51 protein-coding genes and 15 tRNA genes (1 of these 66 running past the window's edge) are annotated in these 57,671 nt (G+C 40.5%); 33 read left to right on the top strand and 33 right to left on the bottom strand.

Features of this window, described 5'->3' with window-relative positions; translation table 11 throughout:
* Positions 1-123 precede the first annotated feature (123 nt).
* The 6 genes from ABZP26_RS10475 to ABZP26_RS10500 all read left to right on the top strand — a co-directional run bounded on the left by ABZP26_RS10475 (position 124) and on the right by ABZP26_RS10500 (position 2,963).
* Positions 124-199 (top strand) — tRNA-Val (locus ABZP26_RS10475).
* A 170-nt stretch (positions 200-369) separates the two neighbouring features.
* A tRNA-Val gene (locus ABZP26_RS10480) sits at positions 370-445 on the top strand.
* 50 nt (positions 446-495) lie between these two features.
* A tRNA-Val gene (locus ABZP26_RS10485) sits at positions 496-571 on the top strand.
* 151 nt (positions 572-722) lie between these two features.
* Positions 723-798 (top strand) — tRNA-Val (locus ABZP26_RS10490).
* A 50-nt stretch (positions 799-848) separates the two neighbouring features.
* Positions 849-924 (top strand) — tRNA-Val (locus ABZP26_RS10495).
* Positions 925-1,331: 407 nt separating this feature from the next.
* Positions 1,332-2,963 (top strand): response regulator, encoded by a 1,632-nt coding sequence (locus tag ABZP26_RS10500; protein WP_036954016.1) that lies wholly within the window; start codon positions 1,332-1,334, stop codon positions 2,961-2,963.
* Positions 2,964-3,320: 357 nt separating this feature from the next.
* Here the strand turns inward: ABZP26_RS10500 and msrB are convergent, their stop codons facing one another.
* From msrB to ABZP26_RS10540, 8 genes are all read right to left on the bottom strand, one after another.
* On the bottom strand, positions 3,321-3,761 hold the full coding sequence (gene msrB / locus ABZP26_RS10505; RefSeq protein WP_036954013.1) for a peptide-methionine (R)-S-oxide reductase MsrB: 441 nt from the start codon (positions 3,759-3,761) through the stop codon (positions 3,321-3,323).
* Positions 3,762-3,856: 95 nt separating this feature from the next.
* Positions 3,857-4,297, bottom strand: coding sequence for a hypothetical protein (locus ABZP26_RS10510; protein ID WP_036954010.1), 441 nt, complete (start codon positions 4,295-4,297; stop codon positions 3,857-3,859).
* A gap of 6 nt (positions 4,298-4,303) precedes the next feature.
* Positions 4,304-4,804 (bottom strand): DUF2919 domain-containing protein, encoded by a 501-nt coding sequence (locus tag ABZP26_RS10515; protein WP_036954006.1) that lies wholly within the window; start codon positions 4,802-4,804, stop codon positions 4,304-4,306.
* Positions 4,801-5,145, bottom strand: coding sequence for a DUF3392 family protein (locus ABZP26_RS10520; RefSeq protein WP_028834947.1), 345 nt, complete (start codon positions 5,143-5,145; stop codon positions 4,801-4,803). The genes ABZP26_RS10515 and ABZP26_RS10520 overlap by 4 nt, the downstream gene beginning before the upstream one ends.
* Positions 5,138-7,159, bottom strand: coding sequence for an NAD-dependent DNA ligase LigA (gene ligA, locus ABZP26_RS10525; RefSeq protein ID WP_013465303.1), 2,022 nt, complete (start codon positions 7,157-7,159; stop codon positions 5,138-5,140). The genes ABZP26_RS10520 and ligA overlap by 8 nt, the downstream gene beginning before the upstream one ends.
* 79 nt (positions 7,160-7,238) lie before the next feature.
* Positions 7,239-7,985, bottom strand: coding sequence for a cell division protein ZipA (gene zipA / locus ABZP26_RS10530; RefSeq protein WP_024602645.1), 747 nt, complete (start codon positions 7,983-7,985; stop codon positions 7,239-7,241).
* Between the two features lie 73 nt (positions 7,986-8,058).
* The gene (locus tag ABZP26_RS10535; RefSeq protein ID WP_013465305.1) at positions 8,059-11,460 is read right to left on the bottom strand and encodes a chromosome segregation SMC family protein; all 3,402 of its coding nucleotides are present in this window, start codon (positions 11,458-11,460) and stop codon (positions 8,059-8,061) included.
* Positions 11,461-11,528: 68 nt separating this feature from the next.
* Positions 11,529-12,260: an RNA methyltransferase gene (locus tag ABZP26_RS10540; RefSeq protein ID WP_013465306.1), complete on the bottom strand. Its 732-nt coding sequence runs from the start codon at positions 12,258-12,260 to the stop codon at positions 11,529-11,531.
* 172 nt (positions 12,261-12,432) lie between these two features.
* Between ABZP26_RS10540 and ABZP26_RS10545 the strand changes: the two genes are divergently transcribed.
* Genes ABZP26_RS10545 through ABZP26_RS10555 form a run of 3 tightly spaced genes read left to right on the top strand, consistent with a single transcriptional unit; the run spans position 12,433 to position 14,851 of the window.
* Entirely contained in the window at positions 12,433-13,521 is a 1,089-nt protein-coding gene (locus tag ABZP26_RS10545) for a YjgN family protein (RefSeq protein ID WP_013465307.1), read from the top strand.
* Positions 13,521-14,561, top strand: a complete 1,041-nt coding sequence (locus ABZP26_RS10550; RefSeq protein WP_368484932.1) for a M48 family metallopeptidase — start codon at positions 13,521-13,523, stop codon at positions 14,559-14,561. Before ABZP26_RS10545 ends, ABZP26_RS10550 begins: the two co-directional genes overlap by 1 nt.
* Complete coding sequence (locus ABZP26_RS10555; RefSeq protein WP_013465309.1) at positions 14,558-14,851, top strand: hypothetical protein; 294 nt, start codon at positions 14,558-14,560, stop codon at positions 14,849-14,851. Before ABZP26_RS10550 ends, ABZP26_RS10555 begins: the two co-directional genes overlap by 4 nt.
* 62 nt (positions 14,852-14,913) lie before the next feature.
* Here ABZP26_RS10555 and speB read toward each other — a convergent pair whose 3' ends face one another.
* From speB to ABZP26_RS10570, 3 genes are all read right to left on the bottom strand, one after another.
* Positions 14,914-15,837, bottom strand: coding sequence for an agmatinase (gene speB / locus ABZP26_RS10560; RefSeq protein WP_013465310.1), 924 nt, complete (start codon positions 15,835-15,837; stop codon positions 14,914-14,916).
* A 3-nt stretch (positions 15,838-15,840) separates the two neighbouring features.
* The gene (speA, locus tag ABZP26_RS10565) at positions 15,841-17,754 is read right to left on the bottom strand and encodes a biosynthetic arginine decarboxylase (protein WP_036954001.1); all 1,914 of its coding nucleotides are present in this window, start codon (positions 17,752-17,754) and stop codon (positions 15,841-15,843) included.
* 143 nt (positions 17,755-17,897) lie between these two features.
* On the bottom strand, positions 17,898-18,356 hold the full coding sequence (locus ABZP26_RS10570) for a GNAT family N-acetyltransferase (protein WP_013465312.1): 459 nt from the start codon (positions 18,354-18,356) through the stop codon (positions 17,898-17,900).
* A 202-nt stretch (positions 18,357-18,558) separates the two neighbouring features.
* Between ABZP26_RS10570 and ABZP26_RS10575 the strand changes: the two genes are divergently transcribed.
* Entirely contained in the window at positions 18,559-20,163 is a 1,605-nt protein-coding gene (locus tag ABZP26_RS10575) for a methyl-accepting chemotaxis protein (protein ID WP_036953998.1), read from the top strand.
* A 179-nt stretch (positions 20,164-20,342) separates the two neighbouring features.
* Here ABZP26_RS10575 and ABZP26_RS10580 read toward each other — a convergent pair whose 3' ends face one another.
* A complete protein-coding gene (locus ABZP26_RS10580; RefSeq protein WP_036953995.1) occupies positions 20,343-21,902 on the bottom strand; it encodes a BCCT family transporter in 1,560 nt (519 codons plus the stop codon).
* Between the two features lie 403 nt (positions 21,903-22,305).
* Complete coding sequence (locus ABZP26_RS10585; RefSeq protein ID WP_036953992.1) at positions 22,306-24,552, bottom strand: bifunctional diguanylate cyclase/phosphodiesterase; 2,247 nt, start codon at positions 24,550-24,552, stop codon at positions 22,306-22,308.
* A gap of 305 nt (positions 24,553-24,857) precedes the next feature.
* Between ABZP26_RS10585 and cysZ the strand changes: the two genes are divergently transcribed.
* Entirely contained in the window at positions 24,858-25,586 is a 729-nt protein-coding gene (gene cysZ / locus ABZP26_RS10590; RefSeq protein ID WP_033103808.1) for a sulfate transporter CysZ, read from the top strand.
* A 46-nt stretch (positions 25,587-25,632) separates the two neighbouring features.
* Here the strand turns inward: cysZ and rlmM are convergent, their stop codons facing one another.
* The 12 genes from rlmM to hemA all read right to left on the bottom strand — a co-directional run bounded on the left by rlmM (position 25,633) and on the right by hemA (position 37,060).
* The gene (gene rlmM / locus ABZP26_RS10595; protein WP_028834960.1) at positions 25,633-26,718 is read right to left on the bottom strand and encodes a 23S rRNA (cytidine(2498)-2'-O)-methyltransferase RlmM; all 1,086 of its coding nucleotides are present in this window, start codon (positions 26,716-26,718) and stop codon (positions 25,633-25,635) included.
* Between the two features lie 17 nt (positions 26,719-26,735).
* Entirely contained in the window at positions 26,736-27,104 is a 369-nt protein-coding gene (locus ABZP26_RS10600; protein ID WP_016900429.1) for a DUF423 domain-containing protein, read from the bottom strand.
* Entirely contained in the window at positions 27,097-27,753 is a 657-nt protein-coding gene (locus tag ABZP26_RS10605) for an alpha/beta family hydrolase (protein WP_013465320.1), read from the bottom strand. Before ABZP26_RS10605 ends, ABZP26_RS10600 begins: the two co-directional genes overlap by 8 nt.
* A complete protein-coding gene (locus tag ABZP26_RS10610; RefSeq protein ID WP_008115185.1) occupies positions 27,753-28,649 on the bottom strand; it encodes a transcriptional regulator GcvA in 897 nt (298 codons plus the stop codon). The genes ABZP26_RS10605 and ABZP26_RS10610 overlap by 1 nt, the downstream gene beginning before the upstream one ends.
* A gap of 119 nt (positions 28,650-28,768) precedes the next feature.
* Positions 28,769-29,623, bottom strand: coding sequence for a 3-deoxy-8-phosphooctulonate synthase (gene kdsA / locus ABZP26_RS10615; RefSeq protein WP_013465322.1), 855 nt, complete (start codon positions 29,621-29,623; stop codon positions 28,769-28,771).
* 9 nt (positions 29,624-29,632) lie between these two features.
* The gene (locus ABZP26_RS10620; protein ID WP_013465323.1) at positions 29,633-30,886 is read right to left on the bottom strand and encodes a DUF819 domain-containing protein; all 1,254 of its coding nucleotides are present in this window, start codon (positions 30,884-30,886) and stop codon (positions 29,633-29,635) included.
* Positions 30,887-30,907: 21 nt separating this feature from the next.
* Positions 30,908-31,735, bottom strand: a complete 828-nt coding sequence (locus tag ABZP26_RS10625; RefSeq protein ID WP_013465324.1) for a tetratricopeptide repeat protein — start codon at positions 31,733-31,735, stop codon at positions 30,908-30,910.
* 131 nt (positions 31,736-31,866) lie between these two features.
* Positions 31,867-32,241 carry a SirB2 family protein gene (locus ABZP26_RS10630; protein WP_013465325.1) on the bottom strand — a complete coding sequence of 125 codons (375 nt, stop codon included), beginning with the start codon at positions 32,239-32,241 and terminating at the stop codon, positions 31,867-31,869.
* Positions 32,242-32,259: 18 nt separating this feature from the next.
* Entirely contained in the window at positions 32,260-33,813 is a 1,554-nt protein-coding gene (locus ABZP26_RS10635; RefSeq protein ID WP_013465326.1) for a DUF3369 domain-containing protein, read from the bottom strand.
* 55 nt (positions 33,814-33,868) lie between these two features.
* Positions 33,869-34,708, bottom strand: coding sequence for a peptide chain release factor N(5)-glutamine methyltransferase (gene prmC / locus ABZP26_RS10640; protein ID WP_036953989.1), 840 nt, complete (start codon positions 34,706-34,708; stop codon positions 33,869-33,871).
* Positions 34,709-34,710: 2 nt separating this feature from the next.
* Entirely contained in the window at positions 34,711-35,796 is a 1,086-nt protein-coding gene (prfA, locus tag ABZP26_RS10645) for a peptide chain release factor 1 (RefSeq protein WP_008115176.1), read from the bottom strand.
* A gap of 7 nt (positions 35,797-35,803) precedes the next feature.
* Positions 35,804-37,060 carry a glutamyl-tRNA reductase gene (hemA, locus tag ABZP26_RS10650; protein WP_024602657.1) on the bottom strand — a complete coding sequence of 419 codons (1,257 nt, stop codon included), beginning with the start codon at positions 37,058-37,060 and terminating at the stop codon, positions 35,804-35,806.
* An 83-nt stretch (positions 37,061-37,143) separates the two neighbouring features.
* Between hemA and lolB the strand changes: the two genes are divergently transcribed.
* The 16 genes from lolB (at position 37,144) to ABZP26_RS10730 (ending at position 43,681) form a co-directional block, all read left to right on the top strand.
* Positions 37,144-37,731 (top strand): lipoprotein insertase outer membrane protein LolB, encoded by a 588-nt coding sequence (gene lolB / locus ABZP26_RS10655; protein WP_013465329.1) that lies wholly within the window; start codon positions 37,144-37,146, stop codon positions 37,729-37,731.
* Positions 37,732-37,733: 2 nt separating this feature from the next.
* Positions 37,734-38,591: a 4-(cytidine 5'-diphospho)-2-C-methyl-D-erythritol kinase gene (ispE, locus tag ABZP26_RS10660; RefSeq protein ID WP_013465330.1), complete on the top strand. Its 858-nt coding sequence runs from the start codon at positions 37,734-37,736 to the stop codon at positions 38,589-38,591.
* Between the two features lie 86 nt (positions 38,592-38,677).
* Positions 38,678-39,625 (top strand): ribose-phosphate pyrophosphokinase, encoded by a 948-nt coding sequence (locus ABZP26_RS10665; RefSeq protein ID WP_008115168.1) that lies wholly within the window; start codon positions 38,678-38,680, stop codon positions 39,623-39,625.
* A gap of 149 nt (positions 39,626-39,774) precedes the next feature.
* Entirely contained in the window at positions 39,775-40,389 is a 615-nt protein-coding gene (locus tag ABZP26_RS10670) for a 50S ribosomal protein L25/general stress protein Ctc (protein WP_013465331.1), read from the top strand.
* An 18-nt stretch (positions 40,390-40,407) separates the two neighbouring features.
* Entirely contained in the window at positions 40,408-40,992 is a 585-nt protein-coding gene (gene pth / locus ABZP26_RS10675; protein ID WP_008467968.1) for an aminoacyl-tRNA hydrolase, read from the top strand.
* Positions 40,993-41,045: 53 nt separating this feature from the next.
* The gene (gene ychF / locus ABZP26_RS10680) at positions 41,046-42,137 is read left to right on the top strand and encodes a redox-regulated ATPase YchF (protein WP_008467970.1); all 1,092 of its coding nucleotides are present in this window, start codon (positions 41,046-41,048) and stop codon (positions 42,135-42,137) included.
* 322 nt (positions 42,138-42,459) lie between these two features.
* Positions 42,460-42,536, top strand: a tRNA-Met gene (locus tag ABZP26_RS10685).
* A gap of 65 nt (positions 42,537-42,601) precedes the next feature.
* Positions 42,602-42,686 (top strand) — tRNA-Leu (locus tag ABZP26_RS10690).
* 38 nt (positions 42,687-42,724) lie between these two features.
* Positions 42,725-42,799 (top strand) — tRNA-Gln (locus ABZP26_RS10695).
* A gap of 5 nt (positions 42,800-42,804) precedes the next feature.
* Positions 42,805-42,881: transfer RNA gene (locus ABZP26_RS10700), tRNA-Met, on the top strand.
* A gap of 95 nt (positions 42,882-42,976) precedes the next feature.
* A tRNA-Leu gene (locus ABZP26_RS10705) sits at positions 42,977-43,061 on the top strand.
* 41 nt (positions 43,062-43,102) lie between these two features.
* Positions 43,103-43,177: transfer RNA gene (locus ABZP26_RS10710), tRNA-Gln, on the top strand.
* 66 nt (positions 43,178-43,243) lie between these two features.
* Positions 43,244-43,328 (top strand) — tRNA-Leu (locus ABZP26_RS10715).
* Between the two features lie 40 nt (positions 43,329-43,368).
* Positions 43,369-43,443: transfer RNA gene (locus tag ABZP26_RS10720), tRNA-Gln, on the top strand.
* A gap of 39 nt (positions 43,444-43,482) precedes the next feature.
* Positions 43,483-43,567 (top strand) — tRNA-Leu (locus ABZP26_RS10725).
* 39 nt (positions 43,568-43,606) lie between these two features.
* Positions 43,607-43,681 (top strand) — tRNA-Gln (locus tag ABZP26_RS10730).
* Between the two features lie 124 nt (positions 43,682-43,805).
* On the opposite strand, the gene ABZP26_RS10735 is transcribed toward ABZP26_RS10730, so the two are convergent.
* Positions 43,806-44,987 (bottom strand): FAD-dependent monooxygenase, encoded by a 1,182-nt coding sequence (locus ABZP26_RS10735; RefSeq protein ID WP_036953941.1) that lies wholly within the window; start codon positions 44,985-44,987, stop codon positions 43,806-43,808.
* Positions 44,988-45,243: 256 nt separating this feature from the next.
* Here ABZP26_RS10735 and miaB point away from each other — a divergent pair, with 256 nt between their 5' ends.
* From miaB to lnt, 5 genes are read left to right on the top strand one after another with little or no spacing between them, the layout of a single operon-like run.
* The gene (miaB, locus tag ABZP26_RS10740; protein ID WP_008467975.1) at positions 45,244-46,689 is read left to right on the top strand and encodes a tRNA (N6-isopentenyl adenosine(37)-C2)-methylthiotransferase MiaB; all 1,446 of its coding nucleotides are present in this window, start codon (positions 45,244-45,246) and stop codon (positions 46,687-46,689) included.
* 54 nt (positions 46,690-46,743) lie between these two features.
* Entirely contained in the window at positions 46,744-47,802 is a 1,059-nt protein-coding gene (locus ABZP26_RS10745) for a PhoH family protein (protein ID WP_008115160.1), read from the top strand.
* Between the two features lie 4 nt (positions 47,803-47,806).
* Positions 47,807-48,265 carry an rRNA maturation RNase YbeY gene (gene ybeY, locus ABZP26_RS10750; RefSeq protein ID WP_008115159.1) on the top strand — a complete coding sequence of 153 codons (459 nt, stop codon included), beginning with the start codon at positions 47,807-47,809 and terminating at the stop codon, positions 48,263-48,265.
* Positions 48,266-48,287: 22 nt separating this feature from the next.
* Entirely contained in the window at positions 48,288-49,172 is an 885-nt protein-coding gene (gene corC, locus ABZP26_RS10755) for a CNNM family magnesium/cobalt transport protein CorC (RefSeq protein ID WP_013465334.1), read from the top strand.
* The gene (gene lnt, locus ABZP26_RS10760) at positions 49,153-50,703 is read left to right on the top strand and encodes an apolipoprotein N-acyltransferase (protein ID WP_200877586.1); all 1,551 of its coding nucleotides are present in this window, start codon (positions 49,153-49,155) and stop codon (positions 50,701-50,703) included. Before corC ends, lnt begins: the two co-directional genes overlap by 20 nt.
* Before the next feature lie 67 nt (positions 50,704-50,770).
* On the opposite strand, the gene ABZP26_RS10765 is transcribed toward lnt, so the two are convergent.
* The 3 genes from ABZP26_RS10765 to ABZP26_RS10775 are packed head-to-tail and all read right to left on the bottom strand — an operon-like array spanning position 50,771 to position 53,202.
* Positions 50,771-51,262, bottom strand: a complete 492-nt coding sequence (locus ABZP26_RS10765) for a hypothetical protein (protein ID WP_024601599.1) — start codon at positions 51,260-51,262, stop codon at positions 50,771-50,773.
* 52 nt (positions 51,263-51,314) lie between these two features.
* Positions 51,315-52,166 (bottom strand): alpha/beta hydrolase, encoded by an 852-nt coding sequence (locus ABZP26_RS10770; protein WP_036953933.1) that lies wholly within the window; start codon positions 52,164-52,166, stop codon positions 51,315-51,317.
* Positions 52,167-52,191: 25 nt separating this feature from the next.
* The gene (locus ABZP26_RS10775) at positions 52,192-53,202 is read right to left on the bottom strand and encodes an RDD family protein (RefSeq protein WP_024601597.1); all 1,011 of its coding nucleotides are present in this window, start codon (positions 53,200-53,202) and stop codon (positions 52,192-52,194) included.
* A 186-nt stretch (positions 53,203-53,388) separates the two neighbouring features.
* Between ABZP26_RS10775 and ABZP26_RS10780 the strand changes: the two genes are divergently transcribed.
* The gene (locus ABZP26_RS10780; RefSeq protein WP_036953930.1) at positions 53,389-53,913 is read left to right on the top strand and encodes a CIA30 family protein; all 525 of its coding nucleotides are present in this window, start codon (positions 53,389-53,391) and stop codon (positions 53,911-53,913) included.
* Positions 53,914-53,969: 56 nt separating this feature from the next.
* Here the strand turns inward: ABZP26_RS10780 and ABZP26_RS10785 are convergent, their stop codons facing one another.
* From ABZP26_RS10785 to ABZP26_RS10800, 4 genes are all read right to left on the bottom strand, one after another.
* Entirely contained in the window at positions 53,970-54,482 is a 513-nt protein-coding gene (locus tag ABZP26_RS10785; protein ID WP_036953927.1) for a hypothetical protein, read from the bottom strand.
* Positions 54,483-54,622: 140 nt separating this feature from the next.
* Positions 54,623-55,099, bottom strand: a complete 477-nt coding sequence (locus ABZP26_RS10790; protein WP_036953924.1) for an FKBP-type peptidyl-prolyl cis-trans isomerase — start codon at positions 55,097-55,099, stop codon at positions 54,623-54,625.
* Positions 55,096-57,522 carry a Lon protease family protein gene (locus ABZP26_RS10795; RefSeq protein ID WP_235190255.1) on the bottom strand — a complete coding sequence of 809 codons (2,427 nt, stop codon included), beginning with the start codon at positions 57,520-57,522 and terminating at the stop codon, positions 55,096-55,098. Before ABZP26_RS10795 ends, ABZP26_RS10790 begins: the two co-directional genes overlap by 4 nt.
* A 79-nt stretch (positions 57,523-57,601) precedes the next feature.
* Positions 57,602-57,671: the final stretch of a hypothetical protein gene (locus ABZP26_RS10800; RefSeq protein ID WP_016898941.1), read on the bottom strand. It continues 389 nt past the right edge of the window; only the last 70 of its 459 coding nucleotides appear in the window; the start codon falls outside the window, past its right edge; the stop codon is at positions 57,602-57,604.

A 57,671-nucleotide genomic window follows, 5' to 3' on the forward strand; every position in this document is an offset into this window, starting at 1 on the left:
AATATGGGTCGTTAGCTCAGTTACAAGAAATGAGAGCATCACCGCTATTTACAAGTAACGGCGAAGTTCACTGGTTAAAGTCCAGTACTATTTATTTTAATAGTAGCGTTTTAATTTATATGTGGGTGATTAGCTCAGTTGGGAGAGCATCGCCCTTACAAGGCGAGGGTCACTGGTTCAAGTCCAGTATCACCCACCACATATAAAATCTATTATTATGTTAATAGTGATTTGTATTAAAATTGTAATATGGGTCGTTAGCTCAGTTACAAGAAATGAGAGCATTACCGCTATTTACAAGTAACGGCGAAGTTCACTGGTTAAAGTCCAGTACTATTTATTTTAATAGTAGCGTTTTAATTTATATGTGGGTGATTAGCTCAGTTGGGAGAGCATCGCCCTTACAAGGCGAGGGTCACTGGTTCAAGTCCAGTATCACCCACCACATATAAAATCTATTATTATGTTAATAGTCATGTTTTAAAGTTGTAATATGGGTCGTTAGCTCAGTTGGGAGAGCATCGCCCTTACAAGGCGAGGGTCACTGGTTCAAGTCCAGTACGACCCACCATTCTTTGAATGGTGCATATTACAAGATATCTAAATGGGTGATTAGCTCAGTTAGAAAAAGAGAGCATCACCGCTATTTACAAGTTACGGCGAGGTTCACTGGTTAAAGTCCAGTACTATTTATTTTAATAGTAGCGTTTTAATTTATATGTGGGTGATTAGCTCAGTTGGGAGAGCATCGCCCTTACAAGGCGAGGGTCACTGGTTCAAGTCCAGTATCACCCACCACATATAAAATCTATTATTATGTTAATAGTCATGTTTTAAAGTTGTAATATGGGTCGTTAGCTCAGTTGGGAGAGCATCGCCCTTACAAGGCGAGGGTCACTGGTTCAAGTCCAGTACGACCCACCATTCTTTGAATGGTGCATATTACAAAAATCTAAATTCTCCAGTATCACCTTCCATTTTAATATTCATTATCCTTCACTCCTTTAGTTCATGTTCAGTATTAATTGCCATTTAGAAATTCGTTATCAAGCAATTCTTCGGTTTCAAAAAAAATCAGTATTACCAATCACATGCCAAAAACCTATCTTCCGAGTTTTATTATCTCCAAAATCATTTTGTTTAAACTTATTTTATTACGCGTGCTATCCATTTACTTTAAATGGGTTTTTAGCTCTTTTAAGATAAAAATATAAACCTTTAGAATTAATTTGCTTAATAAGCTCTCATCTTCGAAGCGAATCTTTAAATTACCTTGTAAGCGTCTAAACTGTTGATTATAGTCTGTGTTAAATTCAATTACGCTTAAGCCAATGTCTAAAAATATTTTTAATGAAGCAAAAATACTGATTGTAGAGGAGCAGCCACTTGCTCAAAGCTACATGAAACAGTCGCTCGAAAAAATTGGCTTTGGACATATGCGTTTTGCAGATCATGCTCTAGCGGCAAAAGAACAATGCTTACATGAAGAATTTGACTTGGTAATTTGCTCTTTTAATCTAAGCAAACGCCAAGATGGCTACCAGCTTTATGAAGAATTACGCGCTAAAGCATTAATAAAACACTCTACTGGGTTTATTTTTACATCTGCGGAAACTAGCGGAGAGTTAGTTCACAGTGTGTTAGAACTTCAACCCGATGACTTTTTAGTAAAACCTTTCTCTGTACAAGAGCTAAGAGTGCGCATAGAGCGTATTCTCAAACGCAAAAGCGACTTAAAAGCTATATACACTTTAATTGATGACGATAACCAGTCTAAAGCATTAAAACAAATTAATGCTCAGCTTGATAAAAGTAATAAATACAGCCCTATTCTGCTTAGATTAAAAGGTAATATTTTACTGGCGCTAAAACAAAACCAAGAAGCGAAAGACTTTTTTAAATCAGTTTTGAATATTCAAAAATTTGCATGGGCAAAAGTAGGATTAGTAGAAGCCTTAATTGCTAACAATGAGCATATTTTGGCTCAACGCATGCTCAAAACTATGCTTGAACGTAATGAAACACGACTAGTTGCATTAGACTTATTAGGCCGTTTAGAAATAAAACTAAACCAGTTTGAGTTAGCTCAAGAGTTTTTAAGTCAAGCGGCCCATATTGCTCCACGTAATATAGACCGTCAAAAGTCACTGAACAGCGTATCTCTCATTAATAGAGATTATGAAACCAGCTACTTAACTCAAAAGGATATTGCCACTTTTGCTAAGTACTCTATGCATGATAGCCCAGACATTTATTTAAATGCCGCTCGTGCTGGGATTGATTTTGCACTAACCACAGATCAAACTGACCAAATAAACAGAATCTCCCGTCAAACAAATAAATATATTAATGAGCTAAAAACACAATTCCCAACCAGTAATGCACAAACTCAAATCGATGTGCTCAATGCACGCCTTTATTATTTAAAAGATGAACATAAAAAAGCGAAACAGTTGATTGAACAACTTGATGACAGCGATACTCAAATACGTTCAGTCGATGGTGCCCTAGATAAAGCAAAAGCATTACATGAATTAGGTTTTCATCAGAAGGCGCAAGCGCTATTTAGCCAAATTATTGATCATTGCGAACGCCACCCAAGTAGGAGCGACGCGACGTACTTGCGTTATATACAGCAACAGCAAAGTGAAAGACGTGATATTAAAATGGGGCCGAAGGAACTTAACAATCATGCAGTTAAACAGTTTGAGCGTGGCCAGTTAAATGTTGCTTTAGAGGCATTCAGTCAAGCCTTTAGGGTCATGCCACACAACCCAAGTATTGCGCTTAACTTATTACAGTGTTTAGTGGATAAATCAAAAAAACAGGGGGGCTCTTTCAATAGTCTATTGGCTCAAAAGTGCTTTAAACTATTAAAAAAATCACCCTTAGCAGAAGAGCAATCAGAGCGGTTCGATAAACTACTTCAGATTGCTAAAGAAATGAAACTAGAGATTAGCTAGGGCCTGTTGACATTTGCGGATTAAAATTTGTTCAAGCAAGGGACGATTTAATCGCAGCGTGAGGTTTGTAACCTAGTGGGCTCGATAACTGCTCCTGCGTTATTCTACTGGCTTACATCCATGTAAGAATAAGTAAAAGCCGAGCAAAGCTTCCGCGTCCTGCTCACGCCCCTTACCTACATCCATGTAGGCAACAAAGAGTTAATCGTCCCTTGGCAGAACCCTTTGGGCAGCGCCTGTTTGGAATTGATGCTACGTTATCGCCCATTTATGGGGAATAACCACACCACATAGGCTCTGCCTTGCCTAAATACCAAACGGACTGCTGCAAATTTAACCTTGAAAGGCCAACAGGCCCTAGAGCTTTTTCATTGCCAGTGCGTTTACACAGTAGCGCAAGCCGGAAGGAAGTGGGCCATCAGGGAAAATATGCCCTAAGTGCGCATCACACACATTACAAACAACTTCAACTCGCTCCATGCCATGGCTGTTATCCATTACATACCCTATCGCATCAACCTTTGCAGGTTGGGTAAATGAAGGCCATCCTGTGCCACTATCAAACTTTTCATCCGCATCAAACAGTAGGTTGTCACAACACACACATACGTACTTTCCCGGTTCTAATAGTGTGCAACTAGTTGAACTATTTGGTCGCTCTGTGCCTTTTTTACGGGTCACGTAATATTGCTCTTCGTTTAACAGTTCACGCCATTGCTGATCTGTTTTAACTACTTTTTGAACCGGAGTCGGATTGCCATGGTTGGCAAAATTAACAATATCGTTCCATTTCAACATAACAACCTCATTGCGTTATAAATTTGCTTCATACTGAGCCACAATCATGGGCTGACAGCCTATCATTACGTCTGTGGCTAATACCACGATCAACGCTATCTAAACACTATATGGTGCTTCTCTGTTGCTGTAAGTATACGGCTTATATAAGCGTGTAATTGAGCTTGACTACCAGGAATACTCACGCTTAATTGCCTGTCATTATTACTATGCACTATTAGCTCATCGTCTTTTATCTCTATTGACTCAATATTGCTGATGACTAACCAATGCGGACCATTCTTTTTATCAAACAACCCGGTTAAACTAAAAACAAACAAATGCTGCGCATCACGCTGAATAAAGTTACGCAGCGGGTTACGCATTTTAAATAACGGCGTTAACCGGTAACAGCACGAACAAAATACCACTATCCACAATAGCAATATCCCTTTAAACCAAATATGTTCGCCTAATGATAAAAAATAGCCAACGCAGATAATAATCAGCCCTATAAAGGCCACTACTTGCGCTATTTTTTTATTAATAGTGTGCATAATCTCTTACTTTTTATCGGTTGCTTTTTCTGTCGGCTCGGGCCAATCACTAAAAAAAACACTTAAATAACGACTTTTTGCCAAATACCACAATACCCACAATACAATCACCATTTGTATGGCTAAAAACAGTGAAAAGCGATAATGACTATGGGCCGCCTGGATACTTAACCACGACAAGTCTATTAGCGCGCAAGCAATAAGCGGCCAACGCATGTATCGCCAAATACGCGCTAACCGTTTCGTAGCTTGATGCGAGTCTCTGGGTCTGCGTAAACAAAACAAAATAGTGGGTACAATTGCCACGGATCCAATTGCTATGGCAATAAAAAAATCATTTTTTGATTTAAAAAACAATGACATTAGATCAAGTTCAGGACGACGACTCAGCGCGGCAATCACCCAAATAAAATAGGCCCGCAGTAACACTAAAATACTCAAATGAAACGCTATTGGCGTACGATAGCTGCCATATTTATCCCAGTATTCAGGTCCATAACGGCTCACAACTGGTTTTTCCTATCGGCAATAGTGCCCAAAATAAAAAATGCAGCTAATAATGTGAGCCCTAACCACTTAGTACCAAAAAACAGTAAGGCTTTAGTTAGCAGTGGGCTTAACCACACCACTAATAAACCAAACCCAAACGCGGTGATCAACACAAAACATGCCACTCTTATAATAAAGTGACGCCTAGCTACCACGCCTTTGGTGAGCTTTAAAATGTCATCCGCATAAAGCGACACTAAGCACACCATCAAAAGCAATGATAAATGCGACAAATAGCCTTGTAGCCACTGGCCTAGGTCAATTAACAAGGTATTAAGTATATTTGTAAAACTAGCCATTATGAGTCTCTAACAAAGTAATTAAATCATCCTCTGTCAGTATTTCTATACCGAGTTCTTGCGCTTTAGTTAGTTTAGAGCCGGCTTTTTCGCCCGCCACTAGCGCATCCGTTTTGGCTGAAACACTGCCAGATACCTTGGCACCTAATTGTTGTAGGCGCGCTTTCGCATCATTGCGATTAAGCGTATTAAGCGTCCCAGTTAGCACATAAGTTAAACCCGCTAGCGGTTGTTCTTGCTCTGATGGCGCTGTTAACTGTGGCCAGTTAATGCCTTGGGCTATTAATTCGTTCACCACGGTTAAATTATGCTCTTCAGTAAAAAAACCACGCACGTGCTTTGCCACTATTTCACCTACATCGCTTACTTCAATCAGCTGTTCAATGCTGGCATCGATTACGTTTTCAAGCGTTAAAAAATGATTAGCTAAGTTTTGCGCGGTTGCCTCACCGACTTCACGAATACCCAGTGAATATAAAAACTTTGCTAAGGTAGTCGTTTTTGCATCATCAAGTGCGGCAACTAAGTTTTTTGCTGATTTTGGCCCCATTCGTTCAAGTGATTCAAAATGTCCCTGCTTTAAAATAAATAAATCAGCTGGGGTTTTGATTAGCTCTCGGTCAACTAATTGATCAACAATTTTGTCGCCCAAGCCGTCAATATCTAATGCCTTACGCGATGCAAAATGCTTAATCGCTTGTTTACGCTGTGCTTGGCATACTAAGCCACCGGTACAACGTGCAACGGCTTCACCTTCAACCCGTTCAATATGCGAGTCACAAATTGGGCACATAGTTGGAAAGACAATCTCTTTTGCATCGCTTGGGCGTTGCTCAAGTACCACTTGAGTAATTTGCGGGATAACATCGCCTGCGCGGCGAATAATCACAGTATCGCCCACTTTAACGCCTAAACGAGCTATTTCGTCGGCATTATGCAGCGTTGCATTTGATACCGTAACACCCCCAACAAATACCGGCTCTAGTCGTGCTACGGGAGTAATTGCCCCTGTGCGCCCTACTTGAAATTCAACATCTAATAATTGCGTTATTTCTTCTTGCGCCGGAAATTTATAAGCGATTGCCCAACGCGGTGCACGAGCTACAAAGCCTAAGCGCTCTTGTAAGGCTTTTTTATTTACCTTTATTACCACGCCATCTATTTCGTACTTTAGCTCGCTACGACGCGTTAAAATATCATTGTAATAGGCAAGCGCAGCCTTTGGGCCTTCAACTAATTTGGTTTCTGGACACAGCGGTAATCCCCAATCGGTAAGCTTAGCAAGTTGCTGGTAGTGATCTTCAGGTAAGGTGCCATCGGCAACTAATCCGGTGCTGTAGGCATAAAACATCAATGGGCGTTTTGCGGTAATTTTTGAGTCGAGCTGGCGTAAACTTCCTGCCGCCGCATTACGTGGATTAACAAAGACTTTATCGCCACGTTTTTCTGCCTCTGCATTTAATTTTTCAAAGCCCGCGCTATCCATAAATACCTCACCGCGCACTTCAAGTTCACGAGGGTAATCATCACCGCGCAATTTTAATGGCACATTACGGATTGTTTTTACATTTTGAGTAATATTTTCGCCAGTAAAACCATCGCCACGGGTCGCCGCTTGAACCAGTACTCCATCGCGATAAATAATCGATACCGCTAAACCATCCAGTTTAGGCTCACAGCAAAATGTAAGCTCTTCAGTGCTCATTAAGCGCTCTTTAATACGACGATTAAAACCGCTAAATTCATCCTCACCAAAGGCGTTATCAAGCGATAACATAGGCACTTGGTGCGCTACTTGCTCAAACTTGGCAAGCGCCGCTCCTCCAACTTTTTGAGTGGGTGAATCGGCTGTTAAAAACTCAGGGTGCTGGGTTTCTAATTCACTTAGTGTCCGTAACAAGCGGTCATATTCGGCATCAGGTATGCTGGGTGTATCAAGCACATAATAACTATAATTGTGTTGCTCAAGCGTGGTACGAAGATGATTAATTTGCTCACTAATGCTGCTTGTCATGTAGACCTCAAAAAACATAAAAAAAGCCACTTTGACGAGTGAACGCCCAGTGGCTTACAAAATTTAACTTATGCGTATGTTACGCAGAAAATGCGCGAACCTGTTCAACATATTGACGAATACGCTCTACCGTCATTACATTTCGCTCTGCATCTAAAATATCGGCACCAAATTCATCCGCTATTTTTTTAGCGGCGCTGTGCAGCATGTTAAACGCGGCTAAACCGTCGCCATCGCATGGCAGAGTCATAAATAAGCTCACCCCAGCGGTGCTAAATTGTTCCATATTATCAATATCGAACGTGCCTGGGTTATACATATTCACCAGCCTAAATAACACCGGCCCTTGGCCTGCTGGGTCTAGGTGGCGATTAAAAAAGCCTTCTTCTGAATATTTAAAACCTAGCATGTTAACAGCAGGCAGTAATTTACTGCCTTGCATAGTGAGCCCTTCTGGCATTTGAATATGCACAATGACAAAGTCTGCAACGTCTTTAGGGGCATCTTGTTGTGTGTCTGCGGCCTCTTCTGTTACCACTTCAAGGTCATCCTCGATAGGTGTATTTACTGGGCTTTCGTCTATCTGTGGTTCATCAGCGCTGAAGTTTAACTCACTCATTTGTGGCTCTTCTCGTTGCGCTAACGTTGGCTCTTGTGGCTCAGTATGTACAGATGAAGGCTGCTGTTCTTGAACAGGCTCGACTCGCTCATTTGCAGGGAGTTCAGCATTCTCTTTTTTTCTTACTGACCACAAACCGTGTATTAATAAGCCACCAATGACAAATACACTGATCACAATTAAAACCCATCTTAATTCTTCGGCCATCCCCTCACCTTTTATTATTAATATGCCTAACAGCCATCATTTTACCTAAAATAACCAGCAAATGACTATAAAATTATGCATGTGCAAGTTGCACCGCTTGTTCAATATCCACAGCAACCATGCGCGACACGCCGGGCTCTGCCATGGTTACACCCGTTAATCTACCCGCCATTTCCATTGCAATTTTATTATGACTAATATAAATAAACTGCACAGATTGTGACATTTCTTCAACCAAACGGCAAAAACGAACCACATTGGCATCATCTAATGGAGCATCTACCTCGTCCAGCATACAGAATGGAGCTGGATTGAGCCTGAATATAGAAAACACCAATGATAATGCGCTCAGCGCTTTTTCTCCACCACTTAACAAATGAATTGTCGAATTTTTTTTACCTGGTGGCCTTGCCATTATACTAACACCACTTTCGAGTAAATCGTCACTGGTTAATTCTAAGTAAGCACTGCCGCCGCCAAACACTTTGGGGAAAAGCTGGCCAAAATCGTGATTTACCTGATCAAACGTAGACTTAAAGCGCGTTTTTGTTTCACGATCTATTTTATGAATAGCGCCTTCTAAAGCTGTTAATGCTTGGGTTAAATCGTCCAGCTGATTATTTAAATAATCACTTCTTTGCTTCGCTTGTTCAAATTCATCAATGGCTGCAAGGTTAACAGCTCCTAATTGCTCTAGCTGATTACTTACTCCAGCAAGTTGATTTTGCGCCGCATTTAATGACAACTCTGCAGGAAGCTCTGCTAATACCTGTTTTAAATTTTGATTAAGCTCACTAAGTGGCTCTAGTACCGCTTGCGCTTTTATTAGTAAGCTTTGCTCTTCAATACTCAGTTTTTGATGCTGCTCTTGCAATGCCACCAGCTCAGTCTGTGAACTTTTTAAACTCGCTTGTTTGTTTTGTAATTCTTGTTTTGCTTGAGCTAACTGCTGCTGGGTATCCACAAGGGTTTGTTCGCCTTGTTGGTGCTGTACTAATAATTGCTCAATACTCTCTGCAAGCTCTTGCTCAGGAATAAGTAACGCTTCAATCTGCTCTATTATCTCTTGCGCACCCTCTGCAGCAGTTGCAAGCGCCTGTACAGCATGGCTAAGTTTTGTTTGACTGAGCTGCCATTCACTTCGTGCTTTTTGCTCATTAAGGTTTGCCTGATGCGCTAGTGTTTTATATTGTTCAGCATTATTCAAAGCTTGTTTGTAACGCTCATCACTATTTATTCGTGTGCTATCGGCTTGGTTAAGCTCTTCAGCTAAGGCCTGTAACTGCTGTGCAAGCTGTTCATTTTTATCGAGCTCTTCGCTCAATAATTCGCTTAACTGCTGTTGTTGCTCTAGCAGAGGCAGACGCTGTTGTTGTAATTTTGTTAGCTGCTGCAGATGCTGATCAGCTTGCGCTTTAAGCATATCGCCACGCGTTGTTGCTACAGCAAGTTGTTGTGCTAATTGATGAATAGTGTCTTTGCGCTCATTTTGCTGAACAGTTAACAATGCAGCCTGCGTTTTATGTTCTTCAAGCGTGGAGTGTGCGTTCGTCAATGCCTGTTGTTGTTGCTCAAGTAAGGTTTCTTGCTGCTTGAGTTTTTTGTGCATTAATAATAAGGAATTTTCTGCATTTTTATCGCCACTTACATGCCAGTTTCGACCGTGTAATGCCCCTTGCTTATCTATAACCGCAATATAACTATTGTCGTTAAGTGCGCTTATATCGCCGGCTTCATCATAAGCAATATGATTTAATAACTCAGGATACACACCTGTGGTAATAAACGCGGCAATACTGTGCTTAGCTGCAGACTGCGATGCAATTTCCCACGTGCTATTTTCTGCTTTACCTTGTGATATATGAATGTGCTCAAGTGATGACAGCGCCTGCTCGACTAAAAACTCATATCCCGACTGAACAGTTAACTGCTTAAATAAGGTTAAACTTTCATCGCTGCTTTTTTCAAGCCCAAGAGTAGTTTGTAGCCCCGCTATACCGGCTTTTAATTCATTTACTTGCTGAGATAAATGCTGCCAATCTTGCTGTGCATCATCTAGCTGTTGCTGCTGAGTAGTTTGCGCAGTTTGGCCTTTACTGTGAGCCGTTTGCGCTTTCGCTAGCTGCTCAGTCAGGGCTTGTCTGTGCTGTTGTTGCTGAGTTAATAGCTGCTCTATCTCACTGTGTTTTAACTCATCTATTTGCTCATCAAGCTGCGTTAGTTGTTGCTTAACATAACTGCTTTTCTGTTCTGTGTGTTTTACTGCGTTGGTATGCGCTAACTGCTGATTATGCAATTGTTGATAATCTTCTTTTAGCGATTGCCAGTGTGATGTGTCGGCATTTTTAATCTCCAGCAGCCGATTAACCTCATCGCTAAGCTCTATAACCTGCTCGCTACACATTAAGTTATGCTCTACAGCCTGTTGTAAGCTGTCATCTAACTCTTGGCAGAAACTTTGTTGCTGCGTTTTGACTTCTTCACTTTGATTTTTTTGTTGCTCTAACTTGGCTAAATTTTGTTTCAGTGACAGCGTTTGTTGTTGAATGCTAATTTGCTGCTGTTCACTGCGAGTCAATTCTGTATGTGTATGGTGCTGCTGTTGCTGTGCATCATTAAGTTTATCTTGCTGAAATTGTACTTGAGCTTCAAGACTTGCCAGAACATCATCATGGCCTGAATGCGCCGTTTTAAAAAAGCTGATTTGTTCATCCAGTTTTTTTATTTGTGCGCTTTTATCAACTTGTTGCTGATGCAGCTTTTGCCATTTTAATACCGCTATTTGCCCCTTTAAAGTGCGTTCTTGGGTTTTAAATTCGCGATATTTTTTAGCATCAACCGACTGTACTGCAAGTTTATCAAGCTGGTTTTGTAACTCTTGGCGAACATCGAGGAGTCGCTCTAGGTTTTCTCGGGTGCTCTTTATGCGGGTTTGCGTTTCACGGCGGCGCTCTTTGTATTTCGATACGCCTGCCGCTTCTTCTAAAAAAACACGCAGCTCTTGCGGTTTGCTCTCAATTAAACGCGAGATCATGCCTTGTTCTATAATGGCGTAACTACGCGGCCCAAGCCCAGTGCCTAAAAATATATCGGTAATATCACGTTTGCGGCATTTGCTACCATTTAAAAAGTACAGCGATTGGCCATCGCGAGTTACCAAACGCTTAATAGCCACTTGGTTACGATCAGCAAAGGTATTGGGTAATTTACCTTGGGTATTATCAAATATGAGTTCAACAGAAGCTTGTGAGATGGGCTTGCGGTTAGTGGAGCCATTAAAAATAACATCTGTCATGGCATCGCCACGTAAATTTTTAGCTGAGCTTTCACCAAGCACCCATCGCACCGCATCAATCACGTTCGATTTGCCACAGCCATTAGGGCCGACAACACACGTCATTTGATCCGGAAATGGAATTTTAGTGGGCTCTACAAAGGATTTAAAGCCCGCTAATTTTATAGTGCTTAAGCGCATCTGTTTGTTTTACCAATTTTTATTATTTTTGTTAGTTGTTACAATTTAACCTATTTTTAGGCAAAAGGTTAAGCTTGGCGTTTAAAGTTATCTAAAATAATGCCCGTTGCCATTGCCACATTAAGTGATTCAGCGCCACCAAAGGCAGGGATGGTAATTTTATTTGTTACCAGCGCGGCACACTGCTGACGTATACCATGTGACTCGCTGCCCATTAATAACACCCCTTTCCCAGCAAACTGGCAATGATGGACATTCTCGCCCTCTAAAAATGCACCATAAATAGGCACATCCAAAGATGTTAAATAGCTAGGTAAATCAACTTGGCTTACCGATACACGAACAAATGACCCCATAGTGGCACTAATTGTTTTTGGGTTATACGGATCGGCACTGTCGGTGCTGGCAACAATGTGTTTTATGCCGTACCAATCAGCCACGCGAATGATGGTACCTAAATTACCCGGATCAGACACTCCATCTAAGGCCAATATTAAGCTGTTTTCATCGGGTAATGTGGTACTTGGCATATCAACAATGGCAATCGCCGCATTATTACTGACTAAAGTACTTACCTTTGTTAACTGCTCTTCATCTGCTGTAATAAAATGCGTTTGAGGGTATGCGCTTTGGTTATTATCAATAAAGTTTTGCGTTGCAAACACATCGGTTACTTTTAATGGGCTATTTAATAACTCCAGTACATTTTTTTCGCCTTGTACAAGGTATTGATTAAGTTGCTTGCGGTACTTCTTTTGGCCAAGCTGGCGAATTAGTTTAAGTTGGTTTTTTGAAATCATGTCAGCCCCGTTAAATTATCTGCACAGTATACCAGAGGAGACTTAAAGTGCAGCCCTATAAACAGCAAAAGCAATAAAATTAGCCTACTTACAATAAGCTAGCTAATCATAAAGATTGTTTTTATTCTCTAAAAAGGATAAATTTACAAAAAATTACAAGGATTTTTTTTAAATGGAATCAATACACCCAACTTCATCTGAGTCAAACCAAACACCCTCCTCTATTTTTAGCGGTAAAGTACAATTTAGCGGCAAAAGCGGCGAATTTTTTGGCATATGGAGTGTCAATATACTGCTAAGTATTATTACTTTAGGAATTTATTCTGCATGGGCAAAAGTACGCACCTACCGTTATTTTTACGGTCATACGCGTATCGACGGTCATAGCTTTGACTACCTAGCCACTCCTATACAAATTCTAAAAGGCCGCATTTTAGCGGTAATCGTGTTTTTAATTTACACCATACTAAGCAGCCTCGCACCGGCGATAGGCCTTTTATTTGCTATTGGTTTTTTATTTTTGTTGCCATGGATCATTAACCAAGGTTTGCGCTTTAACATGCGTATGACCCGCCATCGTAATGTACGCTTTGCTTTTTCAGGTAATTACGGCGATGCATTTATTAACTTTGTTTTATTGCCTATTGCAAGTGTATTCACATTACACCTATTACTGCCGTATGTATTAAAGCGAATTGATCAATATATGCATGAAAACATCAGCTATGGAAATAAACCACTTACAGTAAATCTTCAGGGCGAACGCTATTACATCGCAGCACTTATTACCCTGGGAGTTGCAATAGGTGGCTTAGTTATTTTTGGCTTCTTTGCTGGTGCAAGTGCCTTAACGATCGATAACTTAAACACACAAAACTTTAGCCTTTCGACAATTGTAGTGCCGCTATTAATTGCTGCGTTGTATGTTGCGTTTTTAACACTGGTAGGCGCTGTTTATCATTCGCTTATTCGAAATCATATTTTTAATAACAGTGAATTTACAGAAGTCGCTACCTTTGATTCGAACTTAAAAGCCATTGACTATGCCATCTTACTATTTACCAATGTACTGGCAATTATATTTACCTTAGGACTTGCCTACCCTTGGGCTAAAATACGCAGAGCAAAGCTATTAGCATCAGTTACAGAAGTCACTATTTATAGCGGCGCACTTTCGTTGATTGATGTTGCACAAAATGAGCAGTCATCATTTGCTGAAGAAGCTGCTAATGTGTTTGATATTGATATTTCACTCACCTAATGAGTAATTATCCTATTTTTGGCTGTTATTATTACCCTAATAGCAGCCAATATATTAAAAGCTACGCATACCTTTCCCATGAGCAAATAACGCTTGTTGACTCTGAGAATACGACGTTACTTTCATCAACTTTAGACGATTGCCAACTTGATAGTCCGTTACCGGGCATGGCATCAGAGTTAAATTTTGCTGATGGTGGGCGATTTGTTCCTCAAGATGTAGAATTTAGATGGCCATTCACGCTTAAAAAGCATGGACTAAGTGAACGCTTAGAAAAAAATAAGATTCTTATTGTTGCATCCGTGCTGCTAATTCCCCTATTGCTTTGGTTAATTTTATACCGCTTAATACCATCAGTAGCCGTATATAGCGTTAACTTAGCACCTGCCTCGACAATTGAAACTATGGGAAAGCAAACGCTCAGTGTGATAGAAAAAGTCGCATTAGAACCTTCTCAACTTTCTACTAATAAGCAATCAGAAATACAGCAACAATGGCGTTTAATGCTTAACTCACTCAATTTAGACAGTGCAAAATTTAGACTCTCTTTTTATCAGTCAGATTATTTTTCAGCTAATGCGTTTGCTCTTCCTAATGGGCGGGTTGTTGTGACTGACGAACTTGTTGAGCTATTAAAGAATGAACCTGATGCCCTGCGTGCTATTTTACTTCATGAAATTGGTCATGTTCAACACCATCACAGCATTCGCCTTGCAGCACAAGCTGCAGCGAGCACCGTTGTATTTGCAGTTATTTTTGGTGATTTAGAAGGGATATTAGAGGTCGTGCTTGGCTCTGGTTCATCTTTTTTACAACAAGCGTTTTCACGAGATATGGAACAAGAGGCCGATGAATATGCTATTAAAAATCTTTTAAAATTAGGATATTCTAACCACGACTTTGCTGATGCAATTGAAGCACTGGAAAATAATTTAAAAGCACAAGAGGCGACCCTTGATGATACTTGGTTAAAGTATTTATCAACACACCCAAGCTCTCAAGAGCGAATAGAATATGCGAGGCAATATAAACCACTATGACCCCTGAACTGAATTTATTGTTATTAGTCATCATTATGATAACGCTTGGCTACGGGTTTATTTATCCGCGCTTTGCAGGCAGCAGCTTTAAAAAGGTATCGGTACAAGATTTATTTGCAACAGGCATTACGCTATTAATTGCATCTCGCCTTTATTACAACTCGGGCGTGCAATTTAGCTGGTTACTATTTGAAGTTAATTGGTTTTGGTTTACTTTTTTAACTTACGTAATAATCGAAATTCCGGTGTTTTTTATTTATGCTAAAAAGCACAATATGCAGTTTTCATAGTACTCTTATTTTTATACAAAAAAGCGCCAAATTGGCGCTTTTTTGAGCTGCATTAAAACATACTAATATTTATGCTTAAGTGCCCACAAATGCAATAATTCACTGGCAATCGTTGCTGCGGCAATGGCGGTGAGCTCACTTTGGTCATAAGAAGGCGATACTTCAACTACATCCATACCCACCATATTAATGCCTTTGAGTGCACGTAAAATTTTCAGCACTTTATCAGAAGTTAAACCACCACATACTGGTGTACCTGTACCTGGCGCAAAGGCAGGGTCTAAACAATCTATATCAAAGGTTAAGTAAACCGGTAAATCGCCCACTCGCTCAATAATCTGCGCTGCAATATCATTCGCATGAAGATCATTGGCCTGCATAGCATCAATCACTGCAAACTCATGCTTGCTTTGATCAAAATCGGTACGAATACCGAGCTGAATACTGTGATTAACATCAATCAACCCTTCCATTGGCGCATGATAAAACATAGTACCGTGATCAAAACGCGATCCATTGCTATAGGTATCGGTGTGCGCATCGAAATGCACTAACGCCATTTTGCCATGAATTTTTGCATGTGCGCGCAATAGCGGTAACGTTACGAAATGATCGCCACCTAAGCCTAATAATGTTTTACCTTGGCGAAGTATTTGCTCTGCCGCCATTTCTAGCTGGGCAGTAAAATACTCAGGATCGCCTACCGGATAGGTAAAATCGCCAGCATCCGCTACTTTTAGCCGTTCAAACAAAGGAAACGTCCACGGATATTTAGTATCTTCCCATGCTAAATGCACCGACGCTCTGCGAATTGCATCTGGCCCCAAGCGGGCACCAGGGCGCCCAGAGGTGGCTAAATCAAACGGTAAACCTAGTACTACTACATCGGCGTCTATGGCGTTAATATTTTGTACCATAGGACGACGTAAAAACGTCATCCCATTTGAGTATAATGAGTGGTCAACATGACCAAACAAGCTAGACATTGCTTATAACTCTTCTAAATAAGTGTAGCCGTCAAGGCCGCTTTGCAATTCGTCGAGGACGCTTTGCTGTTCATCTACTGCAATTTTTGCGCTGACTAACTGCGCATAAGACTGCTGAAAACCTTCAACATCTAAATGTACATAACGCATCATGTCAGCAACAGTATCACCGAGGTTAATTTCTGTAATGCTGGCAACACCTTGCTCATCCATATTGACAATAGCACTGTGCGTATCACCAAATAAGTTATGCATATCGCCTAGAATCTCTTGATAGGCACCCACCAAGAAAAATCCCATTAAATACGGTTTATCGGCTGAGTATTCAGGTACTGGTAACGTACTTTCAATACCTTGGCCATCTACATAATGCTCTAAAGCGCCATCTGAGTCACAAGTAATATCCAATAACACCGCGCGCTTTTGCGGTGCTTGCGTTAAACCACTTAATGGCAATACTGGAAACACTTGATCAATTCCCCACGCGTCTGGCAATGACTGAAACAATGAGAAATTTACAAAAAACTTGTCCGCTAAACGCGCATTTAGGTCATCTATAATCGGTCGATGAAAACGGTTTTTGTTATCCATTAATTTATTGAGTTCATAACAAACGCGTAAGTTTATTTGCTCTGCCCATGCACGCTGGGTTAAATCTAATAATCCCATCGCAAACTGACTATGCGCTTCGGCTAAATCACCTTGGCTGTCGTGAAAAATTTCAATTAATGCACGGTCATCAGTAAGCACATGGAGTTGTTGCCATGACGTCCACATATTTTTAAGTAGCTGCGGCGCTTCGTCAGCTGGTGCTTCTATTTCTTCTGGTGTATACGTTTCGGTGCCAATTACATTGGAAATAAGCACTGCATGATGCGCCGTTAATGCTCTTCCCGACTCTGAAATAATGGTAGGGAAAGGCTGCTCATACTGCTTACAAATATCACCTATGGTGTACACAATATTATTTGCGTATTCAGCTAAACTGTAATTCATTGAGTTGTGTGATTGACTGCGTGTGCCGTCGTAATCAACCGCTAAACCGCCGCCTACATCAAGACACTCTATGTGTGCACCCAACTTACGTAATTCACAATAAAAACGCGCAGCCTCGCTTACACCTAAGCGCACATCACGAATGTTGGCCATTTGCGAACCTAAGTGAAAATGCACCAGTTGGACTAAATCTAGCTGATCTGTTGCTTTTAAACGGTTTACTACATACAGCACTTGAGAAGCAGATAAACCAAACTTAGATTTTTCTCCGCCACTGGCTTGCCATTTACCTTTGCCCTGCGATGCTAAACGCACACGAATACCAATGCGTGGTTTTACATTTAATTCTTTAGCTTGGCTAAGTACCATATCCAGCTCAGACAGTTTCTCAAGTACGATATACACTTTATGGCCCAGCTTTTCGCCAATCAACGCTAAACGCACATATTCTTTATCTTTGTAGCCATTACACACAATCACCGCACTGGTTTTTTCAGCCAGCGCTAATACGGTTAATAACTCTGGCTTGCTGCCTGCTTCTAAACCCAGCTGTTTTTTTTCTACTTGTGCTTGGCTGGCAACAATTTCTTCAACTACTTCGCGTTGTTGGTTAACTTTAATCGGGTAAACTAATAAATAATCTTTTGGATAACCATAACTTTCTATAGCAGTATTAAATGCACCACATAAGCTATGCACGCGATGGTGTAAAATTTGTGGAAAGCGAACTAACGCCGGCAAGCTTAAGCCTTTTTCTTCAAGCTGCTTAGCAATGTCTGTTAATGCAATGGTTTGCTGTGGGGCATCAGCCTTGGGCGCAACATACACATCACCTTGATCATTAATACCAAAAAAACCTTGGCTCCAATGACGAACGTTGTAGCTCGTACGAGCTTGTTCAAGTGATGTTGTCTCTTTCATTTATCTTTCTCTTTTATTTATGAATGCCAAACCGGCTAGTTGCGCGCATTAAAAGAAAAATAGCGATTCATGTCCAACAAGTATTTCTACTCGTAACGAGTGAGGATTAAAATTGATAAAGAAAAACAGTAAATAGCGTATTATTAGCTGAGCGCAAGCTCCATAAATAGGCTGTTCGGGTTTTCTGTGTATTCACCAAAAGGGGCACATTGTACAAACCCTAAATTCTCGTAAAGATGGATTGATTGTCTTTGCTTTGGCCCTGTTTCTAGCTTTATGATTGGGATTTCTTCTTCGCCAGCATGGTGTAATAATATTTGCATAATACGGCGCGATAAGCCTTTTCCGCGATAACTAGGTTTGACATATAAACGGCGTATCTCACCATAGGGCTGGGTATCAAACTGCATAACAATCGCCCCACAAGCAATAATCCCCTCTTCATTTTTCAAGCCTATTGCATAGACATTGGGTTGGCCCAATTGACTAACAGACAATGACTGTGCTGTCGCTACTGGATATAAAGAATTAATAAGTCTGTCGATATCAGAAAAAACATTAATCACATCGGGATCATCAGGGGTTAAATCTATTAACTGCATAGGTTATCTCTAATTTATTTTCTTATTTGTTAGCAAACTATAACGCATTGTAACAAATGAACAATAACTATGTTTTATGTCATTACTTTTAAAAAATACCGACACAAAATTATTATTGCAAAATAAAAAACAATAGTTTGACCTAGATGTACTATGACGGGCGTATAATGCAATCAATTAGAGTGTAAATTAGGAATAAATAATGTGGTTTAGCCCAAAAAAAAGAAAACAGGCGTTTGCAAAACAGCTAGTTAGTACACACGAAGCAGCTGCGATTATCGTTAACAACGACAACACTGTTATTGCAGTGAATGATGAGTTTACATCGCTAAGTAAGACACTTAACCAAACTAATGACACTAATACATTAACTTATTTAAATAAACGTTATAATCCAACAGGCAAAACCATTGCTTGTGGAAATAATTTGTTTTTAACCCAACACATTAGCCCGCTTACATTAAAAGAGCTTCATACATGCTCGCTACATGTATTTAAGCCTGAGCCGATAAGAGTGTTAGATGAGCAAGCTTGGCAAACACTTCTGAGTTTAGGTGAAGATATCTATGCAGTCTTCGATGATAACTCAAAGCTTGTTGCGAATAATTTAGATACGTCGAACAGTGCCGACGCAGCACTACTGCCCAAAGAAAACACTAAATTGCTAAACGTTTTACAAGATGCTTTAAATAGCGAACACGGTTCACTGTGTTTATCTGTAAAAGACAATATTTATTATAATGTTACCCACACTACTTTTAACTTCAATAATACCTTGTTGTCTGCATTTGTATTATCAAAACAATCACAAGTTGAAGACTATAAGCAATTTGAACTGTTATCTAAGGTGGTCAGCAATACCAGTACTAGTGTACTTATTACCAATAAAGATGGCTTAGTAGAATATGTTAACCCTGGCTTTGAAGTACTTTCAGGTTATACACTTGCAGAAGTAAAAGGCAAAAAACCAGGCAATTTCTTGCAGGGAGAACAAACAGACAAAGAAACCGTTAAGCGGATTTCAAAAAACCTTAAAAACAAACAACCATTTTATGAAGAAATACTAAATTTTGATAAAAATGGTGTGCCATATTGGATTGTTCTGTCGGTAAACCCAACATTTGATGATAATGGCCAGCACACAGGGTTTGTGGGCGTAAGTTCAGATATTCGCGAAATTAAGCGCCAAGTACTTGAACAAATAAACCAAAAAGATGCAATAAGTAGCCACTCGGCTGTGATTGAGTTTAATGAAGATGGCCAGTTCCTATCTGCCAATGAGTATACCGAAAAGCAATTAAACATATCTGAGGGCTCAAACATAGCGAGTGTGTTTGGTAATTTAAGGGATCATTTAGACGCTTCACGTATTCAAATACTCAACCAAGGCAAGCCGACTGAAGTAATGATGTCATTGACGCATCAAAATGAAGACGTAACGCTAGATTGCATTATTTCTTCTATTACCGATTTAAACGGTAAGGTTTCTAAATACGTTGTATTTGGTAGTAATGTCTCTTCTAGAAACAAATTAGTTACTGGAACGCATCAATCAATGTCAACCGTATTAGGGAAAATTCAAACTACGGTCACCACCATCAATGCCGTGGCAGATCAAACTAATTTACTTGCTCTTAATGCGGCCATTGAAGCTGCGAGAGCCGGTGAAGCTGGACGAGGTTTTGCCGTGGTTGCTGACGAAGTACGTAACCTTGCCAAAACGTCAAACGAAGCAGCGGCACAAATTGGACTTTTAATAAATGAAACTCAAACGCACGTTGACGAGCTGGCCTCATTTTTAAAATAATTAAATAGTTTGAGAAAACTTAACAAACTTGCTCAATCAACAAATTAAACTGTTCTTTAGTAAATTATTTTAATCCGGTAGAGTTGATATAGGCTGAAAAAATGTGGCTGTTTTTTGTTAAAATTTAAGTGATGTATAAAATAGAAAAAGGCGCTAACGAGCGCCTTTTTTATGTGCTATTAGAGCCCTTGCTCATCTGCCATTTTTTTAACTATTTGTGGTGCTGTCCACAGTGACGGAAGTAACACAAAAGAAACTGGCACCGCGGTCACCACAATAAAGGACTGTAGCGCTGAAATTCCGCCCTCGCCAATAGAGATAAGTAATGCAGCCACTGCCCCCATCATAATCCCCCAAAACACACGAATTGATGTTTGCGGATGATCGGTACCGGTCATCACCATAGATACCGAGTACGTCATTGAGTCACCGGTTGTTGCCACAAAAATAGTGGTCAGTACTAAGAATAATACAGACACAACAAACCCCATGGGTAACTGCTCAGTAATTGCTAACAATGCCGCTGGTAAATTAAGCCCTGCGAAAGGTTCTGATATAACACCTGGATTATTTAACTCAAAAAATATGCCTGAGCCACCCACAATGGTAAACCAAAAGCAGGTGATCACTGGCGCAACCACAGAGATGAGTAAAATCATTTCACGAATAGTTCGGCCACGCGATATACGCGCAACAAACATCGCCATTAAAGGGCCATAACCTAAAAACCAGCCCCAAAAGAATACGGTCCACCAGTCTAACCATGGTTTATCGGCACGAAACGTAGCCATAGGAATAAAGTTATCTAAGTACAAGCCAAACGATTGGATGTAGCTATCAATAATAAACGCAGTGGGCCCCACCAGTAATATAAACAACATCAGCACTACAGCCAAAACAACATTAAAACGACTTAACAGCTGAATACCTTTAGTAACGCCACTTACCGCTGAAAGTGTATAAATACCAATTAAACTAAATAAAATAACCACTTGTGTGGTGTATGTGTCAGGAATGTCAAACAATTTATCTAGGCCAAAGCTCACTTGCAATCCCAAAAAGCCAATTGGGCCCACAGTACCGGCAACCACCGCTAATACACAACATGCATCAACGACAGTGCCTAGCGCGCCTTTCATTACGCACTCGCCAAATACGGGATAAAGCAAAGTACGAGGTTTAAGTGGTAAGCCTTTTTCGTAATGGAGATGCATATAAACAATGCCGGTCAAACTGCCTAAAATGGCCCAGGCTAAAAAACCCCAGTGCATAAAGCTTTGTGCAAGTGCGTTGTAGGCGGCATCGTTAGTGCCTGTTTCACCACCAAATAGCGGTGGCGGAGAAATAAAATGTGCCATTGGCTCTGCTGCGGCCCAAAATACGCCGCCACCAGCAAGCAAAGTACACATAATAATACTTATCCACTTAAAGGTAGAAATTTCAGGGGTTTTTAAGCCACCCAGTACCACTGAGCCAGTGCGGCCGATAGCTAAGAAAATGCCAATCAAAAAGGTTAATAAAAGTAGGACTTGCCAAAAGGCGCCAAATATTTTGGTTGAGAAGGCAAAGGCCGTATTTATCCAATCAGACATCAGTTTAATGTCGTAAAGGGCCAGCGCGGCAAATAAAACTAATATACCGCCACTGATTAAAAATACGGGTATATCAACCCCATCCAGAAACTTAACTCGGGAAGAATGTGTTTCACCCGACTTTAAAGTTGCTTTAGTGGTATTCATTTATCGCTCCTAATGGTTCTTTAAAGTTACCGACATAGCGACACACCATGACATCACACTAAACCCTAGTTTCAACAAACGACAAAGCAACTCAAAAGCGAGTTTTAAGTACTTGTCATGTTCACGTCTAGGTAATGTCACAACAAGTAGACTTATTGCCAATTCCTGACTAGTTTAACGCGTTAAAAACGCTAAACCAATGCCTCAGGAATGATTTGTGTAGTAGTTACACAATAATAAAAGATAAATTACATCACGGTATCAAACAAACAAAAAATATACATTTTTGCTTTAGCAAAAGCGCGGTACGTTATTAAACGTTGCTGCGCAGTGGGTACGCAAACAACGCGGCTTATCGATTAGGGCAACTAAACCTGTCGCTCTGTTAGTGATAAATACAGGGTTATTGATGCTGTTTATGCCATGTTAAATAGTTGCTGTGGGTTAATGGTTTTGCAAATAAATAACCTTGCACTGCATTCACGCCCATCGACTTTAATGTTGTTAGTTGCTCAGCACTTTCGACCCCTTCGGCCACAATGTTAATATTTAAGCTATGACCTAAGCCAATAATAGATTGCACAATACTTTGACCCGAAGCGCTATTGAGCACTTTATCAATAAAGCTTTTATCAATTTTTAACTCATCAATAGGAAACACGCTTAAATGTTTTAAACACGAGTAGCCCGTACCAAAGTCATCAATTGAAAACACAAATCCCTGCGATTTTAATTCTTCCATTTGCTTTACGGTCCCCATCAAGTCACCCGCTAACATTGATTCAGTGATCTCTAATTTAATTCGAGTTGGCGAGACGTCAAACGCTTCAATTGCTTTAAATAGCTCACCTTTTAAAGTGGAAGAATTAAACTGACACTGGCTAATGTTAATTGATACGCTAAAACTGTCATCGAGTAAGTTATTATCTCGAAGTGTTTCAAGTAAAATACAAATATCTCTTAATACAATATTTTGTAACTTTTGAATTAAGCCAAATTGCTCGGCAATTGGAATAAATGCATTAGGGGGGATAAGTCCTTTGGTTGGATGATTCCACCTTATTAATGCCTCAGCACCCACAAGGGTTCCATCAATTGCTAATTGTGGCTGAAAATAAGCACAAAACTCATCGCACGCGATAGCCCTAACAATGTCAGTTTCAAGCTCAGTTTGATTTTCCAGTAAGGTTTGCAGTGCGGGGTCGTAAAAGCTACTACTATTACCGCCTTTCATTTTAGAGCGATACATAGCGGTATCTGCAAATTTTAAAATATTAGCGGTTATGGCATTGCTCGTGTTAATCAAACAAATACCAATACTACAACTGACCTGAAACGCTAAATCGCCCACTTCAAATTTTTCATAAAAGACACTTTGTACTTTTTTAGCAATCAACTCAGATTCACTATTAGCTTGCATGTGGCTATCACCGACATGCTCGATAAGAATAATAAATTCATCACCACCGACTCGTGCGAGGGTATCTGCCGGGTTCAAAATAGCTGTTAATCGTTGTGATAACTCAACCAGTATTTCATCGCCTGCATTATGACCTAGTGAGTCATTTATGCGTTTAAAATTATCTAAATCTAAAAATAAGAGTGCGCCAGAATGATCAGACTGCTTAATTCGCTCCACATACATACTGAGCCTATCATTGAGCATTCTGCGATTAGGAAGGTTAGTGAGCGGATCGAAAAATGCTAACCGTTGTACTTCTTCTTCGGCAGCTTTGCGATTAGAGATATCTCTGGCCATCCACACCACATGTCTCAGTGACGGGTTATTAGGCTGGTAACTTTCAAGGGGAGCTGTTCGCCCTTCAAATGTAAGCTGCTTACCTTTTATATTGAGCTGATATTCAAACACTTGAACTTCATTAGTTTGCAACGTTTTGTCAATCACCGCCAGAATAGGATTTGCATCTTCAGGAGGCATAATATCTCTGACATTTTGATTAATAACGTGCTCTTGGCTTAAATATAAACTTTCATTAGCTGTGCCGTAAACATTGGTATACTCCCCCTCTTCACTCAAAATGAGGGTTAGATCAGGAAGCACTTTTGTAAAGGCTTTAAACTTTTCATTACTTTGCTGTAATTCAAAAAGCAACGCGTTTAATCTTAGTGACTCGGTGTGCTTTTCAAGAGCAATACTGGTGAAATCAACAAAAAAATCTATTAATTCTAAATCTTGTGGTGTCGGTGACTTTGCGCTGTCATGATAAATTGCAAAAGTGCCTAAAATGTCTGATTTTGTTGAAATAATGGGGGTAGACCAACATGACCTTAAACCATAACTTAACGCCAATGCTTTATAATCATCCCATAATGGCGATGTTGAAATATCTGCGGCAATAATGCGTTTTTTTTCATAGGCTGCAGTACCGCATGAACCGACAGTTGGCCCTATTTTCACACCATTAATTGCTTGGCAATAACCCTGTGCAATATTAGGTGCCGCGCTATGAAATAGCTGCTCTCCTTTGAGCGTTAATATAGAGCACTTTGCAGAAGAGTCTTCAATAAGCTCCTCAATAGATAAACAAATATTTTCCAGTACCTCATCAAGTGGCGCACCGAGTGCTATTTTCGATAATATACTTTGTTGCTGAGAAAGCAGCTTTCTGACTCTCATTATTTCAATCAAATTATATTCCTCAACAATCACTAACGCTAAATGCGTCGCTCTATTTTAGGGCCTGTTTATAATAATTTATTATAGTCTTTTGACTATACATAATATTGAAATCAGCATCTATGCTATTTTCGTCTATTTCACGAGCGTTTGCCATTCAATACAAGGTGGCGATTTGAAATGTACTTATCAACAAATCATTTATTTACATACCATCTGTAAATACCCTTTATTAAATACTTTGTTACTTAAAAGTACTGTTTAAAATCATCAAGCTATTTATAATAGCTAAAATAGTAATAATCGATGAGGTTAGTGTGCAAATAACACAAGGTATGGAATATTTTTTTTCAGGGTTTAAGTTAATTAGTCAAAAAGGGCTAAAACGCTTTGTACTTATACCCCTACTTATTAATATTTTATTATTTGGTAGCTCCTTATTCTTTTTATTTGGCTGGCTTAGTGATGGCTTTAATGCCGTAAACGCCATGCTCCCAGAATGGCTAAGTTGGCTCGAATGGTTAATGTGGCCAATTGCTGTGCTGGTGGTGCTGTTTAGTTACAGTATGTTATTTACCGTTATTACTAACTTTATCGCCGCACCTTTTAATGGCTTACTAAGTGAAAAGGTAGAGCTTTACTTAACTGGTCAAAAAATTAACGACGACGGATTAGCTGATTTAGTTAAAGATGTTCCGCGAATGCTGGGCCGGGAATGGACTAAGCTTTGCTACTACCTCCCACGCGCTATCGGCTTTTTTATTTTATTGTGGGTACTACCTGTAATAGGCCAAGTGCTATGGGTGCTTTTTACCTGCTGGATGTATGCGGTGCAATATAAAGATTATGCTTTTGATAATCACAAAATTAGCTTTACACAAATGAAAAATGATTTAAAAAGCAAACAAGGGTTATCTTATGGGTTTGGCTTTGCCGTGATGCTGCTAACCGCTATCCCATTTGTAAATTTAATTGTTATGCCTGTGGCGGTATGTGGTGCCACACGATTATGGGTTGAAAATTACCGACCACAATACCGTAGTTAAAATAAAAAATGGGCCACTTGGCCCATTTTTTATACTCGCTAATAGATTAACTATATAAGCTCTGTGGCACTTTAGTGACATTTAAGTGCACCGTTATTTCTTCACGATCATGGTATAAATGCTTAGCTTGAAGTTCATAGCTTATGCCGTACTTCGCCATTTCTTCTCTGATCATTTTTAAACATTCATACACACTATCAAAGCGTTTTTTCATCGGTAATTTCAGATTAAAAATAAGCTCTTTTGCATAAGCATTTACTGCCCAGTCAATCATCAAGTTAGTCACTTTAGTCGGCTTTTCTACCATATCGCAAACCAACCAAGTGATGTTTCTTTTTTCTGGACGGTATTTAAAACCATCTTCTCTAAAATGCTTTACCTGACCCGTTTCCATTAAACTTTCATTCATTGGGCCGTTATCTATCGCGCTAACAAACATACCACGGCGAACTAACTGATAAGTCCAGCCACCTGGGCATGCACCTAAATCAACGCTGCGCATCCCAGCTTGTACCCGCGACTCACGCTGTTGCTCAGGAATAAACACGTTAAACGCTTCATCTAACTTAAGCGTTGAACGACTTGGGCCATCGCTTGGCATACGTAAACGTAAGATCCCCATAAAAAAAGGAGAATTGTTATAACTATATGAGTAACCCACATACGCAGTATTATTAGCTAAAAACAGCACATGCATTACTGGACGATTGGCTTTTGGTTCACGCAATACGGTGTTTTGTTTCTCGAGGGCTTTTTTAAGCGGAGTTGATATTTTTTTACAAAAAGTCAGTAACTCTTTGCCCTCGTTGGTATCGGGTGTTTCGACACGCAGCTCAGAACACAAAGTAAAATCTTTTGCAGCATCTACAATAGCGCCTACTCTATCTTCTACGGGCATATTTTCAATTAGGTTACCGGCAAACCATTGGCGTGCAAACACCATATTTTTAAAATCAACTTTTTTGATTATTTCGTCGCTGTGCTGCGCTTCAAAACATTCATAAATAACATAACCGGTATTTGGTTTTGCTTTTACATACCCAGCAAATCCTTGTTCGGCAGCGTGAAACGTTATTTCAGCAGCGGCATCGTTTTCAAAACCACTACGACAGTAAATCACAACACTAGACATATTAACCCTTAAACTCTTTAAAACTTAAATCGTGCAACTTGCACTAAAATAACTATCCAACCAATAATAAAGCACAGCCCACCCAATGGGGTAATTGGGCCCAGCCACTTCAACCCTGTTAAAGCCAATAAGTATAAGCTGCCACTAAATAACAATGTACCGGCAATAAAAAAACCACCCGCCATACTGAGGTGCATACCCCACTTAATTAAAATAGCCACTGCAATTAACGCCAGCCCATGCACCATTTGATACTCAGCGGCAGTTTTAAAAATACCAATGGAGTACTCTGATAAACGACTTTTCAGACCATGAGCAGCAAATGCGCCCAGTATCACTGAAAGCATGCAAAAAAAGCTGCCTGCTAATAAAAATAGTTTAATCATGTTTATCCTCTTTTAAATTTTCAAGCGTATTCTTTATAAAGCTTGCTGCCTGTATTGCCGCAGCATTCAGGTTTTGTTGCTCAGTCACGCCACTTTTTTTACGCGGTTTTAGTGAGTGGTCACCATCCGTTAACCATACATACTTTGGCTGCTTTGGCATGGCCATTGTGGCAAGCTCTTCGCGGGTGCCAAAGGTATCCCTTTCCCCCTGTAATACTAAAAAAGGACACGGTATGTCTGCAAAATGATCTGTACGCAGTTTTTCTGGCTTGCCCGGAGGATGAAACGGATAACCAAACGCAAGCACACCTAAAACAGGATGAGAGGTCGAACAGGCAAGCATCGATGCCATGCGCCCGCCCATTGATTTACCCCCTATAAATAGCGGTAAATTTGCATCAGCTTGAGTCACTATATGTTCAAAATAAGTAAGTAGTTTAGGCGCTCGCTCTGGTGGGCGACGTTTGTTAGTTTGTTTAGCAATTTGCATATATTCAAAATCAAACAAGCCAACGTCAATACCGTACTCACTGAGTTGTTTAGCCATGATTTGCATAAACTCAGAATCACTGCCAGCCCCTGCGCCATGAGCAAATATAAACTGTGCGATTGCCGGTTGCTGACTACTTCTAACCCATTCGATGCTCATTAATATTCTTGCTCCTGCTCAACTAAACTTAACATCCAGTCTTTAAACGATACAATTTTGCCTAACTCATTTTGTGACTCACGGATCACTAAGTAATAGGCATTTTTACTCTCTAAACTGTGATTGAACGGGATCACTAAACGTCCTGCATCAATATCTGGTTTTGCTAGTACGCTGTTACCAATTGCAACACCTTGGCCATGTACCGCAGCTTGTAACACCATAGAAGAATGACTAAATATAGGTCCTTGGTTAACTTGTACATTACGTACGCCGGCGGTTTTCATCCAGGTTTTCCAGTTTTTACGGGTGGTGTCATGTAGCAAGGTATGGTTTGCTAAATCACTGGGTTGGTTAAGCGCTCTGGGGCCACTTAACAATAATGGGCTACACAGTGGCACTAAGTATTCAGTGTGCAATTTATAAGCTTGTACGCCACTCCAATGACCGCGACCATAATAAATTGAAATATCAACATCGTCTGTTAACGAGTTTTCATCCTGATCTTGGGCTTTAATTCGCACATCAATTTCTGGGTGTAATTCGTTAAATAAGCTCAATCGAGGAATGAGCCATTGAATCGCAAAACTGGGGGTTAAACTTACGGTTAACGAGCCTTTGGCACCACGAGCTAATAGCTTTTCAGTTGCATCTATTAGCTGAGTAAAAATCTCTTTAATATCTAAAAAGTAACCTTGGCCTTCTTCGGTTAATAATAACGAGCGATTTTTACGTAAAAACAGCTTTAAGCCTAAATGCTCTTCAAGCGTTTTTATTTGATGACTCACCGCAGCTTGCGTGACATACAACTCTTCTGCGGCTTTAGTAAAGCTTAAATGACGTGCTGCAGCTTCAAAAGCTTTCAGCGCGTTTAATGGAGGAACTCGTCTTGACATGGCAACCAAGCTTAGAATTAGTTTTTCTTATGCGGTGAATTATATACCTATGCTAGGAAAGAGTATATTCAAGCCATAAAAAAAGCGACCTAAGTCGCTTTTTAAAGTGCTAATCAACTTTATAAATCGCTAGCACTGGTATCAAGAGGGGCAAAGCTCTTGATTAAATCATCCACCGCTTTCATTTGCGATAAGTACCCTTCTAACTTGCTCAATGCTAATGCACAGGGGCCATCACATTTTGCTTCATTTGGATTGGGGTGCGCTTCAATAAATAAGCCTGCGATACCAAGAGCCATGCCGCTACGAGCAAGTTCGGCAGCTTGGGCACGACGACCATCGGCTGAGTCTGCTCGACCGCCAGGACGCTGCAGTGCATGAGTTGCATCAAATATAACGGGAGCCATGGTTTTCATATCATCCATACCTAGCATATCAACCACTAGGTTATTATAGCCAAAGCTTGAACCACGTTCACATAAGGCCACATTATTATTTCCGGCTTCATTAAATTTAGTAATGATATGACGCATTTCATGCGGAGCTAAAAACTGTGGCTTTTTCACATTAATAATCGCGCCTGTTTTAGCCATTGCAACCACCAAGTCTGTTTGACGAGCCAAAAACGCCGGTAGCTGAATAACATCAACAACCTCTGCAACCGGTGCTGCTTGATGAGGTTCATGCACATCGGTGATAAGCGGAATATTAAAGGTATTTTTAATCTCTTCAAATATCTTTAAGCCTTCTTCCATGCCTGGACCACGGTAAGAATTGATGGACGAGCGATTGGCTTTATCAAATGACGCCTTAAATACATAAGGAATATTTAATTTAGTGGTCACTTCAACATAATGCTCGGCAATACGCATCGCTAAGTCGCGTGATTCAAGCACATTCATGCCACCAAATAAAACAAAAGGTTTATTATTTGCCAGTTCTATTTCATTGATATTAATAACTTGGTTGTTCATTTTAATTCCTTATGGTGCAACTGCTTGCATCATTAATCCACAAATATACGCCATATATGTACCTACACCATAGCCAAGTACAGCTAATAATACGCCGACCGGTGCCAGTGACGGATGAAACGCAGCGGCCACAACAGGGGCAGACGCTGCGCCACCTACATTGGCCTGTGAGCCAACAGCCATATAAAATAATGGCGCTTTAATTAATTTAGCCACAATGAGCATTAAGCTTGCGTGAGTTAACATCCAAATTGCACCAATAACAAAATACATCGGTGAATCAAAAATCGCCATTACATTCATATGCAGGCCAATCGATGCCACTAAAATATACAAAAAGGCTGACGCCACTTTCGATGAACCAAACGCCTCAATATGGCGTACTTTGGTAAACGATAAGCAAATACCTATCGTCGTTGATATAACAATAAGCCAAAAGAACTTACTGTTTAAACTGTATTCTTTTGCCCACGCATAATTATTGGCAAAGAAGGGCCCTAAAATATCTGCACAAAAGTGCGCTAAACCGGTAATACCAAAGGCAATAGCAATAATCATCATGTAATCATTTAGCGTTGGCATACGCGCATGCTCTGCATGGTATTTTTCAACACGTTGCTTTAAGTCTTCAATCGCGGTGGTATCTGCACCGGCTTTAGCGTCAATCGCTTTATGATTAGCTGCCATTAATAATAATACTGCCATCCATAAATTAGCCACTATCACATCCACGGTGACCATGGCTGAGAAAATATCGCCACCCACTTCAAACATTTCTTTCATAGATGCTTGGTTTGCACCGCCACCAATCCAGCTACCTGCAATGGTTGTCATACCACGCCAAACAGCGTCAGGGCCATGTCCCCCTACCGCTTCTGGATAAACAGCACTCATTATTAAAATAGCTAATGGGCCACCAATCACAATACCTACGGTGCCGGTTAAAAACATAATTAATGCTTTAGGACCTAAATTAATAATCGCTTTTAAATCAATACTGATGGTAAGCAAAATTAAACACGCTGGCAGTAAATATCGCGAAGCGACGTAATACACGTTAGATTGAGAACCATCAACAATACCAAAGGTATTTAACAATGACGGCAAAAAATAACACAGCAATAATGCCGGTACATATTTATAAAATGCCACAAGACCTGGGCGTTGACTATTTGAGGTTTTGAAAATAAACCCTAAAATAATCGCCAATAAACCAAGTACAACGGCATCATTGGTAATTAATGCAGTTTGGGGATCAGCCATAACATTTCCTATTTTTTATTCTTAGTGGTGAGTTTTATGATTGTCTTCAAGTTCTTCAATTTGATGTAGAATGATTTCAATAGCAGGATCATCAGGACATTCATCAACAAAAAACTGTAAATCATCTCGTGCCATTTTAGGGCAGCCAAGCTGATTTAGTAAATAACCTCTGTCGCGTCGCTCATAGGGATCATCACCTAACATTTCCATTAATAAATCGACGCAAGTTAAGGCATGACCAAATTTATTTTCACTAATGAAAGACCATTTTTGCTGCGCTAAAAATAATTTATACACTTCGTCTTCAAAAATAAGCTCTAAAGGCTCTTGTTCTTGAGGATTTTCTTCATCAATATTTTCAGGAATGATGTACCAACTTTGTTGGCCACTGCTAGGGTCAACAAGATAACCCTCTTCATCACTCATTGCGACGTGAATGCCCACTTCGCCTTGAGTTATGCTTACACTGGCATCGAGTTTAGCATGCTGTAAAAAGTGGCATAACAAAATAGCTAAGGTTGTCGGTGTGCCACTGCGCATAGACAAGGTGTAGCTGATGCTATTTAACTTATACTCAGGAACTTTCAAGCTTGATGCACTAAATAGCCACTCACTATAAAAGCTATCAAGTAGTTTATCTAGGCGATCGTGTTCGTCCGGCATCTGCTGACAAATAGACTCTATTTGCTGCTCAAACGCAGTGAGTATTTCAAGACTTGGTGTTAAGTCTATTTGAGGGTCCCATTTAGCTTCCGCTTTGATACAACGATATATAGCCGGCGGCAAAAAATCATCGTAAGCATCTTCTATATAAGATTCATCGTGTTCATCAAACCCGAGGGTGGTCATTCATACTACAACATTCTAGAAAACGAGGACGTAGTTTACCTAATTTTAAAGCTAGATACCAATAATCAGAAATGAATTGAAGAGGTAAGCTTTACACCTTTGGTGTGCAAAGCTTAAATAGGCATTGTTAATTATAACAACAGCGGGGCTTTAGCTGTTGCTAAGTAACCAATAGCTAAAATAACAGCGGTGTTAAGTACTAAAAATACGATTTTTGGAACGGTTGTCGTTTGTTTAGCGCTAATAATACCCACAACAATATAAACGATAACTAGAATAATTTTTTCTAATAACCAAAGCTGCTCTAATGGGTTTATTTTAGCCATTGCCATTAAACCGATGGCTGAGACAATTAATAAAGTGTCTATACTGTGGCTACCAATAAAAACCAATTTATTTTTGGCAAGGCTGCCACTGCCCATACGAGAAAAAGAACGTACGTAAAATAAAATAATACTCACTAGCGCAATGGCCATGTGTGAGTGTTTTAATGCTAAATAATCCATATGTATTGTTACTTCTGTTTAGTTATGTGTTTTGTCAGGAAAGCGTAAAAGTACCGCTTCGAGATCTTCAAGTTTATCATTAAATACATCAACAAGTTTAGGATCAAAATGCGTTCCTTTATTTGCGTTGATCTCCGCAACCGCTTCTTCAAGTGTCCACGCACCTTTATAACAACGTTTATGGCGCAGTGCATCATACACATCAGCCAATGCCACTATTCTGGCAAAAATATCAATACGCTCCCCCTTTAATCCACTAGGGTAACCAGAACCATCCCACTTTTCGTGGTGCTGCTGTGCGATTAATGCCCCTGCGCTGACTATTTTACGCGGTGAATCTTTCAAAATAGCATAGCCTTTTCCAGCATGAGTTTTCATAACTTCCCACTCTTCGCTATTTAACTTGCCAGGCTTATTTAAAATTGCATCCGGAATACCTATTTTACCCACATCATGTAAAGGCGATGCAAAGCGAATTAAATTCGCTTGCTCTTCAGATAACCCGTAGGCTAATGCTAATTCATAGCAAATATAAGCAACCCGTTTTACATGATTACCCGTTTCGCACGAGCGCTGTTCAACGGCTTCACTTAAACGATAAACAAGCTCTTGTTGTGTGGCTTCAACTTCAGTATGTAACTGCACATTTTCAAATGCCAACTGCACATTTTGAGAAAAGATTTCAATTAGGTTTCGTTGTGTATCCGTCAACTTTGACGGCACACCTGATACAAACAACATTGAATTATGGTTAAATTTACTGCTGCAATAAGCAAACAAATAATCATCTCTGTACACAATTGCTTTGTTAGCAAGGGCCTCTTGGCACGCTAACAGTTGGTCTTCTGCTAGTACGGTTTCTAGCTCTTCTCCCTCGCGCTTAGCAAAATCGCCGGTACCAGAGCAAACAATCAGTTTTTTATTCATCTCCTCTGACGGATTTTGTGCAACTAAGGTGGTGGCATACATGGCTTCATCAGCAACGTTTAGTAAAGAAGTAAGCTGCTGCATCACGCCTTCAATAAAGTTATCCATTGAATGGGTTGCAAAAATATTGCGCGAAGCGGTGATTATTTTTTCTAGCCCTTCACGCGATTGCTCAATCGAAATAATATCGCGATACGAGCGAAGACTTGCCATCATAACGGTGAATAATTTTTGTGCGGTAAGTTCTGTTTTAGATTTATAGTCATTAATATCGTAATTTACGATTACTTGGCGCTCGGGTGCTTGGCCTGGCTGCCCGGTTCGTAGAATAATGCGAATATAATTATTTTTAACGGTATCACGAATGTATTTTGCTACTTGCAAACCCGCATCGTCTGTTTCCATAACAACATCGAGTAGGATGATGGCCGCATCAGGATGATCATCAATCAACTTTTTCGCTTCTGCGCCGGAATAAGCACTAATAAACTCCAAGCGTCTATCTTGAAACTTAAAATCACTCAACGCTAAACGCGTAACAGCATGAACCTCGGGTTCATCATCAACAATTAGAACTTTCCATGTTCCTTGCTCTTCACTTACTACTTCAGGTGGTTGTTCATTTGAAAATAAAAAATCTTCCATCACAAAGAGTTCCTTAAAACATATGCAAACAAACAACGGGGCTATTTTTAATAAGTTAAGGCCATTGTCCGAAAGTTACGCGGTCGTTATTACCAAGATCTTTCACTGTGCTTACATTTATAAACGCCATTTGGTTGAATATATGGCGAACAGCTGCACTTTGCTCAAATCCGTGTTCAATTAAAAGATAGCCATTAGAATGTAAATAGTCACGTGATTGTGTAATTATTTGTTTAATATCAGCTAATCCAGCATCATCTGCAACCAATGCAGACAAAGGCTCAAAGCGCACATCACCTTGGTGCAAGTGTTTATCGTTATATTCTATATAGGGAGGGTTGGTTACAATTAGATCAAATTTTTTATTATTTAACGCGCTAAACCAATTGCTTTGTTCAACACACACATTATTTATCGCTAATCGTTTTTGATTACGTTTGGCCAGTGCCACCGCATCATCAATACGATCAACGGCAATAATATCCCATGTAGGCATTTCACTACCAAGCGCAAGTGCAATTGCTCCAGTGCCTGTGCCTAAATCGAGCACTTTGGCGTCATTTGGTACATTACATGCAAGCGCAAGCTCAACTAAGGTTTCTGTATCAGGGCGAGGAATGAGTGTTGTTGGATTTACTTCAAGCTGTAAACTCCAAAACTCACGATACCCTGTAATGTGCGAAACAGGTTCGCCGTTTAAACGACGCTCACATGCACGCTCAAACGCTTGTGATTGTTCATCCGTTAATTGTTTTTCTGGCCAAGTAAATAAATAACTACGTGGCTTTTGTAAAATATTAAGCAGTAGTACTTGAGCATCTAACTTTGCGCTATCACTACTTGATGCTAATAAATTAGCACCGGTAGTAATAGCGTTTTCAACAGTGAGGTTCACGATTAATCGTCGCCCATCGCTGCTAATAAGTCGGCCTGATGCTCTTGCATTAGCGGCTCAACCACAGCGCCTAAATCACCGGCTACCACTTCGTTTAAACGATAAAGCGTTAAGTTAATACGGTGATCGGTAATACGCCCCTGCGGGTAGTTGTATGTGCGAATACGCTCAGAACGATCGCCACTGCCCACTAAATTACGACGTTCAGACGCTTCAGCAGCATGACGTTTTTCATCTTCAGCCTGTTGCAAACGCGCCGCCAATACCGACATCGCTTTTGCACGGTTTTTATGTTGAGAACGCTCATCTTGACACTCAACCACAACACCGGTTGGTAAATGAGTAATACGAATGGCAGAGTCGGTTTTATTAACGTGCTGACCACCCGCGCCCGATGCTCTAAAGGTATCAACTTTAATATCGGCGGTATTAATTTCTATGGCCTCTGCTTCTGGCACTTCAGCCATTACAGCAACAGTACAGGCTGAGGTATGTACGCGCCCTTGGGATTCAGTTTCTGGGACGCGCTGTACACGGTGCACGCCTGATTCAAATTTTAATTGCCCATACACACCTTCACCGCTGATGTTAGCAATTACTTCTTTGTAGCCGCCATGTTCACCTTCGTTGGTCGTCACAACTTCTACTTTCCATTTTTTTGTTTCTGCGTAGCGGCTGTACATTCTAAACAAGTCGCCAGCAAAAATAGCGGCCTCGTCGCCCCCTGTTCCGGCGCGAACTTCTAAAAACACGTTGTTATTGTCTTTCGGATCTTTAGGCAACATAAGCACTTGAATGTCGTCTTCTAAAGTCGAAATTTGTGCTTTTGCTTCTTTATATTCTTCTTGTGCCATTTCGCGCATTTCAGGATCTGAATCTTTTAGCATTTCTTCAGCGCTACTCAAGTCTTCTTGTGCTTGCTGGTATGCTAAAAACGTTTTCACCACTTCTTCAAGCTCAGAGTATTCTTTTGAAAGAGTACGAAAGCGGTTTTGATCACTAATGACCGATGGGTCACTTAGTAGCGCTTGAACTTCTTCATAGCGCTCAACTAAGGTTTCTAATTTACGATAAACGGACTCTTTCATTTAACTGTTATTCCTGATCTATACCTAACATTTTTTTCAATTGGTTTAACTGAGCCACTTCACCTTTTTTCGCTGCATCTTGGATGGCACGGGTAGGCGCGTGCATTAAGCGATTGGTTAATTTATTGGCCAGCTCTAAAATTACTTTTTCTGCGTCTTTACCTGTATTTAGCTGACTAAGCGCCCTATCTACAAGTTCTGCTTTTGTTGTTTGTACATCATTACGGTAGTGGCGAATTAAATCCACTGAATCAAGCGAGCGCAACCACATAAAAAACTCTTTGGTGCGCTCACTAATAATAATTTGTGCTTGCTCTGCCGCTTGCTCACGAGCAGCCATGTTTTCACTAACAATGGCTTGTAAGTCATCGACCGAGTACAAGTAGGCGTCGTCGAGTTCACCGACTTGGCTTTCAATATCGCGTGGTACAGCTATATCAATAAACAGCATCGGCTTATAGCGGCGTTGTTTCAGTGCTTGCTCAACTACACCTTTACCAATAATGGGCAAAGTGCTGGCGGTGGAGCTAATCACAATATCAGCTTGATGCAAACGTTCAGGCAATTGTGCCAACGCAATAACATCGGCTGATACTTCATCGGCTAAACTGCGCGCTCTTTCTATTGTTCTGTTGGCAACTGTAATTTTTTGCGGCTCATTTTGGTATAAATGTTTTGCTACCAGCTCTATGGTTTCACCGGCACCAATGAGTAACACCTTGGTTTTATCCAGCTTTCCATAAATATGCTTTGCTAAATTAACTGCCGCAAAGGCGACAGATACTGCACTGGCACCAATGTTGGTTTCGGTACGGACTTCTTTTGCCACCGAAAACGTTTTTTGAAACAAACGGTCAAACGTAACGCCCACCGCATCATGGGTTTTGGCACTATTATAGGCTTGTTTTATTTGCCCTAAAATTTGTGGTTCGCCTAACACCAGCGAGTCAAGCCCACAGGCTACACGCATCAAATGATTTATTGCAGCGCTGTCTTCATGACAGTAGATATTTTTACTCAGTTCATGTTCATCTAAACCATGGAAACTGGCCAACCATTGCAACAATGTTTGGGAATTTTGCTGTGCAAGGCTACAATACACCTCAGTGCGATTACAGGTAGAGACAATAACCGCTTCATTAAAGTCGGCATGGCCACTTAATTGTTGTAGCGCCTCTGAAATTTGCTCAGGCGAAAAGGCCACTTTTTCTCGTAATTCTACGGATGCGGTTTTGTGATTAATACCAAGTGCTATTATGGTCATATCTGCCAAATATTGCTGAGCCCTACTACATAGGCGGCAATTTTATCAAAAATCTCAGGAATATGGAAAGTAAGGAACAACATTTGACTCGACAATATTTGATTTTAACACTGCTATTTGTATTTTTAACCGGCTGCGTGAGTAAAAACAATTACAAAACAGAGCTTTACGAAGACTGGAAGTTACGCCTTGGCGAGCAAAAAACTTGGCAAGTAGACGGTAAACTTGCGTTTATTAGCCCAGATGAGCGCCAATCTGCCAACTTAAATTGGCAACAAACACAAAATAGTAATCATTTAGTGTTAACCACGTTTATTGGCACACGGATTTTATCGCTTAAACAAACCGCAGTCGGCGCCGAATTAATCTTTGATAACCAACCGTATTTTGATAGTAACGCCAGTGCACTTTTACAACGTTTAACAGGGTTTACTTTACCGGTTAATAACGCAGGCCCATGGTTAAAAGCTACCATTGACGATCACACCCTAGAAATTGATCAGTTAGGGCGTGCTAAAAGCGTGTTATGGTTTGATGATAATGGCAAAAAGTGGCAAATAAGTTACACAAGTTACGTCCAAAAATACGGTTTTTGGTTACCGAATGCTTTAACCTTAACCCATGAAAAGATTAAAATTAAAATCAAACTCTATGACTGGCAGTTTAACTAACTATGTATACTCACTCTGAATTTTCGCTGATTGCCCCAGCCAAGCTTAATTTATTTTTACACATTAATGGCCGCCGTGATGATGGCTACCATGAATTAGAAACTTTATTTACGTTTTTAAATTATGGTGACGAGCTCCATTTTAAACTAAGCACGGATACTCTTATAAGTATTAGCGGCGACACCAATGGCATTGCGCTAACCGACAATTTGATTTACAAAGCGGCGTTATTATTACAAACCCACTGTAAAGTGGATATGGGTGCAAAAATAAATTTAACTAAACGCTTACCCATGGGGGGAGGTGTTGGAGGCGGTTCATCCGATGCTGCATCAACGCTTTTAGCTCTTAATACGCTTTGGAATACAGCCCTATCTTTAGATGAACTGGCTGATTTAGGCCTGAAACTCGGTGCTGATGTGCCTGTGTTCATTAAAGGTAAAAGTGCCATAGCACATGGCATTGGCGAGCAATTAGAGTACCTAGAACTGCCGCCGAAGTGGTATTGTGTTGTCTTCCCAAATCAACATGTCAGCACAGCACAAATATTTACTCACCCAGATTTAAAACGTGATACACCAAAACTTTCTGGCGACTGGCAACAGCAAATTTTAACCAACGATTGTGAGCCTTTAGTGAAAAAGCTGTGCCCCGAGGTTGAAAAAACCCTGCAGTGGTTGCTAAAATACGCCCCATCAAAGATGACCGGAACAGGTTCATGTTGTTTTGTTGAATTTGCTAGCCAAGTTCAAGCACAAGATGTACTTGCTAACCTCCCCCATACTTGGCAGGGTTTTATCGCATCCAGCGTTAGTACCTCTCCTGCTCATACGGAGTTAGCCGCCATCATTGATAAATGAAGTAACGTACAAGTAATCATAAGTTAACCTACTTTGTTCACTCAATGTAAGTTAGTCCAAAAATTCAGTGCCTGAGGAACCCTACCGTGCCTGACATGAAGCTCTTCGCTGGTAACGCAACACCTGACCTAGCTCAAAAAGTTGCAAAACGTTTATATATTGAATTAGGCGATGCTGTTGTTGGCCGTTTTAGTGACGGTGAGATCAGTGTTCAAATTAATGAAAATGTTCGTGGCTCGGATGTTTTTATCTTGCAATCAACCTGTGCCCCTACTAACGATAACCTGATGGAACTTATCGTAATGGTTGATGCGTTACGCCGTGCATCTGCCGGTCGTATCACTGCTGTTATCCCTTATTTTGGTTATGCTCGTCAAGATCGTCGCGTACGTTCTGCCCGTGTACCAATTACAGCTAAAGTGGTTGCGGATTTCTTATCAAGTGTAGGTGTTGACCGCGTTCTTACGGTTGATTTACACGCTGAGCAAATCCAAGGCTTCTTTGATGTACCAGTGGATAACGTATTTGGTAGCCCTGTACTATTAGAAGATATGAAAAACCGCGACTTTGATGACGTGGTTGTTGTATCACCTGATATTGGTGGCGTGGTGCGTGCCCGTGCAATTGCAAAACTATTAAACGATACCGACTTAGCAATTATCGATAAACGTCGCCCTCAAGCTAACGTTTCTCAAGTAATGCACATTATTGGTGACGTTGAAGGCCGCGATTGTATTATTGTTGATGACATGATTGATACCGGTGGTACATTGTGTAAAGCAGCTGAAGCCCTTAAAGAGCATGGTGCTAAACGTGTATTTGCTTACGCTACTCACCCTATTCTTTCTGGTACAGCTGCAGAAAACTTACGTAACTCTGTGATTGACGAAGTGATTGTAACTGACTCAATTCCACTGTCTGACGAACTAAAAGCGCTTGATATTGTTAAAGTATTAACGCTTGCAGATATGTTAGCAGAGACTATTCGTCGCATTAGCAACGAAGAATCTATCTCGGCAATGTTTGAACACTAAAGTTAAACATTAATGAGTATAAAAGCGCCTTTTGGCGCTTTTTTTGTAAGCGATGTTTATTTTATAAACCCGCAGTGGTATGATAGCGCGCCTTTTGGCTAGGGACCTTGGTCGCAAAGGCCCTAACACTTTTAATTATTGGAGACATCATGTCTAACACAACTTATACTTATGACGCTGAACTTCGCGTAGAAACTGGTACTGGTGCGAGCCGCCGCCTACGTCGCGAAGACAAAGTGCCGGCAATCCTTTATGGAGCTGATAAAGAAGCGGTATCGCTTACTTTTGCTCATAAAGATATGATCAAAGCACAAGAAGACGAAGGCTTTTACACTCACATCCTTACATTAAATGTAGGTGGCGAGAAAGTTGAAGCAATCTTAAAAGATATCCAACGTCACCCTTTCAAGCCTAAGCTTACTCACCTTGATTTCCAACGTGTAGACGCAACTCATAAACTAGTAACTAAGGTTCCTTTACACTTCATCGGTGAAGAGAAAGTAACTAAGTTAGGTGCAACTGTTGTTCACCAGTTAACTGAAGTTGAGATTTCTTGTCTTCCTAAGTCACTTCCAGAATTCATCGAAGTAGACGTATCTGATCTTGTTGCTGGTGATTCAATCCACCTTACAGATCTTGCGTTCCCTAAAGGTGTTCAATCTGTTGAGCTTGGTAAAGGCGAAGGCCACGATCAGTCTATCGTTACTATCAAAGCTAACAAAGCAGCTCCAACTGAAGACGACGCTTCAGACGCTGCAGAATAATATTTAAGGTCTCGCACCTTGAATTCTATTCAAATGCTTGTGGGCCTGGCTAATCCAGGCCCCGAATACGCAAATACACGCCACAACGCAGGTGCTTGGTTCATTCAAGAACTCGCTGCACGCTACAACTGCACGCTAAAACACGACCCTAAATATCACGGCCTTACTGGCAAAGTGATTATTCAAGGCAAAGAATTCAAATTACTGATCCCCACCACTTACATGAACTTAAGTGGCAAAGCGGTGAGTAGTTTAGCCAATTTTTTTAAAATCCCCGTGGAAGACATACTTGTTGCCCATGATGAATTGGATTTAGACCCGGGCGTTGCTAAATTAAAAAAAGGCGGGGGACATGGCGGTCATAATGGCTTAAAAGACATTATTGCAAAAATGGCAAATCAAAAAGACTTTATGCGCTTACGCATAGGTGTAGGTCATCCAGGACATCGCGAAATGGTCACCGGTTGGGTGCTTGGTAAAGCAGCCAAGGACGATCAAGAAAAAATGGATGCCGCAGTTGATGAAGCAGTTCGTTGTATGGAAATACTTGCTAAAGACGGTGTGTTAAAAGCACAAAACAGACTACATTCGTTTAAACCCTAATTTTTGGGTATACGGTCGCACGTATTAAACGAATCTAAACAAGGTATCTTACTATGGGTTTTAAATGTGGCATCGTTGGCTTGCCTAATGTTGGTAAATCAACACTTTTCAATGCATTGACTAAAGCGGGTATTGAAGCCGCTAACTTTCCTTTTTGTACCATTGAACCTAATACAGGTGTGGTACCGGTGCCAGATCCTCGCCTAGACGAACTTGCTAAAATTGTTAACCCACAACGTATTCTTACAACCAGTATGGAATTTGTGGATATTGCAGGTTTAGTTAAAGGTGCATCGAAAGGTGAAGGCCTAGGCAATCAGTTTTTAGCAAATATCCGTGAAACAGATGCGATTGGCCATGTAGTTCGTTGTTTTGAAGATGAAAACGTTATTCACGTAGCGGGTACTATCGACCCTGCTGACGATATTGACGTGATCAACACCGAGCTAGTTCTTGCTGATATGGACAGTGCTGATAAAGCAATGTTCCGTAATGCAAAAAAAGCAAAAGGTGGCGATAAAGACGCTAAAGAGCAAAATGCGGTACTTGAAAAAGTAAAAGTGCATCTTGATGAAGGCTTAACTTTACGTTCTTTAGCGCTAACAAAAGAAGAAAAAGCAGCCATTGCACCTATTAACTTCTTAACTATTAAGCCAACTATGTATATTGCTAACGTGGCTGAAGACGGATTTGAAAATAACCCATTGCTAGATCGTGTCCGTGAAATAGCGGCTGCTGAAGATGCGGTTGTTGTGCCTGTGTGTGCAGCTATCGAATCTGAGCTATCTGAGCTTGACGAAGAAGACAAATTAGAGTTTATGGCTGACCTTGGTCTTGAAGAGCCAGGACTTAACCTTGTTATTCGTGGTGGCTATGAGCTACTACATTTGCAAACTTACTTTACTGCGGGTGTAAAAGAAGTACGTGCATGGACTATCCCAGTGGGTGCAACAGCGCCACAAGCAGCGGGTAAAATTCATACCGACTTTGAACGTGGCTTTATCCGCGCACAAACAATTGCTTTTGATGACTTTATTGCATTTAAAGGTGAAAGCGGTGCAAAAGAAGCAGGTAAAATGCGCCAAGAAGGGAAAGAGTACATTGTTAAAGATGGCGATGTAATGAACTTCTTGTTCAACGTATAATTAAACATTGCACCACGTTAAGTGGCTCATTGTTTTTTAAAGGCTCGTTTTTACGAGCCTTTTTATTTTTCAGCCGAATAAAAGTAATAATTAGTCTACCCTTACTATAGGCTTAGAATTCTAAGGCAAAGCCAAAATTACAATACAAAGCCCACAAAGAGTGTTAAAAAAGCAACGTTTTAATTAAAAAGTAGCCGGTTAGCCTATTTTTCCTGCAAACAAACCAACTTAAGTGTTTTTTTGCAAAAAAGGTGTTGACGAATTTGGGGCATATCAGCATAATACGCCCCGCACTCAGCGATGAAGTGCTAACAAAAAAGATGGCTAAGTAGCTCAGCTGGTTAGAGCACATCACTCATAATGATGGGGTCACAGGTTCAAATCCCGTCTTAGCCACCATTTATTTTTTTGTTGCTCAATGAAGAGTTTAAAATAACTACCTAGTGTTTAATTACACAAAGTATGCGGGAGTGGCGGAATTGGTAGACGCGCTGGATTTAGGTTCCAGTATCTTAGGATGTGAGAGTTCAAGTCTCTCCTTCCGCACCATATTCTTGATAAGAATTAAAACTATCAATTGTTATTGTTGGGATATCGCCAAGCGGTAAGGCACCAGGTTTTGATCCTGGCATTCCCAGGTTCAAATCCTGGTATCCCAGCCAACAATGGCTAAGTAGCTCAGCTGGTTAGAGCACATCACTCATAATGATGGGGTCACAGGTTCAAATCCCGTCTTAGCCACCATTTCTTTTTTAGAAGTGGCTCTGCAAGAGTTAAATTGCAACTCAATGAAGAGTTTAAAATAACTACCATTTCTTTGATTAATTCAAAGTGATAATGCGGGAGTGGCGGAATTGGTAGACGCGCTGGATTTAGGTTCCAGTATCTTAGGATGTGAGAGTTCAAGTCTCTCCTTCCGCACCATATTCTTTGATAAGAATTAAAATTATCAGCAATTTCTTAGTTGGGATATCGCCAAGCGGTAAGGCACCAGGTTTTGATCCTGGCATTCCCAGGTTCAAATCCTGGTATCCCAGCCAACTTCTTCTACCAAAGAATGTTGAATTAAGAAATACTCTGTTAGGAGTATAAACATAAATTTGTATGCGGGAGTGGCGGAATTGGTAGACGCGCTGGATTTAGGTTCCAGTATCTTAGGATGTGAGAGTTCAAGTCTCTCCTTCCGCACCACATTCTTGATAAGAATTAAAATTATCAGCAATTTCTTAGTTGGGATATCGCCAAGCGGTAAGGCACCAGGTTTTGATCCTGGCATTCCCAGGTTCAAATCCTGGTATCCCAGCCAACTTCTTCTACCAAAGAATGTTGTATAAGAATAAGAACTGCGGGAGTGGCGGAATTGGTAGACGCGCTGGATTTAGGTTCCAGTATCTTAGGATGTGAGAGTTCAAGTCTCTCCTTCCGCACCATGTTCTTAATTAGAACTAAAACTCATCCAAATTTAGAGTTGGGATATCGCCAAGCGGTAAGGCACCAGGTTTTGATCCTGGCATTCCCAGGTTCAAATCCTGGTATCCCAGCCAATTTGCACACATCTTTGATTGCCCCCCACACTAACTTCAAAATCACTAATATTTTTACTTTTATAATCCAATACCACATTTTTTCAGATATAAAAAAAGACCCAAATTTGAGCCTTTTCGTCAACTAACTAAGCTCACCACTTATTGCGTATTTTAATACCCAGTTTTTTACCGGCCCTGTATTATTAGCTAACTTTAAAAATGTGCTGCGCGCCCATTTTAATGGGGCTATTTGGTTTGAGAAACCAAAGTAGCAAGCATCCATCATACTCATCATTAATAAATTAGCGTTACGACGACTACGTTCGTACTCTTTAAGCATTAGCGGGCAACCTACATCATCAGCTGTACGCAACACTTCAGCTAAGGCAGCCACATCTTGAAAGCCTAAATTAACGCCCTGTCCTGCCAGAGGATTAATGGTGTGCGCCGCATCACCCACTAAAACGAGTCGCCCTTGTGAATAATTATTAGCATGCTGCCTTGCTAGAGGAAATATAGCATGGCTTTGTACTTCAAAATCACCAGCGAGCTTGGGAAACTTTTCAATAATATGAGCTTTTAATGCGCTAGGTTGTAGGGCTTTAAATGCTTTGAGGGTATTTGCATCGTCATACCAAATTAAATTTGCATAAGGTGCTTGCATAGGTAAAAACGCAACAGGCCCTGTAGGTGTAAACTGCTGCCATGTTTTAACTTGTTGTGGTGCATCGAGCTTTATTAGCACGCCCATACAATGCTGCTGATATTGCCACCCAGTTATACCAATATTGGCTTTGCTACGTAATTGTGATTGCCCACCATCGGCTGCAATGACTAAATCAGCAGTATAGCTTTGTTCGTTATAGTGCAAGGTAATGCTATCAGGGTTTTGCTCTATTGCAGTTAAAGCCGATGAAGGATTAATCATTTCAATATTATGCTGCTCAAATTGCTGCCATAAGCTTGCTTGAATTAACTTATTCTCGATTAAATGACCTAAATGCGTGGTATTGATGGCATGGCAATCAAACAATAAATGATCGTTACCACGCTCAAAAGCTTCTAATTGCTCATAGGGAGCGAGTCTATTTTCGCGCAGCAATGGCATAGCACCAAGCTGATCAAGCAGTTTTTCCGAAAAGCGGTTAATAGCTGATACACGTATATCAACTGCATCACTACTAAGCACTAGTGATGCATCTATTGGGTGTTTTTCAATAACACGTACGGCTTTACCTTGTTGCGCTAATTTAATAGCCATAGCGGCACCAACCATGCCGCCGCCTACTACAATTACATTATTTTTAGCCATGTTTTTCATCATTTTACTTCTGACTTAACTCTACTTTGATTGTATCGTAATTAGTTTGCTCTGTGTGAGCGCTTCGCTTAATTCTCTTATTAAACCCATACTATATTGATTTCAGATCACAAACATGAAATCTATACTTGGTTTTGAGCGTGTATCCAGCTAAAATACGCGTCCTTTAAGTCGAGCAAAATTTAATAATTGCGCCACTTATACCTGTTTCTAGCACATGTTTGTGCCACTATCGAATTGAACACGAGGCTATATTTCAATGAGCAAAAAGCTGCATATTAAAACCTGGGGTTGTCAGATGAACGAATACGACTCTCAGAAAATGGCTGATCTTCTAGATGCGACCAACGGCTATCAGCTAACTGAAGAAGCTGCTGATGCTGATGTTATATTACTTAACACCTGTTCAATTCGTGAAAAAGCGCAAGAAAAAGTATTCCACCAATTAGGTCGTTGGAAGTTATTAAAAGATGACAAACCAGACCTAATTATTGGTGTTGGCGGCTGTGTAGCATCGCAAGAAGGCGATTCAATTCGTCAACGCGCGCCGTTTGTCGATGTTATTTTTGGCCCACAAACATTGCACCGTTTACCTGAAATGATCAAACAAGTGCAAGGTAACAAAGGGTCATCAGTGGTTGATATTTCATTCCCAGAGATTGAAAAATTTGACCGTCTTCCTGAGCCAAAAGCAGAAGGTCCTTCTGCGTTTGTATCAATTATGGAAGGGTGTTCTAAATACTGTACTTTTTGTGTTGTACCTTACACGCGTGGTGAAGAAGTAAGTCGCCCTGTTGATGACGTGTTATTAGAGGTTGCACAGTTAGCCGAGCAAGGCGTACGTGAAGTTAACTTACTAGGTCAAAACGTAAATGCGTACCGTGGTGATACACACGATGGTGAAATTTGCTATTTCTCAGACCTTATCCGTTTAGTAGCCGCAATTGACGGGATTGACCGTATTCGTTACACCACTTCACACCCCGTTGAGTTTACGCCTGACATAATTGATGCGTATGCCGATGTGCCTGAGCTGGTTGATCACTTACACCTTCCAGTACAAAGTGGCTCAGATCGTGTTTTAAACTTAATGAAACGCGGCCATACTGCACTTGAGTACAAATCAACTATTCGTAAGCTACGTAAAATTCGCCCTAACTTAAGTATGTCGTCAGATTTCATCATAGGTTTCCCAGGTGAAAGCAAGGCCGATTTTGAAGCGACCATGAACCTTATCAACGATATTGGTTTTGATATGAGCTTTAGCTTTATTTACAGTGCACGCCCAGGTACGCCAGCGGCCGATTTGCCAGATGACGTAACCGAGCAAGAGAAAAAAGAGCGCCTGTACTTATTACAAAACCGTATTACACAAATGGCACAGCAAATTAGCCGCCAAATGTTTGATACCGAACAACGTATTTTAGTTGAAGGTCCTTCTAAGAAGAACCCAATGGAATTACGTGGCCGAACTGAAAACAACCGTGTAGTTAACTTTGTTGGCCCACACACAGTGATCGGTCAGTTTGTTGATGTACGTATTACCGAGGCACTACCAAACTCTTTACGTGGCGATTTAATTCGTACAGAATCAGAAATGAACTTACGCCGCGAAATTGCCCCTTCTGCTATTTTAACCAAAGCAGCGAGTGAGCAGAAAACCGAGACAGCTAACGAAATTGGCGTTGCTACTTTCGTACCTTAGTTGCAAAAATTCATTGCGCCAGTTAACGCTGGCGCACTGTAATAGGAAGTAATTTTGAGTAATCAGTTAAAAACATTAGAGATTTATTTAGAACCTGCCGACAACAAACGCCTTTCTTCATTATGTGGCCCGTTTGACGAAAACATCAAACAAATTGAACGCCGTCTAGGTGTTGAAATTATTCATCGTGATAACTTTTTTAAAGTAACCGGTAAACTACACAGTAGCGCCGGCGCGGTAGAGATCTTAAAAAACCTTTATATTGATACTCAGCCTGTACGTGGGGAAATTGGCGAAATTGAGCCTGACAATGTCCATTTAGCCATCACTGAGTCTAAAGCGCTTGAGCAAGATACCTCAAGTAGCGCCTACGGCAAAGAAATGATGATTAAAACCCGTCGTGGCGTTATTAAACCGCGTAACGATAACCAAGGCTTGTATGTTGCTAATATTTTGCACCACGACATTACCTTTGGTATTGGCCCTGCGGGTACAGGTAAAACCTATCTTGCCGTTGCGGCGGCAGTTGATGCACTAGAGCGCCAAGAAATACGTCGTATATTGCTCACTCGCCCTGCGGTTGAAGCGGGTGAAAAACTTGGCTTTTTACCCGGTGATTTAAGCCAAAAAATAGACCCTTACTTACGCCCACTTTACGATGCCTTATTTGAAATGCTTGGCTTTGAGCGTGTTGAAAAGCTGATTGAAAAAAATATCATCGAAATTGCTCCACTGGCTTATATGCGCGGACGCACACTTAATGATGCGTTTATTATTTTAGATGAAAGTCAAAATACCACTACAGAGCAAATGAAAATGTTCTTAACCCGTATTGGCTTTAATTCTAAAGCGGTGATCACCGGCGACATAACCCAAGTTGATTTACCTCGTGGCGCGCGCTCTGGTCTTCGTCATGCTATTGAAGTGTTAGATGGCGTTGATGAAATTAGCTTTAACTTTTTCAAATCGCATGATGTAGTACGCCACCCTGTGGTAGCGCGTATTGTTGAAGCCTATGAGCGCAACGACGAACGTGAGCGCCTTAAGCGATTAGAAAAACAACAAGCCAAAGAAGCGCTTGCCGCTCATGAGCAACCTGCGACTAAAGAGTAATACCGTGAAAACAGAACTTGATTTACAAATAGCGTGTGAGTTTGACAACTTACCCAGCCTTGAGCAGTTTGCAATGTGGGCCGATAAAGTACTTAGCCAATACCGCGATGAGTCTGAGCTGACCATTGTCATTAGCGATGAAGCACAGTCGCAACAGCTCAATAATGACTACCGTGGTAAAAATAAGCCTACCAACGTATTATCGTTTGAATTTGAAGCGCCACCGGGTATTGATATCCCACTTGTGGGTGACTTAATTATTTGTCCAGCCATCGTTTTGGCTGAGGCGCAAGAGCAAGAAAAGTCATTTCATGACCACTTTGCCCATATGGTTATTCATGGATGCTTGCATTTACTTGGATTTGACCATATAAAGAGTGAAGATGCGTTAGAGATGGAAAGTATAGAAAAGCAATTACTTGCTGAACTAAACATAGCAGACCCATACCGGGACGATATTTAAATAAACGGAGCAATTAGACGTAATGAGCGACGATAACTCGCAATCTAGCCAGGGTTCTTCTGGCAGGACTTGGCTGGGCCGTATAACCCACATGTTGCAAGGGGAACCCCAGAATAGAGAAGAGCTGGTTGAGGTGATTGCCGATGCCCAAGAGCGGGATGTAATCGATCCTGAAACCAAAGAAATGATTGAAGGTGTGCTTGGTGTGTCTGAGCTTAAAGTGCGAGATATTATGATACCGCGCTCACAAATGGTCACTTTGGAAATTGATAGCCCGCTTGAAGAGCATATACCTATGATGGTTGACTCTACCCACTCTCGTTTTCCGGTTGTGTGTGAAGATAAAGACCATGTAGAAGGGATTTTACTCGCAAAAGACTTATTACCTCTCATTTTAAACAAAGATGAGCATTTACCATCGCTACGTGACTATTTACGTCCAGCTATGGTGGTGCCTGAAAGTAAACGGGTTGATACCCTGCTTAACGAATTTCGTCAGCAACGCTACCATATGGCGATTGTGATTGATGAATACGGCGGCGTATCTGGTTTGGTCACCATTGAAGATATTCTTGAGATCATTGTTGGCGAAATCGAAGATGAGCACGATGAAGAAGAAGAACAACAAGATATTCGTCAACTAGCTAAACATGTTTACGTTGTGCAAGCACTAACCCCTGTAGATGACTTTAACGAGCATTTTAAATCAGGCTATAGTTCGCAAGACGCCGATACTATTGGTGGTACCGTATTACATGCCTTTGGCCATATGCCGAGTCGTGGCGAAACCATTGATATAGACGGATTTCAGTTTAAAGTAACTAATTCTGATAACCGTCGTATATTACAACTGCAAGTCACCATTCCTAAGGCTGATGATAACGACAGTGAAGAAACTGCTAACTAGCCTCACCCTACTAGCAAAAGATAAAAAAGCATGGCTCGCACTGGTTGCGGGCCTTGTTTTGACTTTTAGCTACGCGCCTTTTGGTATTTGGCCAATTGTATTTTTTAGCTTGGCCGCATTATTTTATTGTATCCCTGCAAACCTCACCGGAAAAAACCACGCTAAAACGGCGGCTAAATATGGCTTTATATTTGGTCTGGGCTGGTTTGGTGCAGGCATTAGCTGGGTGCATGTATCTATTGCCACCTTTGGTGGTATGCCACTTATCGCTTCCATTTCGTTAATGGTATTGCTGTGCAGCTACCTTGCATTATTTCCTGCGTTGGCACTATGGGCAACCACTCGTTTTTCAAACGGCTCTATAAATTTTGCAGCGCTACTACTACCTTGTTTTGCGATTAGTGAGTATTTGCGAGCCAACCTATTAACCGGTTTTCCTTGGTTAAGCTTTGGCTATACACAAACCGACAGTCCACTTAATGCCCTTGCTCCTTTTATTGGTGAATTTGGACTCACGCTATTATGTATTGCCATTGGTTTTGCATTGTACTGCTTAACCCAAAAACAATATAAAGTGCCTGCTATTACCGCTGCTGTGGTTGTTTTAGCTTTCGTAGGTGCACATTTTACAAAGGCACCCCATTACTCCAATAAAGACCTTTCTGTGCTGCTTGTACAAGGTAATATAAAACAACACTTGCGCTTTGACCCCAGTGAGTTTTGGACCACCATGAGTAAGTATCAGGATATGACGCGCCGTCACTGGGATGCTGATTTAATTGTGTGGCCTGAAGCCGCAGTCCCTGAAATAGAAGCCCTCGCTGATTCATATTTAGCAGGCTTAGACAGTGCCGCCTCATTTAATAAAACCGCGCTAGTAACGGGTATTGTCGATTACCAACGCGATACAAGAACCATTTTTAATACACTTATTGTGGTCGGTAACAAAGAGCAAAATGATGAACACGGCCACTATCGTTACTTAGATAGTAACCGCTATCAAAAGCATCAGTTATTGCCTATTGGAGAATTTGTTCCTTTTGAAGACATACTCCGCCCCATAGCGCCGTTATTTGATTTGCCTATGTCGTCGTTCTCTCGCGGTGATAGAGTGCAAAATAACTTACGCGCGAATGGCTTTAATCTACTGCCCGCTATTTGCTATGAAATAGTCTTTGCCGATTTAGTGCGGGGTAACTACAAAAGCGACTCTGATTTACTATTTACCGTAAGCAACGATGCCTGGTTTGGTGATTCAATCGGCCCCCACCAGCATATGCAAATTGCCCGCATGCGCGCCCTTGAACTACAGCGCCCATTGGTACGTGTTACCAACAACGGCATAAGCGGTGTATATGACCCCATAAGCCAAACACGCCAAACTATGCCACAGTTTGAAGCTACTACTCTCAAAGCCAATATAAAGCTCATACAAGGGGATAGCGTGTATAGCCAATACGGCAATATGGTTGTGTGGGGAGTAATGGTGTTGTTGGGTATGATTGGATTTGGGGTTAGGTTTAGCAAGTGAATGGAGTTGATAGCTGTCGGTTGTCAGCTATCAGTATATAAATACAACCCCAATAATTTAGTAAGATTTAAACATCAGGGTAATTTTTTATCCATTGATCAGTACACCCTCTTTCAAGATAAATTGAGATTGTTTTCTTTAAAAGACGACTTGTCATGTCCATTAATGCAGTTGTTCCCCCAGTAATTGCATTTTTCTCATAAATATAGCGACTTTCAATAAAGGTATGTCGATATCTTTCAATCAGTATCAATGAAAGGTCGCTTGAAAATTTATGCTTAATTGAAGTTGGTAACGCATTAAATAGATACACCAAATCATGTGCATTTTCTTTTTTATTAAGAACCTTAGCGTTAAATTGATATTTTTCGTTTATTAATCCATCATTGCTTACTACTTTGCAGTTAAAGCTTTTAAGTAATATCTCCAAAGCTAATGCTGCATTAGCTATCGAAATACTAATTGAATGACTCCACATAAGCTCTGATGCCTTCAAATATAGATATGATGTTTCAATCATATGAGGAGCTAAAACCCAATCATAGCTGTCATCGTTCATAGCCTTTCCTTAAAAATAATCTAAATATTTTTATTCTTATAAAACTAGGTTTCTAGTTACTTAATAATTCTTTAATCCCATAATACCAACTAAGTGCGGCGACTGTGCCATGGGTTTCATCTTCAAAATAACGTTGATTTATAACTAAATTATCGCTCGGGTGCGCTTTTAACTTTTTAGCAAACGCTAAACCCCATTGGTAATTTGTTTTACCAATTTCGCCAAACGCTTCGACATTATTTGCAAAGGTAAAATACACATTGCCGTTAAGCTGCTTATTTATAAATTGGTTATCATTAAAATAACGATTGAGGTAGTTATTATCCCACAGATAGGTTGCATCAATAATTAAGTAATCTGTAAATAGCGCATGGTTGGTAAGCAATACATAGCTGGCAAATAAGCCACCGAAAGACTCGCCAATTAATACGCGTTTAGTTGATGTCCGGTAATTTTTATTAATGAGTGGAATAAGTTCTTTTTCAAAAAAGGCGCTGTAGTTTAAGGCGTTGCCGATATTTTCAAATCTTTCTAGGAGTTTACCGTTAAATGTCCAATCAACATTGGTTGGGGTAAAGTCACGCTCTCTTATCGCATTTTTACTATTAGGAATGGCTACTATAATTGCTTGCTGTATTTGCTGCTCTAGCCGGTCCGTACTAAGTGTCTCTACTAGCCCAGCTACGGCTTTTAGATGTGTTTGGTCACCATCGAGCAAGTAAATAACTGGATATACTTTATTAGGGTTTTCATTATAGCTTGGCGGTAAATAAACGCTAAAGCTGCGTTGCTCACCTAAAATAACAGACGTAAGCTGATGCGTTTTTGCGAACACAATATTTTCTGACGCATACGAAACCGTAATAAAATACAGATTAATAAATACAATTAATAAAGCTTTCATAACCATCCTTGTAATAAGAGCAAAATTAACTTTTAACAGTCTCTTCTACCGTTTGCACATTTACAACTTGGTTAATACTCCCTTTAATAACCACCGTGGCTGATATTTTATCTTGAATAGCTTGTCTGTTTGGGTCCCAGTACACTTGTAAAAAGCCTAACAAGCCGGTGGCAAAACCTGCGCCGTAACCACCGTAGCGGCCAAAACAATCAAGTAAACCCAGCGGTTCACCACTTAATGCAACCACTCGGGTGTTACAGAGCTTTTTACCAGGGGTTTGACCGCGCCATAATAAAGAAAACAGTGTGAAGTACACAGTCGCCCAGCCAAAACCCAAACCTAAATCTTGAATAATACCTTTACCCCACTGCAAAATACTGTGCGTGGTTGTTTGTGCGGGCTTATCTTCTATTAACTGCGCAAGCTTTAATTCATTATTTTCACCAAACACTAATAATTGTAAAAATGCTTTTGCAAGTTGTGGGTTTTGTAAGTCGTCCATTTCGGCTAATTTGGGTACTTGCCCTATCAAATTATCAAGCGCATTTTGTTGGCAAAGTTGCTCACAGCTTTCGTCGGCTGTTTGCACTAAGTAGGCATTTACCTGCTTTTTTTCTGTGGAGGTAAGCTGAATGTCATCCTGTATTTTTAAGCCTTTAACAGTTAAGCCTTGAACAGGGTCATCGCCTTCTAAGTAATCTATGCCAATTGAAAGCACAGCAAGAGCGCTTACAAATAAAATACTTGCTGCTACTATTTTTAATATTCTTCGCCACACACTCGACATTTTAGGAAGGTATTGCTGCGCCGTTCCTTTGTAAAAAGCCATCGCAGCAACGAATGCAATAATAGTTGCACTGAGCTTTGCAGCTATGAATATTAATGCAACATCAATAATCATAGCTAATGCGCGCCGAGTCGGCGAAGCCAAAGGCAAGCCAAGTAAAGCATTATCAACCTCAAAGGCATATGGCGTGATCACTTCTCGAGTTTCGGCTTTAGATAACGCTAATTGTTCTAATTCTTGTGCTTTCATTATTATACTTGTTATTAAAATAGGTAACGCGATTAAATTACGCGCTTTTTAATTTTTGCTCAAGCGAATAAAATGGATAACGAGAGTTCACATTGAAAATAGCCGCTAGTAATAGATTAATTCTTAAAAGAGTGAACAATTAATCTATCGTATCGTATTAAATATAAAAGCTACGAGGAAGAGCTTATGACAACCAAACAACTCTCATCACTTTTCGTTTTTCACTTACTGTTTGCCACAACCGAGGCAAACGCCAATGCTCGCTGGTATGTAGTGAATGATTCGGTGATGGGTGGCATTTCTAATAGTCAGGTTTTGTATGAAAACGACAATTTAGTGTTTACAGGCAATGTATCGCTTGCAAACAATGGCGGGTTTGCTTCTATTCGAACGCTATTGGATGTACAAAGCCAAGACATCACTAAAATTATGCTACGTGTTAAGGGCGATGGTCAAACCTATCAATTACGTTTAAGAACCAATGAGTACATGGATGGTGCGGCTTATACCCGCTCGTTTAGTACCACAAAGAGCGAGTGGCTTAATATTGAGTTTTTACCTGAGGATTTTCAGCTTACTTATCGCGGCCGCTTACTTGAACAACAACCTACAATTAACTTTAAAGATGTAAGGCAGCTTGGGTTTATGATTGCAGGTAAACAGGCGGGAGAATTTAGGCTTGAGGTTGAAAAAATTGAGTTTAAAAACTAACTTTTCTGCGTACATTACAAGGTTAAATAACCTGAACTAATACAGTTAGACTTTGGTTAAATAGTAAAGTCGTCGCCTCGCCTTTTCATTTCGTTGATTACTAGCTCAATAATTTGTTGTTTTATTGCTGCCTGCTGTGACTTTACCTCACTAAGTTGCAGCTCCAATCTATTTATCTCTTCTTGTTGTTGCTCGGTTTTATACTTTTTAGCTCCCATATGCTCAGCATCCATAGTTAAGCGACTATCGTCTTCAGCTGGCCCATATTGGCTATTATCTATGGTTAAACTCCGTTGTACCGTACCCTGCTTAAGCTTATTTACTTGTTCTTGCAATGCAACTACTTGCTGGGTGAAATATTTATATGCCTTTTCTAAATTTTGATATTGCTCAGCAAATGTTGCGTTATCTTCGCTGTATTTTTGAACCTTAGCATCTAAAAACTCTGATAAAACATAGTCAGGTTCTTCCTCTGATTTATCATCAATGCGTTGCTGTTCTGATTCTATTAAAGGCTGGTTGTTGTAATTAGATGCTTGATATTGGATTGAGGCGGTTGAAATCTTCATTATTTTATCCCTAAAATGAATTTGTCACTATTTTAGGTATCGACTGACGATTTAAATTCTTGAGTAGGATTGGCTAATAAGAGCAAATAAAAAAGCCCGACTTGATTAAAGTAGGGCTTAAAGTGTTTTTTACTTTAAAATTACGACTCTATAGCCAGTAATTCCACCTCAAAAATAAGCAATGATGCAGGCGGGATGCTGCCTACTCGCTTTTCACCATAGGCGAGCTGATGCGGTATATAAAACTGAAATTTATCGCCCGGACTCATCAGTTGTAGGCCTTCGGTCCAACCTTTAATAACTTGGTTTAAGCCAAAGATAATCGGCGTTTTACGCTCTACTGAGCTGTCAAATACAGTGCTGTCGATTAAAGTGCCGTGATAATGCACTTTCACCATACTCGTTGAGCTAGGTGTATTTTCGCTATCCCCTTTATGGATTATTTTATATTGCAAGCCAGACGCGGTTTCTTGAACGCCTTCTACCTTTGCATTGGCAATTAAGTAATCACTTTCAATTTGCGCATTAGCGATTGCTTGCTGCTTGGCTTTTTTACTGTTTTTAAAAATCAAAACGCAAAAAATAGCGATAGCAATCAGTAAAATAATATTGATCATAACTCCCCTTTTTCATCTTCTGAGTCGTCTTTATCGTCGCTGTTATCGCCGTTAACAATATCAGCAATATCTTTTAATCGTGCTAATGCAATGCCATTCACTGAATCTACTGGGTACTGCTCATCAATCATGTCACCCGCGTCAATATCCATTAGTAAGTTTAGCGCTTGGTCAACTGTTTCAACGGCGAAAATATTAAATTTACCCAGTTCAACCGCATTCAGTATTTCATCATCAAGTACTAAGTTAACTTGGTTTGATTTTGGAATGATAACGCCTTGCTCGCCCGTTAAACCACGCATTTTACATAGCTTAAAGAAGCCTTCTATTTTTTCATTTACGCCACCGATTGCTTGCACATCACCATGCTGATTAATAGAGCCGGTTAGTGCAATAGATTGGCTTATTGGTAAACTGGTGATCGCCGATATTAGCGCACAAAGTTCAGCTAATGAGGCGCTATCACCATCTATGTAGCCATAGCTTTGTTCAATGGCTATATTCGCACTGAGTGTTAAGCTAAAGTGTTGCGCATATTTGTTACCTAAATAACCGGTAAGCAACATTACCCCTTTTGAGTGAATTGCTTTACCCAGCTCAGCTTCGCGTTCCACATCAATAACGCCATCAGCACCCGCATAAACAGTGGCGGTAATGCGTGCAGGTGTACCAAACGAAGTATCACCAATGTGCAGTACCGTTAAACCGTTTACTTTACCTACGGCTTGCCCGTCGGTCGCAATTAAGGTGTGGCCTTCTTTTATATCGCTGAGCATATTTTCACTAATTTGCCCTGTACGGTATTGTTTGCCTTCAATCGCTTCGTCAATATGGCGAGCATCAATCACCGTCAGCTTATCTTGCTTAGCGTAAAAACTAGCCTCAGCCACAAGCTCTAGTACATCAGCAAAACGGGCTGAGAGTTTATTATGGTGCTCAGCTTGGCGATAACTAAACTTAAGCAATCGCACCATTGCTGATTCGTTTAACGTGCACTTTAATGTTTGCTCGCAGTAATCACTGACTTTAGTAATAAACTGATACTGCAGCTTATCGCTGCTTGGTAAGTAATAATCAAAATCGGCAAGTACTCTAAATAACTCGGCAAATTCTTCGTCGTATTCACCGATGGTGTAATAAAGTTCACGTGAGCCGAGTAAAATAATTTTCACATCAAGCGGTATTAACTGCGGGCGAAGCGTAAAGCTACTGCCAACTACACTGTCTTGATAAGGTAAGTCATTTTTTATTTGATGCGTTTTTAGCGACAGCTTTAGCCCATCCCACACTTGGGGTTGAGCCATTACTTTTTCAGCATCCATAATTAAATAGCCGCCATTCGCGCGGTGCAATGCACCTGGTTGAATTGATCGATAGCTGGTAATTAACGACCCTTGCGATGTGGCATATTCAATTTTGCCAAAAATATTACCAAAAGTGGGGTTCGGCTCGTAAACAACCGGTGCCGCATCGCCTTCTTTATATTCGACCAAAATATTAGGCGCAAAAAAGTCGGTAAGCATGCCTTTACGATCAAAGTCTTCTTTGTTTTCTTCGCTTTCACCTTCATCATCAAGCCATTCAAGGACGGCATCAATAATTTCTACACGTATATCTTTTAAATAACGCAGTACACCAATATGGCTGGCATATTTATGTTCTAAATCTTTTAATAACGGTTTAGTGGCTTGCTCAGCAGTAGACTTTTTAAGGTTGCGGAGCTTTTCTTTCGACTCGCGTTTCCAGCGCGGTAACTCAATAAGCGCCTCAATGAGGGCATCTTCTAATTTTTCTATACGCTCAAAAAACATCTCGCGTAAGTCATCTTCAAGATCAGAAAACTCATTATCGGTAAGTTGTTTACCATCAATCAGCGGTGCAAAGCCGACTACACCTTTTTCTTCAATTAGTGCCACACTTTGTTCAAGTGCTGCTATTTCTACTGCGGTAATTGCGCCGTCGTAAGCATCGTTAAATTCACGATCTATCGATTTTTTCTTGCGCTGATAGGCTGGGTTATCAAATGCAGCAGGAAAAGTGTCGAGTACTTCATCAATAAATGAGTCAATATCATCGGCTAGTTGTTTGCTTTGCCCTGCATGCATAAATAACGCAATAGGCTCACGGTGATCGTCGTAGTTATTAACATATAACCATTCATGCGGTGTTGTGCGCTCTTTAGCGTGTTGTTTTAATTTGTCTTTTACTAAAGTAAAACGCCCGTGTGCCGCCTCTCCCATCACGTAAACATTGTAACCCGGTAGGTCCATTCCTAAAGAAAAGTCCAATGCACTTTGCGCACGTTGTTGGCCTATAAAGGTAAGTTGCTCAGGGTATGGATTACTCATGCAAGTGTTTACATGGCTCGATGAAATACTCGGTGCAAGATTTGATACGGGTAGTGGCAGCAATTTTTTCGTCATTCTAACTTCTTTTTTTACCAGCATATTCGCTAGGTTTTGGACGTATTGAGTGGCTATATAAGCCACTCAATATTCATATTTAAGGTTGTAAAGCCTGGCGGCTAAAATAGATGCCATCACACTGTGTACACGGAATAATTTGCGTTGCA

The organism is Pseudoalteromonas sp. SD03, from assembly GCF_040937955.1.
Classification (GTDB): Bacteria; Pseudomonadota; Gammaproteobacteria; order Enterobacterales; family Alteromonadaceae; genus Pseudoalteromonas; species Pseudoalteromonas tetraodonis.

Excerpts from the sequence above, each read along its gene's own strand:
- zipA (WP_024602645.1), bottom strand. The coding sequence starts at position 7,985 with ATGGCCGAAGAATTAAGATGGGTTTTAATTGTGATCAGTGTATTTGTC.
- ABZP26_RS10625 (WP_013465324.1), bottom strand. The coding sequence starts at position 31,735 with ATGACCACCCTCGGGTTTGATGAACACGATGAATCTTATATAGAAGAT.
- ABZP26_RS10775 (WP_024601597.1), bottom strand. The coding sequence starts at position 53,202 with ATGAAAGCACAAGAATTAGAACAATTAGCGTTATCTAAAGCCGAAACT.
- msrB (WP_036954013.1), bottom strand. The coding sequence starts at position 3,761 with ATGTTGAAATGGAACGATATTGTTAATTTTGCCAACCATGGCAATCCG.
- ABZP26_RS10510 (WP_036954010.1), bottom strand. The coding sequence starts at position 4,297 with ATGCACACTATTAATAAAAAAATAGCGCAAGTAGTGGCCTTTATAGGG.
- ABZP26_RS10540 (WP_013465306.1), bottom strand. The coding sequence starts at position 12,260 with ATGATTTCAAAAAACCAACTTAAACTAATTCGCCAGCTTGGCCAAAAG.
- ABZP26_RS10545 (WP_013465307.1), top strand. The coding sequence starts at position 12,433 with ATGGAATCAATACACCCAACTTCATCTGAGTCAAACCAAACACCCTCC.
- ABZP26_RS10550 (WP_368484932.1), top strand. The coding sequence starts at position 13,521 with ATGAGTAATTATCCTATTTTTGGCTGTTATTATTACCCTAATAGCAGC.
- ABZP26_RS10785 (WP_036953927.1), bottom strand. The coding sequence starts at position 54,482 with ATGAAGATTTCAACCGCCTCAATCCAATATCAAGCATCTAATTACAAC.
- prfA (WP_008115176.1), bottom strand. The coding sequence starts at position 35,796 with ATGAAAGAGTCCGTTTATCGTAAATTAGAAACCTTAGTTGAGCGCTAT.
- ABZP26_RS10610 (WP_008115185.1), bottom strand. The coding sequence starts at position 28,649 with ATGTCAAGACGAGTTCCTCCATTAAACGCGCTGAAAGCTTTTGAAGCT.
- kdsA (WP_013465322.1), bottom strand. The coding sequence starts at position 29,623 with ATGAACAACCAAGTTATTAATATCAATGAAATAGAACTGGCAAATAAT.
- ychF (WP_008467970.1), top strand. The coding sequence starts at position 41,046 with ATGGGTTTTAAATGTGGCATCGTTGGCTTGCCTAATGTTGGTAAATCA.
- ABZP26_RS10520 (WP_028834947.1), bottom strand. The coding sequence starts at position 5,145 with ATGGCTAGTTTTACAAATATACTTAATACCTTGTTAATTGACCTAGGC.
- corC (WP_013465334.1), top strand. The coding sequence starts at position 48,288 with ATGAGCGACGATAACTCGCAATCTAGCCAGGGTTCTTCTGGCAGGACT.
- ABZP26_RS10570 (WP_013465312.1), bottom strand. The coding sequence starts at position 18,356 with ATGCAGTTAATAGATTTAACCCCTGATGATCCCGATGTGATTAATGTT.
- ABZP26_RS10735 (WP_036953941.1), bottom strand. The coding sequence starts at position 44,987 with ATGATGAAAAACATGGCTAAAAATAATGTAATTGTAGTAGGCGGCGGC.
- rlmM (WP_028834960.1), bottom strand. The coding sequence starts at position 26,718 with ATGTCTAGTGTTGTGATTTACTGTCGTAGTGGTTTTGAAAACGATGCC.
- ABZP26_RS10630 (WP_013465325.1), bottom strand. The coding sequence starts at position 32,241 with ATGGATTATTTAGCATTAAAACACTCACACATGGCCATTGCGCTAGTG.
- ABZP26_RS10620 (WP_013465323.1), bottom strand. The coding sequence starts at position 30,886 with ATGGCTGATCCCCAAACTGCATTAATTACCAATGATGCCGTTGTACTT.
- ABZP26_RS10770 (WP_036953933.1), bottom strand. The coding sequence starts at position 52,166 with ATGAAAGCTTTATTAATTGTATTTATTAATCTGTATTTTATTACGGTT.
- hemA (WP_024602657.1), bottom strand. The coding sequence starts at position 37,060 with ATGACCATAATAGCACTTGGTATTAATCACAAAACCGCATCCGTAGAA.
- ABZP26_RS10555 (WP_013465309.1), top strand. The coding sequence starts at position 14,558 with ATGACCCCTGAACTGAATTTATTGTTATTAGTCATCATTATGATAACG.
- speB (WP_013465310.1), bottom strand. The coding sequence starts at position 15,837 with ATGTCTAGCTTGTTTGGTCATGTTGACCACTCATTATACTCAAATGGG.
- ABZP26_RS10605 (WP_013465320.1), bottom strand. The coding sequence starts at position 27,753 with ATGAGCATCGAATGGGTTAGAAGTAGTCAGCAACCGGCAATCGCACAG.
- ABZP26_RS10795 (WP_235190255.1), bottom strand. The coding sequence starts at position 57,522 with ATGACGAAAAAATTGCTGCCACTACCCGTATCAAATCTTGCACCGAGT.
- miaB (WP_008467975.1), top strand. The coding sequence starts at position 45,244 with ATGAGCAAAAAGCTGCATATTAAAACCTGGGGTTGTCAGATGAACGAA.
- ABZP26_RS10765 (WP_024601599.1), bottom strand. The coding sequence starts at position 51,262 with ATGAACGATGACAGCTATGATTGGGTTTTAGCTCCTCATATGATTGAA.
- ABZP26_RS10780 (WP_036953930.1), top strand. The coding sequence starts at position 53,389 with ATGACAACCAAACAACTCTCATCACTTTTCGTTTTTCACTTACTGTTT.
- ABZP26_RS10500 (WP_036954016.1), top strand. The coding sequence starts at position 1,332 with ATGTCTAAAAATATTTTTAATGAAGCAAAAATACTGATTGTAGAGGAG.
- speA (WP_036954001.1), bottom strand. The coding sequence starts at position 17,754 with ATGAAAGAGACAACATCACTTGAACAAGCTCGTACGAGCTACAACGTT.
- ABZP26_RS10580 (WP_036953995.1), bottom strand. The coding sequence starts at position 21,902 with ATGAATACCACTAAAGCAACTTTAAAGTCGGGTGAAACACATTCTTCC.
- ABZP26_RS10635 (WP_013465326.1), bottom strand. The coding sequence starts at position 33,813 with ATGGAAGATTTTTTATTTTCAAATGAACAACCACCTGAAGTAGTAAGT.
- ligA (WP_013465303.1), bottom strand. The coding sequence starts at position 7,159 with ATGACAAGCAGCATTAGTGAGCAAATTAATCATCTTCGTACCACGCTT.
- ispE (WP_013465330.1), top strand. The coding sequence starts at position 37,734 with ATGTATACTCACTCTGAATTTTCGCTGATTGCCCCAGCCAAGCTTAAT.
- ABZP26_RS10790 (WP_036953924.1), bottom strand. The coding sequence starts at position 55,099 with ATGATCAATATTATTTTACTGATTGCTATCGCTATTTTTTGCGTTTTG.
- ABZP26_RS10575 (WP_036953998.1), top strand. The coding sequence starts at position 18,559 with ATGTGGTTTAGCCCAAAAAAAAGAAAACAGGCGTTTGCAAAACAGCTA.
- ABZP26_RS10600 (WP_016900429.1), bottom strand. The coding sequence starts at position 27,104 with ATGATTAAACTATTTTTATTAGCAGGCAGCTTTTTTTGCATGCTTTCA.
- ABZP26_RS10670 (WP_013465331.1), top strand. The coding sequence starts at position 39,775 with ATGTCTAACACAACTTATACTTATGACGCTGAACTTCGCGTAGAAACT.
- ABZP26_RS10535 (WP_013465305.1), bottom strand. The coding sequence starts at position 11,460 with ATGCGCTTAAGCACTATAAAATTAGCGGGCTTTAAATCCTTTGTAGAG.